This is a genomic window from Brachybacterium nesterenkovii (assembly GCF_900163655.1).
GTDB classification, from domain to species: domain Bacteria; phylum Actinomycetota; class Actinomycetes; order Actinomycetales; family Dermabacteraceae; genus Brachybacterium; species Brachybacterium nesterenkovii.
Genome location: NZ_FWFG01000016.1, coordinates 1 through 49,972, shown reverse-complemented (window position 1 = coordinate 49,972; position 49,972 = coordinate 1). Strand labels below are relative to the sequence as shown.

37 protein-coding genes and 1 pseudogene are annotated in these 49,972 nt (G+C 72.7%); 16 read left to right on the top strand and 22 right to left on the bottom strand.

Annotation, left to right across the window (positions count from 1 at the left end; all coding sequences use genetic code 11):
* Nucleotides 1-86: 86 nt before the first annotated feature.
* The 5 genes from FM110_RS02025 to pntB all read left to right on the top strand — a co-directional run bounded on the left by FM110_RS02025 (nucleotide 87) and on the right by pntB (nucleotide 6,507).
* Complete coding sequence (locus FM110_RS02025; RefSeq protein ID WP_087102190.1) at nucleotides 87-845, top strand: serine hydrolase domain-containing protein; 759 nt, start codon at nucleotides 87-89, stop codon at nucleotides 843-845.
* Between the two features lie 124 nt (nucleotides 846-969).
* Nucleotides 970-2,238: an NAD-dependent epimerase/dehydratase family protein gene (locus tag FM110_RS02020; RefSeq protein ID WP_087102182.1), complete on the top strand. Its 1,269-nt coding sequence runs from the start codon at nucleotides 970-972 to the stop codon at nucleotides 2,236-2,238.
* Nucleotides 2,238-3,377 (top strand): glycosyltransferase, encoded by a 1,140-nt coding sequence (locus tag FM110_RS02015; protein ID WP_087102180.1) that lies wholly within the window; start codon nucleotides 2,238-2,240, stop codon nucleotides 3,375-3,377. Before FM110_RS02020 ends, FM110_RS02015 begins: the two co-directional genes overlap by 1 nt.
* A 99-nt stretch (nucleotides 3,378-3,476) precedes the next feature.
* Nucleotides 3,477-5,027, top strand: a complete 1,551-nt coding sequence (locus tag FM110_RS02010) for a Re/Si-specific NAD(P)(+) transhydrogenase subunit alpha (protein ID WP_087102178.1) — start codon at nucleotides 3,477-3,479, stop codon at nucleotides 5,025-5,027.
* A gap of 13 nt (nucleotides 5,028-5,040) precedes the next feature.
* Nucleotides 5,041-6,507: a Re/Si-specific NAD(P)(+) transhydrogenase subunit beta gene (pntB, locus tag FM110_RS02005; RefSeq protein ID WP_087102188.1), complete on the top strand. Its 1,467-nt coding sequence runs from the start codon at nucleotides 5,041-5,043 to the stop codon at nucleotides 6,505-6,507.
* Here the strand turns inward: pntB and FM110_RS14215 are convergent.
* The 9 genes from FM110_RS14215 to hemE all read right to left on the bottom strand — a co-directional run bounded on the left by FM110_RS14215 (nucleotide 6,452) and on the right by hemE (nucleotide 16,621).
* The gene (locus FM110_RS14215; RefSeq protein WP_200810143.1) at nucleotides 6,452-6,979 is read right to left on the bottom strand and encodes a hypothetical protein; all 528 of its coding nucleotides are present in this window, start codon (nucleotides 6,977-6,979) and stop codon (nucleotides 6,452-6,454) included. The two genes, pntB and FM110_RS14215, sit on opposite strands and share 56 nt — an antisense overlap.
* 134 nt (nucleotides 6,980-7,113) lie before the next feature.
* Nucleotides 7,114-8,484 (bottom strand): glutamate-1-semialdehyde 2,1-aminomutase, encoded by a 1,371-nt coding sequence (gene hemL / locus FM110_RS01995; RefSeq protein ID WP_087102176.1) that lies wholly within the window; start codon nucleotides 8,482-8,484, stop codon nucleotides 7,114-7,116.
* 26 nt (nucleotides 8,485-8,510) lie between these two features.
* Nucleotides 8,511-9,590 carry a porphobilinogen synthase gene (gene hemB, locus FM110_RS01990; RefSeq protein ID WP_087102174.1) on the bottom strand — a complete coding sequence of 360 codons (1,080 nt, stop codon included), beginning with the start codon at nucleotides 9,588-9,590 and terminating at the stop codon, nucleotides 8,511-8,513.
* The gene (locus FM110_RS01985) at nucleotides 9,587-10,438 is read right to left on the bottom strand and encodes a uroporphyrinogen-III synthase (RefSeq protein WP_087102172.1); all 852 of its coding nucleotides are present in this window, start codon (nucleotides 10,436-10,438) and stop codon (nucleotides 9,587-9,589) included. The genes hemB and FM110_RS01985 overlap by 4 nt, the downstream gene beginning before the upstream one ends.
* Nucleotides 10,438-11,544 (bottom strand): hydroxymethylbilane synthase, encoded by a 1,107-nt coding sequence (gene hemC / locus FM110_RS01980; RefSeq protein ID WP_087102170.1) that lies wholly within the window; start codon nucleotides 11,542-11,544, stop codon nucleotides 10,438-10,440. Before hemC ends, FM110_RS01985 begins: the two co-directional genes overlap by 1 nt.
* Nucleotides 11,541-12,827: a ferrochelatase gene (locus tag FM110_RS01975; protein ID WP_087102168.1), complete on the bottom strand. Its 1,287-nt coding sequence runs from the start codon at nucleotides 12,825-12,827 to the stop codon at nucleotides 11,541-11,543. The genes hemC and FM110_RS01975 overlap by 4 nt, the downstream gene beginning before the upstream one ends.
* A 16-nt stretch (nucleotides 12,828-12,843) precedes the next feature.
* On the bottom strand, nucleotides 12,844-13,587 hold the full coding sequence (hemQ, locus tag FM110_RS01970; RefSeq protein ID WP_087102167.1) for a hydrogen peroxide-dependent heme synthase: 744 nt from the start codon (nucleotides 13,585-13,587) through the stop codon (nucleotides 12,844-12,846).
* Entirely contained in the window at nucleotides 13,584-15,392 is a 1,809-nt protein-coding gene (locus FM110_RS01965; protein WP_087102165.1) for a protoporphyrinogen/coproporphyrinogen oxidase, read from the bottom strand. Before FM110_RS01965 ends, hemQ begins: the two co-directional genes overlap by 4 nt.
* A complete protein-coding gene (gene hemE / locus FM110_RS01960; protein WP_087102186.1) occupies nucleotides 15,389-16,621 on the bottom strand; it encodes a uroporphyrinogen decarboxylase in 1,233 nt (410 codons plus the stop codon). Before hemE ends, FM110_RS01965 begins: the two co-directional genes overlap by 4 nt.
* Nucleotides 16,622-16,746: 125 nt before the next feature.
* On the opposite strand from hemE, the gene FM110_RS01955 reads away from it, so the two are divergent.
* Both FM110_RS01955 and FM110_RS01950 read left to right on the top strand, forming a co-directional pair.
* Nucleotides 16,747-18,225, top strand: a complete 1,479-nt coding sequence (locus FM110_RS01955; RefSeq protein ID WP_087102162.1) for a glutamyl-tRNA reductase — start codon at nucleotides 16,747-16,749, stop codon at nucleotides 18,223-18,225.
* Entirely contained in the window at nucleotides 18,204-18,536 is a 333-nt protein-coding gene (locus tag FM110_RS01950) for a hypothetical protein (RefSeq protein WP_143276210.1), read from the top strand. Before FM110_RS01955 ends, FM110_RS01950 begins: the two co-directional genes overlap by 22 nt.
* Before the next feature lie 26 nt (nucleotides 18,537-18,562).
* On the opposite strand, the gene FM110_RS01945 is transcribed toward FM110_RS01950, so the two are convergent.
* The 4 genes and pseudogenes from FM110_RS01945 to FM110_RS01920 all read right to left on the bottom strand — a co-directional run bounded on the left by FM110_RS01945 (nucleotide 18,563) and on the right by FM110_RS01920 (nucleotide 25,404).
* Nucleotides 18,563-19,990, bottom strand: coding sequence for a DUF2142 domain-containing protein (locus FM110_RS01945; RefSeq protein WP_087102158.1), 1,428 nt, complete (start codon nucleotides 19,988-19,990; stop codon nucleotides 18,563-18,565).
* Entirely contained in the window at nucleotides 19,991-21,358 is a 1,368-nt protein-coding gene (locus tag FM110_RS01940; protein WP_087102156.1) for a M18 family aminopeptidase, read from the bottom strand.
* Nucleotides 21,359-21,389: 31 nt separating this feature from the next.
* Nucleotides 21,390-23,417, bottom strand: a pseudogene (locus tag FM110_RS01930) (DUF6541 family protein).
* A 163-nt stretch (nucleotides 23,418-23,580) separates the two neighbouring features.
* The gene (locus FM110_RS01920) at nucleotides 23,581-25,404 is read right to left on the bottom strand and encodes a hypothetical protein (RefSeq protein WP_143276209.1); all 1,824 of its coding nucleotides are present in this window, start codon (nucleotides 25,402-25,404) and stop codon (nucleotides 23,581-23,583) included.
* 237 nt (nucleotides 25,405-25,641) lie between these two features.
* Between FM110_RS01920 and FM110_RS01915 the strand changes: the two genes are divergently transcribed.
* Entirely contained in the window at nucleotides 25,642-26,349 is a 708-nt protein-coding gene (locus FM110_RS01915) for a glycosyltransferase family 2 protein (protein WP_234991840.1), read from the top strand.
* A complete protein-coding gene (locus tag FM110_RS01910) occupies nucleotides 26,349-26,834 on the top strand; it encodes a DUF2304 domain-containing protein (protein ID WP_087102143.1) in 486 nt (161 codons plus the stop codon). Before FM110_RS01915 ends, FM110_RS01910 begins: the two co-directional genes overlap by 1 nt.
* Here FM110_RS01910 and FM110_RS01905 read toward each other — a convergent pair.
* From FM110_RS01905 to FM110_RS01895, 3 genes are read right to left on the bottom strand one after another with little or no spacing between them, the layout of a single operon-like run.
* Nucleotides 26,739-27,632 carry a glycosyltransferase family 2 protein gene (locus tag FM110_RS01905; protein ID WP_087102141.1) on the bottom strand — a complete coding sequence of 298 codons (894 nt, stop codon included), beginning with the start codon at nucleotides 27,630-27,632 and terminating at the stop codon, nucleotides 26,739-26,741. The two genes, FM110_RS01910 and FM110_RS01905, sit on opposite strands and share 96 nt — an antisense overlap.
* Nucleotides 27,629-28,918 (bottom strand): hypothetical protein, encoded by a 1,290-nt coding sequence (locus tag FM110_RS01900; protein WP_087102139.1) that lies wholly within the window; start codon nucleotides 28,916-28,918, stop codon nucleotides 27,629-27,631. Before FM110_RS01900 ends, FM110_RS01905 begins: the two co-directional genes overlap by 4 nt.
* The gene (locus tag FM110_RS01895; RefSeq protein WP_087102137.1) at nucleotides 28,915-30,870 is read right to left on the bottom strand and encodes a DUF7657 domain-containing protein; all 1,956 of its coding nucleotides are present in this window, start codon (nucleotides 30,868-30,870) and stop codon (nucleotides 28,915-28,917) included. The genes FM110_RS01900 and FM110_RS01895 overlap by 4 nt, the downstream gene beginning before the upstream one ends.
* A gap of 228 nt (nucleotides 30,871-31,098) precedes the next feature.
* Between FM110_RS01895 and FM110_RS01890 the strand changes: the two genes are divergently transcribed.
* Nucleotides 31,099-33,450: a hypothetical protein gene (locus FM110_RS01890; protein ID WP_143276208.1), complete on the top strand. Its 2,352-nt coding sequence runs from the start codon at nucleotides 31,099-31,101 to the stop codon at nucleotides 33,448-33,450.
* Here the strand turns inward: FM110_RS01890 and FM110_RS01885 are convergent.
* Nucleotides 33,432-35,567, bottom strand: a complete 2,136-nt coding sequence (locus tag FM110_RS01885; RefSeq protein WP_087102133.1) for an acyltransferase family protein — start codon at nucleotides 35,565-35,567, stop codon at nucleotides 33,432-33,434. The two genes, FM110_RS01890 and FM110_RS01885, sit on opposite strands and share 19 nt — an antisense overlap.
* A gap of 191 nt (nucleotides 35,568-35,758) precedes the next feature.
* On the opposite strand from FM110_RS01885, the gene FM110_RS01880 reads away from it, so the two are divergent.
* The 5 genes from FM110_RS01880 to FM110_RS01860 all read left to right on the top strand — a co-directional run bounded on the left by FM110_RS01880 (nucleotide 35,759) and on the right by FM110_RS01860 (nucleotide 42,235).
* Nucleotides 35,759-36,916, top strand: a complete 1,158-nt coding sequence (locus FM110_RS01880) for a glycosyltransferase family 2 protein (protein ID WP_200810142.1) — start codon at nucleotides 35,759-35,761, stop codon at nucleotides 36,914-36,916.
* On the top strand, nucleotides 36,913-37,758 hold the full coding sequence (locus FM110_RS01875) for a glycosyltransferase family 2 protein (RefSeq protein WP_087102132.1): 846 nt from the start codon (nucleotides 36,913-36,915) through the stop codon (nucleotides 37,756-37,758). The genes FM110_RS01880 and FM110_RS01875 overlap by 4 nt, the downstream gene beginning before the upstream one ends.
* Nucleotides 37,759-37,772: 14 nt before the next feature.
* Nucleotides 37,773-39,029: a tRNA guanosine(34) transglycosylase Tgt gene (tgt, locus tag FM110_RS01870; protein ID WP_087102130.1), complete on the top strand. Its 1,257-nt coding sequence runs from the start codon at nucleotides 37,773-37,775 to the stop codon at nucleotides 39,027-39,029.
* 63 nt (nucleotides 39,030-39,092) lie between these two features.
* Complete coding sequence (locus tag FM110_RS14025) at nucleotides 39,093-40,589, top strand: hypothetical protein (protein ID WP_159457948.1); 1,497 nt, start codon at nucleotides 39,093-39,095, stop codon at nucleotides 40,587-40,589.
* A 26-nt stretch (nucleotides 40,590-40,615) separates the two neighbouring features.
* Nucleotides 40,616-42,235 (top strand): DUF3375 domain-containing protein, encoded by a 1,620-nt coding sequence (locus FM110_RS01860; RefSeq protein WP_087102125.1) that lies wholly within the window; start codon nucleotides 40,616-40,618, stop codon nucleotides 42,233-42,235.
* Between the two features lie 110 nt (nucleotides 42,236-42,345).
* On the opposite strand, the gene betT is transcribed toward FM110_RS01860, so the two are convergent.
* The 5 genes from betT to FM110_RS01835 all read right to left on the bottom strand — a co-directional run bounded on the left by betT (nucleotide 42,346) and on the right by FM110_RS01835 (nucleotide 49,034).
* Nucleotides 42,346-44,421 carry a choline BCCT transporter BetT gene (betT, locus tag FM110_RS01855; protein WP_087102123.1) on the bottom strand — a complete coding sequence of 692 codons (2,076 nt, stop codon included), beginning with the start codon at nucleotides 44,419-44,421 and terminating at the stop codon, nucleotides 42,346-42,348.
* The gene (gene betA / locus FM110_RS01850) at nucleotides 44,418-46,178 is read right to left on the bottom strand and encodes a choline dehydrogenase (RefSeq protein ID WP_087102121.1); all 1,761 of its coding nucleotides are present in this window, start codon (nucleotides 46,176-46,178) and stop codon (nucleotides 44,418-44,420) included. The genes betT and betA overlap by 4 nt, the downstream gene beginning before the upstream one ends.
* 56 nt (nucleotides 46,179-46,234) lie before the next feature.
* The gene (locus FM110_RS01845) at nucleotides 46,235-47,728 is read right to left on the bottom strand and encodes an aldehyde dehydrogenase family protein (protein WP_087102119.1); all 1,494 of its coding nucleotides are present in this window, start codon (nucleotides 47,726-47,728) and stop codon (nucleotides 46,235-46,237) included.
* Between the two features lie 129 nt (nucleotides 47,729-47,857).
* On the bottom strand, nucleotides 47,858-48,280 hold the full coding sequence (locus FM110_RS01840) for an MGMT family protein (RefSeq protein ID WP_327230282.1): 423 nt from the start codon (nucleotides 48,278-48,280) through the stop codon (nucleotides 47,858-47,860).
* 223 nt (nucleotides 48,281-48,503) lie between these two features.
* The gene (locus FM110_RS01835; RefSeq protein WP_087102115.1) at nucleotides 48,504-49,034 is read right to left on the bottom strand and encodes a hypothetical protein; all 531 of its coding nucleotides are present in this window, start codon (nucleotides 49,032-49,034) and stop codon (nucleotides 48,504-48,506) included.
* Between the two features lie 212 nt (nucleotides 49,035-49,246).
* Between FM110_RS01835 and FM110_RS01830 the strand changes: the two genes are divergently transcribed.
* Complete coding sequence (locus tag FM110_RS01830; protein ID WP_087102184.1) at nucleotides 49,247-49,906, top strand: DUF4194 domain-containing protein; 660 nt, start codon at nucleotides 49,247-49,249, stop codon at nucleotides 49,904-49,906.
* Nucleotides 49,907-49,972: the final 66 nt, after the last annotated feature.

Below are 49,972 nucleotides of genomic sequence, written 5' to 3'. Positions count from 1 at the left end.
GCTCGGGGCAGCCAGGGGGCTCGGGGCGCGCGTCTGAGCGCGATGCGCTCGACCTCCTCGACGACTTCGGCTTCGAGGCCGCGGCGATCGTGGTGGGCCCCGAGGGCGTGCGCGCCGCCCGCGGGGACCTCGACCTCGAGCGCACCTGGCGCTCGGTCACCAAGATGCTCACCGGCTACGCGTGCGGCGCGGCCCTGGACCGCGGGATCGTCTCCCTGGACGATGCCGCCGGCCCCGAGGGCTCGACCCTGCGCCACCTGCTGGCCCACGCCTCCGGGTTCTTCTACGACTCCGACGGCGTGCTCATGGCCCCGGGCCGACGCCGCCACTACTCCAACTATGGGATCGACGAGGCCGGGCGCCACGTCGAGCGCGCCCTGGGGCGGGACTTCGGCGACTGGGTGGCGGAGCAGGTGCTCGAGCCGCTGGGCATGGACCGGGTGCGCTGGACCGGATCGCCGTCCGTCGGCGCCTTCGGCCCGATCGCGGACCTGGCCCTGTTCGCGGGCGAGCTGCTGCGCCCCACCCTGCTGTCGCCCGAGACGTTCGCGGCGGTCACGACCGTGCAGCTGGGAGAGCTCGTCGGGATCATGCCCGGCTTCGGCAAGCAGGAGCCCAACCCCTTCGGCCTGGGCTTCGAGGTGCGCGGCGCCAAGTCCCCGCACTGGACGGGCGGGCGCAACGACCCGGCGACCTTCGGGCACTTCGGGATGCAGGGCACCGCCCTGTGGGTGGATCCGAGCGCGCGCCTGGCCCTCGTCGTCGGCACCGCCCACGAGTTCTGCGACGCCCACCGCGAGGTGCTGCCGCGCCTGTCGGACGCGGTGCTCGCCCAGCACGCCTGATCGTCGCGCACCGTTCACCAGGTGGTCGGGACCCGGTCGCATCCGGGGAGATCACCGGGCTATGTTGGAAGCAACCGCGCGCTCTGCGCCGCGGATCGAGTCACGACCTGGAGGTTCCTCGACCATGAAGATCGTCGTCGCCGGTGGAGACGGATTCTGCGGCTGGCCCACGGCCCTGCACCTGTCCGACAGGGGCCATGAGGTCACCATCGTGGACTCGCTGGTCCGCCGCGAGATCGATGAGGAGCTCGGCTCCAACTCGATGACGCCGATCCTCTCCCTCACCGAGCGCGTGGCCGCGTGGAAGGAGGTGTCGGGCCAGGACATCGCCGTCCGCATCGCCGACCTCACGGACTACGACGCCGTCCGGGCGGTCTTCGAGGAGGAGCGCCCCGAGGCCTTCGTGCACTTCGCGGAGCACCGCAGCGCCCCCTACTCGATGATCGACCGCGAGCACGCGATCGCGAACCACCGCAACAACGTCGAGGGCACCCTCAACGTGCTGTGGGCCATCAAGGACGTCGCCCCCGACTGCCACCTGGTCAAGCTCGGGACGATGGGGGAGTACGGCCAGCCCAACATCGACATCGAGGAGGGCTGGATCGAGATCGAGCACAAGGGCCGCACGGACCGCCTCCCGTTCCCCAAGCAGCCCGGCTCCTTCTACCACCTGACCAAGGTGCACGACAGCGACAACATCATGTTCGCGTGCCGCATCTGGGGCATCCGCGCCACCGATCTCAACCAGGGCGTCGTGTACGGGCTCGAGACAGAGCAGACCCGCCGCGACCCGCGCCTGGTCAACCGCTTCGACTACGACGCCGTGTTCGGCACCGCGCTGAACCGCTTCCTCATCCAGGCGGCGATCGGCCACCCGATGACCGTCTACGGCGGCGGCTCCCAGACCCGCGGCTACCTCAACATCGAGGACACGGTGCGCTGCATCGAGATCGCCTGCGACAACCCGGCCGAGCGCGGCGAGTTCCGCGTGTTCAACCAGTTCACCGAGTCCTTCTCCGTCGAGGAGCTCGCCGAGAAGGCGCGGCGGGTGGCGCAGGCGCAGGGGCTGGACGCCCGCATCGACCACATCGCCAACCCGCGGGTGGAGAAGTACGACCACTACTACAACGCGGTCAACACCAACCTGCTGGAGCTGGGGCTGGAGCCCCACCTGCTGACCGACGAGGTCCTCGCGGAGATCCTCGATGTGGCTCGCGCGAACTCCGGGCGCGTGCGCCGCGAGCTCGTGATGCCGGGCGTGACCTGGAAGGACGGCGCGCGTGCGAGCGGCGCTGAGGCGGCCAGCGCCGATGCGAGCGGTGCTCACGCGGGCAACGCCGATGCGGGAGATGCTGATACGGCCAGCGCCGATGCGGAGGGCGCGGCGCGCTGATGCGCATCGCCCTCGTCACCGAGACGTACCTGCCCAGCGTCGACGGGGTCGTCACCCGCCTCACGCACGCGGTCGAGCGCTTCTGCGCGCTGGGGCACGAGGTCATGGTCATCGCGCCGGACCTCGGTGCGGAGCCCTGCGCGGGCGAGCGGATCGTCGGCGTGCGCCCGTGGACCCTGCCGTTCTACAAGCATCGGCGCTTCACGCTGCCGTCCCCGCGCGTGGACGGGATCATCCGCGGCTTCGCCCCCGACGTGGTGCACGCGGCCCAGCCGATCCTGCTCGCCTCCTCGGGGGCGTACGCGGCGCACCGCCAGCGCCTCCCGCTGGTGGCCAGCTACCACACGCACATCCCGCGCTATCTGGACCTCTATCCGGCCTGGCGGTGGGGCAAGAGCGCGGTGTGGTGGCAGATCCGCCGCAACCACGCCCTCGCGGACGTCAACCTCGTCACGAGCGAGACGATGCGCGCCGAGCTGGGCCACCAGGGCCTGCAGAACCTCCACACCCTGCGTCGCGGAGTGGACACCGAGCGCTACCACCCGCGCTTCGCCTCGGCCGAGATGCGGGAGCGCCTGACGGGCGGGCGCCCGGACAAGAAGCTCCTGGTGTTCGTGGGGCGCCTGGCCGCGGAGAAGGAGATCTCCACGCTGCTGCCGATGGTGCAGCGGCGCGCCGACGTCGCGCTGGCGATCGTGGGAGATGGCCCCTACCGCGGCGAGCTCGAGGAGATGTTCGCGGGCACGCGGACCGTCTTCCCCGGGTTCCTGCGCGGGGAGGAGCTGGCGGCGGCCTTCGCGAGCGCCGACGCCTTCGTGTTCCCCTCCGTCACCGAGACCCTCGGTCTGGTGATCCTGGAGGGGATGGCCTCGGGCCTGCCCGTCGTCGCCGCGCGCTCCGGCCCGACCGGCGAGCAGATCCGCGACGGCGCGACGGGACTGCTGTACGACGCCGGCGATGAGGCGTCGCTGGACCGCCAGATCGACCGGCTGGGGGACCCGGAGATCGTCGGGCCGATCCGCGAGGCCGCCCGCGCCGAGGCCGAGAAGCACTCGTGGGAGGCGGCGAGCGACGACCTGCTGCGGTTCTACGAGATGGCGATCGCGTCCCGGCGGCAGCGGCGGTCGGCGCCGCGCTGACGCGGAGCGCCGTGCTGACCCAGAGCAGCGCGCCCCTGACCAGGCGCGCGGTCCCGGAAGTCCCGGACGGCGAGAGCGTCTCCATGATGTGATCGGGGTATGCAGATCGCCATCGGCCGGGAGGCCGCGCCCGAGGAGCGCCGCGTCGCCGCGACGCCCGCCACGGTCACGAAGCTCCGCGCACTGGGGCATGAGGTGCTGGTCGAGGCCGGCGCGGGGGAGCGGGCCAGCCAGCCCGACGCCGCGTACGCCGAGGCCGGGGCCCGCATCAGCCCCGACCCCGCGGAGATCTGGGGCAGCGACATCGTCCTGGCCGTGGACAAGCCCACTCCCGAGCAGGTCGCGATGATGCGCGCCGGCGCCGTGCTCGTGACCTTCCTCCAGCCCGCCCAGTACCCGCAGCTGGTCGAGGCGCTCCGCGCCCAGGGCGTCACGGCGCTCGCGATGGACATGGTCCCGCGCATCTCGCGCGCCCAGTCCCTCGACGCGCTGTCCTCGATGGCCAACATCTCCGGCTACCGCGCCGTGATCGAGGCCGCCAGCCGCTTCGGCCGCTTCTTCACCGGGCAGGTCACCGCCGCCGGGAAGGTCCCGCCCGCCAACGTGTTCGTGATCGGCACCGGCGTGGCGGGCCTGGCCGCGATCGGCGCTGCGAACGGCCTGGGCGCCCAGGTGCGCGCGACCGACGTGCGGCCCGAGACCGCCGAGCAGGTGCGCTCGATGGGCGCGGAGTTCATCGCCCCGCGCGACGTGCAGCAGGAGGTCTCCTCCGACGGCTACGCCAAGGAGACCAGCGCGGACGCCGCGGCGGCCTTCGCCGAGCTGTACGCGGCCCAGACCGCGCAGGCCGACATCGTCATCACCACCGCCGCGATCCCCGGTCGCCCCTCGCCGCGGCTCATCACCGCCGAGATGGTTGCCGCGATGAAGCCCGGCAGCGTGATCGTCGACCTCGCGGCCCTCGGCGGCGGCAACTGCGAGCTCACCCGGCCCGGGGAGACGTTCACGACCGACAACGCGGTCACGATCGTCGGCTGGACCGACATGCCCTCGCGCCTGCCCGGCCAGTCCAGCCAGCTGTACGGCACCAACCTGGTGAACCTGCTGACGCTGATGACGCCCGCCAAGGACGGCGAGCTCGTGATCGACCTCGATGACGTCATCATCCGCACCATGTGCGTGGCCCACGACGGCACCACGATGTACCCGCCGCCGCCCGTGCAGGTCGCCGCCGCCCCGGCCCCGGCCGCGCAGGAGGCCCCCGCAGCGGCCGCCGCCGAGCCCGCTGCGCCCAAGCAGCCCAAGCCCTGGTGGATCACGTACCTCGCGGTCGTGATCCCGTTGCTCGCGTTCATCGTCATGTCGCTGACCACGCCCGGCAGCTTCCTCGTCCACGCATGGGTGTTCGCGCTCGCAGTGATCGTCGGCTACTACGTGGTCTGGCGCGTCAACCACGCCCTGCACACGCCGCTGATGTCCGTGACCAACGCGGTCAGCGGGATCATCGTCGTCGGCGCGATCCTGCAGATCACCAGCGAGAATCCGCTGGTGAAGGCGCTCGCGTTCTGCGCGGTGCTCATCGGCACGATCAACATCGTCGGCGGCTTCGCCGTCACCCAGCGCATGCTCACCATGTTCAGGAGGGGCTGACGTGCTCGACACCATGCTCGCCAACGCGACCAACGCCGCCTACCTCGCGGCCGCCATCCTCTTCGTGCTCGCCCTCGCGGGGCTGTCCACGCACGAGACCTCCAAGATGGGCAACGCCTTCGGGATCACCGGCATGGCGCTCGCCCTCGGCGCCGCGATCACCCACGCCTTCACCGGCGCGGCGCAGGCCGAGGGCGCGATGACCAACCTCATCGTCTCGGCCGCCCTGCTGGTGGTGGCGATGCTGATCGGCGGGGCCATCGGCCTGTGGCGCGCGCTCAAGGTCGAGATGACCGGCATGCCCGAGCTCGTCGCGCTGCTGCACTCCTTCGTGGGCGCCGCCGCCGTGCTGGTGGGCTACGGCTCCTGGATCGAGTCCCTGCCCGCGCAGGCGCTCGGCCACGTCGACGCCCTCCACCTGGTCGAGGTGTTCCTGGGCGTGCTGATCGGCGCGGTGACGCTCACGGGCTCGCTCGTCGCCTACGGCAAGCTCAACGGGCGCCTGCCCTCGAAGCCGCTCACGCTCCCGGCGCGCAACCTCATGAACGCCGCGGCCCTCGTGATCGCGCTGGTCCTCGGCGTCGTCTTCGCCGCGGTCCCGAGCCTGTGGGTGCAGATCCCGTGCCTGCTGGCGATCACCGTCATCGCGCTCGCCCTCGGCATCCACCTGGTGGCGGCGATCGGCGGCGCGGACATGCCCGTCGTCGTCTCGATGCTCAACTCCTACTCCGGCTGGGCCGCGGCCGCCGCGGGCTTCATGCTCGGCATCGACGTGCTGATCGTGACGGGCGCCCTCGTCGGCGCCTCCGGCGCGATCCTCAGCTACATCATGTGCCGCGCGATGAACCGCTCCTTCGTCTCGGTGATCCTGGGCGGCTTCGGCAACGACGGCTCGAGCGCCGCCGCGGAGGTAGACGGGGAGATCCACGAGACCAGCGCCGCGGACCTCGCCGCGGATCTGCTGCAGGCCCGCAGCGTGGTCATCGCTCCCGGGTACGGCATGGCCGTGGCCCAGGCGCAGTACCCGGTCGCGGACCTCACGCAGCGCCTGCGGGATCGCGGCGTCGAGGTGCGTTTCGGCATCCACCCCGTCGCCGGGCGCCTGCCCGGGCACATGAACGTGCTGCTGGCCGAGGCCAAGGTGCCCTACGACATCGTGCTCGAGATGGACGAGATCAACGACGACTTCGCGAAGACCGACGTGGTCCTCGTGATCGGCGCCAACGACACCGTCAACCCCGCCGCCTCCGATCCGGGCTCGCCGATCGCGGGCATGCCCGTGCTGCGCGTGTGGGAGGCCAAGCAGGTGGTCGTGTTCAAGCGCGGCATGAGCGCCGGCTATGCCGGGGTGCAGAACCCGCTGTTCTTCGAGGACAACACGCAGATGTTGTTCGGGGACGCGAAGGCGTCGGTGCAGGCGATCCTCAGCGCCCTCGACGCAGCAGCGCCCGCAGCCCCCGCCGCGGCCGGGGCCCGCTGAGACCTGGCTCGCTTAGGCCTGGCCCGCTCACCTCGGAGTCGCGCGGGCGAGGATCGCTGGCTCGGGACCCGTCGACGGGGAGCTGGGGCTCCTCGACGGCGGGCTCCTTCATTCCGACGTCCGGGTCGTCCGCGCCGTCGGGGTCAACGGCGTCGAGGTCATCGTCAGCGGCATCAGCGAAGCCCTCATCCGCGGGCTCGTCGTCCTCGATCCACTCATCGATGAAGCCGATGTCGCTCTCGTCCCGCGGGCGGTACTCGCTGCGGGCGGGCAGCTGATCGGCGACGTCCGCGTACTCGATCTCCTGCGGTGCCGGGACGTCCTCCGTGCGATGGGGGACGGGGCAGGTCCAGAAGTAGGGGCATCCCGGGCAGCCCTCGCGCTCGCCGTCGGGCGAGGCCTCGCGCTGCATCTGGACGGAGTCCACCTGCTCCAGGATGCGCAGGCGCTCGACGTACGGGTTGATCTCCATCGTGGGGACAGGGTACGTCGCGTGCGCGGCGGTTCTGGCCGGGGCGGCGTCCAGAGTCTGCAGCGAGACGGCACGCGCCCCGTCATATCCGAGGCGTCTGCTCTCTCACTGCAATCTCTGGACGGGAAGCCGCCTCAGCCTTCCGCCGCCGCGCGGGCCGCGGCGGGCAGCGCCTCGGCGATGCGGTCGATGGCCTCGGAGTCGTGCGCGGTGGAGAGGAACCATGCCTCGAAGGCCGACGGCGGCAGGTAGATGCCCGAGTCCAGCAGCGAGTGGAAGAAGCGCCCGAAGGCCGCGGTGTCCTGGGCCTTCGCGTCGGCGTAGCCGCGCACCGGGGCCTCGCGGAAGAACACCGAGAACAGCGTCCCGGCCCGCTGGACCACATGCGGCACGCCCGCCTCGGCGAGGGCATCGCCCACCAGGCCCTGCAGCAGCTCCGAGGTCTTGGCGATCGCCGCGTACGCCGCATCGTCCAGCCCCTCGAGGGTGGCCAGGCCCGCGGCCGTGGCCAGCGGGTTCCCCGACAGCGTCCCGGCCTGGTAGACGGGGCCGGCCGGTGCCAGCAGCGCCATCACGTCCTCGCGCCCGCCGAAGGCGCCCACGGGCAGGCCGCCGCCGATCACCTTGCCGAAGGTCATGAGATCCGGCGCCCAGGCGTCGCCGTCCGCCGTGCCCGGCGCCGGACCGTCGACGCCGTAGTAGCCCTCGCGGGCGGCCCGGAAACCGGTGAGGACCTCATCGGAGATCAGCAGCGCGCCGTGGGCGTGCGCGGTCTCGGCCAGGAAGCGGTTGAAACCGATGCGTGCGCCCGAGCCGTCCCCGGCATCGACCGTCGGCGGGGCGATGACGCCCATGTTCGCGGGCGCCGCCTCGGTGATGATCGCCGCGATCTCGCTGCCGCGCTCGGCGAACAGGGCCCGCACAGCCTCGGCATCGCCGTAGGGGAGCACCAGGGTGTCCTTCGCGCTGGCCGCGGTCACGCCCGCGGAGCCGGGCATGCCGAAGGTCGCGACCCCGCTGCCGGCCTCGGCCAGCAGGGCATCCGCATGGCCGTGGTAGCAGCCGGCGAACTTCACGATCACGTCGCGGCCGGTGGCGGCGCGCGCCAGGCGCAGCGCCGTCATCGTCGCCTCCGTGCCGGAGTTGACCAGGCGCACGGACTCCACGGGCCGGATGCGGGAGATGATCTCCTCCGCGAGCGACACCTCGCCCGCCTGCGGCGCGCCGAAGGACAGGCCGCGCCCGGCGGCCTCGCGGACCGCCTCGACGATGCGCGGGTTCGCGTGGCCCAGGATCATCGGGCCCCACGAGCCCACGAGGTCCACGTACTCACGGCCGTCGACGTCGCGCAGGTACGCGCCGGCGGCCTCGGCGATGAACGGCGGGGTGCCGCCCACGGAGCCGAAGGCGCGGACGGGGGAGTTCACGCCCGAGGGGATCACGCGACGGGCGCGCGTGAACAGCTCCTCGGACAGGGCGCCGCGGGCGGCGGGGGTCTCGGTCATGGGGTCCTCCTCAGGACGGAGAGCGGTCAGGCGAACTCGGCCAGGTGCTCGGGCAGGCCGCCCTGCAGCCACCCGGCGGCCTCGCTCGCATGGTAGGTAAGCACGCAGGTCGCGCCCGCGCGGCGGAAGGCCAGCAGGGACTCCAGCACGGTGCGCTCGCGATCCACCCAGCCGTTCGCGGCGGCCGCCTCGATCATCGCGTACTCGCCGGACACCTGGTAGGCGCCCACCGGCACGGGCGAGGCCTGGGCCACGTCCCGCAGCACGTCGAGATAGGGCAGGCCGGGCTTGACCATCACCAGGTCCGCACCCTCGGCCACGTCCAGCTCGAGCTCCCGCAGCGCCTCGCGGCCGTTGGCCGGATCCTGCTGGTACGTGCGGCGATCCCCCTGCAGGGAGGAGCCGACGGCGTCGCGGAACGGGCCGAAGAATGCCGAGGCGTACTTGGCGGTGTACGCGAACAGGGACACGTCGGTGAAGCCCTCGGCATCCAGGGCGTCGCGAATCGCGGCGATCTGGCCGTCCATCATCCCCGACGGACCCAGCATGTGCGCGCCCGCGCGGGCCTGCGCGAGCGCCATCTCGCGGTAGCGCTCGAGCGTGGCGTCGTTGTCGACGGCCCCGCGCGCATCGAGTACGCCGCAGTGGCCGTGGTCGGTGAACTCGTCCAGGCAGGTGTCGGCCATGATCACGGTGGCATCGCCCAGCTCCTCACGCAGGCGCGCCAGGCCCCGGTTCAGCACCCCGGCAGGGTCGGTCGCGCCGGAGCCGACCGCGTCCTTGGCCTCGGGCACGCCGAACAGCATGAGGCCGCCCACCCCGCGTTCGACGGCCTCGCGGGCCGCCGCGACCAGGGAGTCCTCGGTGTGCTGGAGCACGCCGGGCATCGACGCGATGGGCTGCGCCGTCTCGATGCCCTCGCGCACGAACATCGGCAGGATCAGGTCCCGCGAGCGCAGGGTGTGCTCGCGGACGAGCGCCCGGACCGCGCCCGTGGCGCGCAGGCGGCGCGGCCGGTCGATCGGGCTCAGCAGGGGATTCGCGCCCAGTGCGGTCGAGGTCGCACCGGTCGGGGCCGACGTCGGGGGAGTGGGATCGGGGCTCATGCGGGGTGGTCCTCCGTGGGGTGCAGGGCGGTCGCGACGGCGCGCGCCAGGGCGTCGGGCGTCGGGGCCTCGGCCTCGACGTCCACGCGCAGGCCCGCCTCGCGGGCGGCGGCCGTGGTGGGCGCGCCGATCGTGACGACCTGCGTGGACAGGTGGATGGGCAGGGCCGCGGCCAGGCGCGCGATCATCGAGCTGGTCAGCACGATCGCGGCGTAGTGAGCGGTCGCGAGGTCCTGCACGACGGCCGGGTCGATGCTCGTGGATCTCGGCCGGTAGGCGATCTCCTGGCGCACCGCGTACCCGAGCGAGCGCAGGCCCTCGGGCACGGTCGCGGCGGCGGCCGACGACGCCGGGAACAGCACCGGGCGCGCATCGCCCGCGGCGGGGGCGGGCATCCGGGCGACGAGGGCCTTCCCCGAGCCGTGGGCGACCAGGTCGGGCTCGATACCCCGCTCGCGCGCGCACGCCGCCGAGCCCTCGCCGACCACCGCCACGCGCGTGCCCTCCGGCACCGACCAGGAGACGCCGCGCGCGACGGCGGAGTCCGAGCCGTCGAAAGCGTCGAGCGCATCGAACACCGCGCAGGAGGTGATGACCAGCCAGGAGAATGCACCGGAGGCGAGATCCTCGACGGCCTCGCGCATATCCGTGTCGGTCTCCGGGACGAGCTCGATGAAGGGGTGGTGCTCGGGCGCGCACCCGAGTTCGCGCAGGCGCTCCATCAGGTCCGCCCCGGCGCCCGCGGGGCGCGGCAGCAGGACGCGCGGAGCTGTTGCGTCTGCGGGGCCGCCGTCGGCCGCGCCATCGGCGGATGGGCCGGTGCTGCGGGGCGCGGGCGATGCGGTCATCAGGACTCCTGGGCGGGCTCGGAACGGGGAGCGACGGGAACGGCCGACGCCGCCGCGGCCGGGGATGCCGCGGACGGGGACGCGGAACCGGTGCGGACCTCGACGGCCGCCGCGCTCAGCAGATCGCCCGCGCCACGGGACAGGAGGTCCGCGGCCAGGCGCTCGCCCAGGGCGGCGGCGATCTCCTCGAGGGTCTCACGTCCCTCCGACATCCCCGCGGTCGACTCGTCATGCACCGTCATCCCCAGCGCCTCGGCATCCAGCGCCGAGGTCATGTCCCCGTCGATCACGCGCGTCCCGTCGGGGGAGACCGCGAGGGCCCGCAGGCGCAGCGTGCCCGCCTCCAGGGTGCCGAGCGCACCGACCGGGGCGGAGCAGCCCGCCTCCAGGGTGCGCAGCAGCGTGCGCTCGGCGATGACCGCGGCGCGGGTGGACGGGTCGTCCTCCGCGCGCATGGCCGCGCCCAGCTCGCCGTCGAGGTCCCCGGTGCGGATCTCGACCGCGAGGGCCCCCTGCGCGGGCGCAGGCAGCATGACATCAGGATCCAGCAGCTCGGTGATCACGCCCTCCTTGCCCAGGCGCCGCAGCCCCGAGGCCGCGAGCACCACGGCGTCGAGATCCGCATCGGGCCCCTGCGCGCGGGCCAGGCGGGTGTCCACGTTCCCGCGGATCGCCACGATGCGCAGGTCGGGGCGGCGGCGCAGCAGCTGGGCCGCACGGCGCGGTGAGCCCGTGCCCACGCTCGCGCCCTCCGGCAGCGCGGCCAGCGTCAGACCGTCGCGGGCGCACAGGGCGTCGCGGACGTCCTCACGCGCGGGGATGCACGCGATCGCGAGGCCATCGGCCGGGGCCGTCGGCAGGTCCTTGGCGGAGTGGACGATCGCGTCGACCTCCCCGTTCAGCAGCGCCCGCCGCACGGCCGTGACGAAGACGCCCGTGCCGCCGATCTGCGCCAGCGGGCTCTCACGGTCGACGTCCCCGTGGGTGGCCACGTGCACGAGCTCCATGTCCGCCCCCGGCAGGTGCGCCGCGACGGCCCGGGCGATCTGCCCGGACTGCGCGAGCGCGAGCGCAGAGGCGCGGGTGCCCACCCGCAGGGCCGTCACGCAGGCTCCTTCTGATCCGAGGACCGCTGCGCGGATGCCTCGGCCGCGACGAGGTCCTCGCCCGAGTCGATCGCCGAGGTGGTCGGCGCGATCCTCGCGCGGGGCGAGCCGTTCAGGCAGCACGAGGCGCCGCAGACGTCCGGGGTGCCGCCGAAGTCGGTGACCTCGCGGACCTCGACCCCCTCGCGCAGGCGCTCCTCGATGAGGTCCACCAGGGCCTCGATGAAGCGGGGGTCCGCCCCTGAGGTCGCGGCGCGGCGGAAGGCGAGGCCCTGCTCCGCGGCGGTCTCCTTGGCCTCGGTGTCCAGGTCCCACACCACCTCGACGTGGTCGGTGACGAAGCCGATCGGCACCACGACCACGGCATCGGCCTGATCGTCGGTCTTCACGCGCTCGATCACGTCGTTGACGTCGGGCTCGAGCCACGGGATGTGCGGGGCGCCCGAGCGGGACTGGTAGACGAGCTCCCACGCGGGCAGCGCACCCGGAGCATTCCCGTCGGCGGGTGCGCCCAGCTGCTCCATGACGTAGCGGCAGGCCGCGAGGTGCTGGGCCACGTACCAGCCGCCCTCGCCCTCGCTGCCGCGCGTCTCCTCCGGCCCCGAGGCCAGCGACATCGCGGTCGGGATCGAGTGGGTCGAGAACAGCACGCGCGTGCGCGCAGAGTCGTGCCCCTCGGCGGCGAGCTCCGCGAGGCAGGAGCGGACCGAGTCGACGACGGGATCGAGGAAGCCCGGGTGGTCGAAATAGACGCGGATCTTGTCGACGGTCAGTTTGCCCAGCAGGCCGGCGGAGACGAGCGCCTTGCCGAAGTCCTCGCGGTACTGGCGGCACGAGGAGTACGACGAGTACGCGCTGGTGACGATCCCCAGCGCATGGCGGTGCCCGTCGCGGTGAACGGCCCGGATGGTGTCCTCGATGTACGGCTCCCAGTTGCGGTTGCCCCAGTACACGGGCAGGTCGATGCCGCGCGCGGTCAGGGCGGTCTCGAGCGCGGCGATCATCGCCCGGTTCTGATCGTTGATCGGGGACTTCCCGCCGAGGGCGCGGTAGTGCCCGGCGACCTCCTCGAGGCGCTCGTCGGGGATCCCGCGGCCGCGGGTCACGTTGCGCAGGAACGGCAGGACGTCGTCCTGGCCCTCGGGGCCGCCGAAGGAGGCGAAGACGATCGCGTCGATCTCGCGGGGCAGGGCGCGGCGGCGGTGGGTGTCGTCCTCGGTGCCGGGCACGAGGGGGGCGATGAGCGCCTCCGGGGCGGGGCGCTCGGGAAGGGCGGTGGCCATGATGCGGTCCTCGATATCAGAGCAGGATGTCGGCGACGTCGCCGGCCTCGGCCAGGCGGCGGCCCACGTGGAAGGGGAGCTCGTCGCGCACGTGCAGGCGCGCCTTGGAGTAGCGCAGGTGGCGCATCATGTCGACGAGGTCGTGGAGGTCCGCGGCCTCGAAGGACAGCAGCCACTCCCAGTCGCCCAGGGCGAACGCGGCGACGGTGTTCGCGTGCACCTGCGGGTAGTCGCGGCCCAGCTTGCCGTGCTCGATGAGCATCTCGCGGCGCTCGTCCTCGGGCAGCAGGTACCAGTCGTAGGAGCGGGTGAAGGGGTAGACGGTGACCCACTCGTGCGGGGTGCGCGAGGGGGACATGAACGCGGGGGCATGGGAGCGGGTGAACTCGGCGTCGCGGTGCACGCCGACGGCGCTCCACGCGCGGACCAGCCCGTCGGCCGCCTGCGAGCGCTCGAAGATCCGCAGCGCGTGCTGGAGGTCCTCGGGCTTCTCGGCGATCAGCCACAGCATGACGTCGTCCTCGGGGCGGAAGCCGGAGGCGTCGTAGAGGCCGCGCACGGTCACGCCGAGCGCCTCGATGGCCTCGACGGCGCGGGTGATCTCCGCGGCCAGCGCGTCGCGCTCGGTCACGCCGGGGGCGCCGATGCGGGTGAAGACGGTGTACGAGGTGTAGCGGATCAGCTCGGTGCCCTGCGCGGCATCGGCCGCGGTCTCGGCGGGGGCGCCTTGGTGGGCCTGGGGGGCGGTCTGCTCGGTCATGCTGCGGATCCTTCCGTGGGGGTGGACTGCGATGTCTCGGGTGAGGCGGACTGGGGTGATGCGGGGTCGGGCGGTGCTGCCGCGGGTGATGTGGGCTCGGGCGGAGCGCTCGGGGGTGATGGGGGCTCGGGCGCGGTCGTGTCGCTGGGCAGGTCAGAGGCCAGGCGGCGCCGCTCGGCGGCGGCGATCGCGTCCAGGCCCGTGCCGTCCCGCCAGGAGCCGACGAGCTCGAGGTCCGTGCGGGGCTCCAGCAGGGCGCCCAGGCGCTCGAGGGCCTCGCGGTGTCCGGGCTTGGCCTGGCGCATGGCGCGGTCCCAGGTGATCGCGCGGGCGCCGCGCAGGTGCTCGCGGGTCAGCGGCGTGCTCAGGATGAACGACGCATCGGCCAGGGCGCGATCCACGAGGGCCGAGCGTCCGCCGGTCTGCTCGCGGGCGGTGTCGTCCGCGGGCAGCTCCTCGCCGGGGCGCCCGTAGGACAGGCGCACGACGTGCAGGTGCTCGCCGCAGCCGCGGGCGGCCTCGCGCACGTGGTCCCACTTGGCGCTCGCGTGGGTGAGGGCCTTAGCGCGGACCGCCTCGGTGCCGGGGGCCACGAGGGCGCCGGTCCCGGAGGGGGCGTCGTCGAGAGCGGGCGCGTCGAGGGCCAGGGCGACGAGGCGGACGGGGGAGGACGGGGCCTCGGGGATCGCGGCGGCGAGCTCGGGCTCGGATCCGCGGAGGAGACGGGCCGAGACGTCCGGCGGGCAGGCGAGGACGAGGACGTCGGCGTGCAGGGAGCTGTCGTCGTCGAGGCGGACGCTCCAGGCGGCGGGGCCGTCGGCCGCGGCGGGGATGCCCGCGGCGCCGGGGAAGCCGTCGCCGTCTCCACCGCCCGGCGCGTTGCGCGTCACGGACACGACGCCGACGCCGATGCGGATCCGGGCGCCGTGCTCGCGCAGCGTGCGCTCGAGGGCGCGGGGCAGCTCGGCCATCGTCGGCCGGATCGACCGGACGGCCGTGCCCGGGGTCTTCGCGCCGCCCGTCGCGCTTGCGCCGCGCCCTGTCGTGGTCGCGGCGCGCCCCGTCGCGGCGCCGTTCCCCGTCGGGGTGCCCGTGCCCGGGCGCAGGGCCCGGACCGCGGCGGCCAGGGAGCCGTGCTCGCGGACGGCGGCGGGCAGGCGCGGCTGGATCGCGGTGAGCTCGAGGGTCTCCGGATCGGCGGAGTGCACGCCGCCGACGACCGGCGCGACGAGGCGCTCGACGACGCGGCGGCCCATGCGCGTGCGGACGTACTGCCCGATCGTCACGCCCGGACGCAGCCCGACCGAGGCGGGCAGCAGGCGGTCCGCGGCGGCGCGGAGGGCCCCGACGGGGCCGAGCACGGTGCGGACCTCGCGCGAGAGCGGACGCCCGGGGATGCCCAGGAGGCCGCCGCGCGGGGAGGGCAGGGAGCCGGCGTCGGAGACGAGACGGCTGCCGCGGCCGGCGGCGGGGGAGACCACGGCATCGGCCAGGCCCAGCTGGTCCAGCAGCTCCTCGACCGCGCCCGAGGTGACCGAGAAGGCCTCCGCACCGGCGTTGATCTCGAGGTCGGTGAGGGCCGTGGAACCGTCGGTCTCGGTCTCGGTCTTGGTCTCGGCCTCGGTCTCGGCGGCGGCGCGGTCGCTGCTCGCGACGTGCGTGGCCATGAAGGTCGTGGCCGCGACGGCCCCGCCCACGACGGGCTCGGGCTCGACCAGCGTGACCGCGTCGCCCGCGAGGGCATGGCGGCGCGCGGCGAGCAGCCCGGAGATGCCGGCGCCGACGACCAGGACGGAGCGCGTCATGCCCGTGCGCCGCCGCTCGCAGCGCCCGCCGTCTCGTGGAGGAAGGCGACGAGGTCGGTGAGCACCTGCGGATCGGTCTCGGGCGGCACGCCGTGGCCCAGGTTCACCACGTGCCCCGGGGCCGCGGCGCCGCGCTCGAGCACGGCGCGGGCCTCGGCGAAGCGGGCCTCCTCGCCGGTGAACAGCACGGCGGGATCGATATTGCCCTGCACGGGCACGCCGCCGCCGAGCGCGTCGATCGCGTGATCGAGGCGGATGCGGTGGTCTGCGCCCATCACGGTCGCGCCCGCATCGTGCATGGCGCCCAGCAGGTGGCTGGCGCCCACGCCGAAGTGGATGCGCGGGACGGGCAGGTCGGAGACGGCCCCGAGCACCGCGGCCGAGTGCTGCAGCACGTGGGCGCGGTAGACCTCCTCGGACAGGGAGCCGACCCAGGAGTCGAAGAGCTGCACGGCGGAGGCGCCGGCGAGCACCTGGGCGCGCAGGAAGCGCCCGGAGGCCTCGGCGACCCAGGCCGCGAGGCGGTCCCACAGCTCGGGGCGGTCGCGCATGAGGGCGCGGGTGCGCAGGTGGTCGCGGCTGGGCCCGCCCTCGACCATGTACGAGGCGACGGTGAAGGGTGCGCCGCAGAAGCCGATGAGCGGGGTGGTGCCCAGCTCTGCGACGGTCAGGCGGACGCTCTCGCGGATCGGCGCGAGCGCCTCCTCGAAGGCGTCGCCGAGCGGGGGCAGGGCGTCGATATCGGCCTCGGTGCGGATCGGGTGGGCGAAGACGGGGCCGCGGCCCGGCTGGATCTCGACGTCGAGCCCGGCCAGCATCGCGGGCACGACGATGTCGGAGAAGAAGATGCCGGCGTCCACGCGGTGGCGGCGCACGGGCTGCACGGTGATCTCGGCGACGAGCTCGGGCTGCACGCACGAGTCGAGCATCGTGATGCCCTCGCGGACCTTCCGGTACTCCGGGAGGGAGCGCCCGGCCTGGCGCATGAACCACACGCTCGCGCGCTCGTCCGGCCCGCTGGACCGCTCGCCGCGGTACTGCCGCAGCAGCGGCGCGTCGGACGTCCCGCCCGCGGCGGCGTCGCGGTAGGCCGGATGCTCGGCCGGGAGGGCGCCCGCGGGCTCGCCCGGGGCGGCGGTCGGGAGCGCGGACGGCCCCGCCGACGCGGACGCCTCGGGATCTGACGTCGCGTCGTGAAAAATGGTCTCTGACGTGCTGTTCTTCTCCATCGTCCGTCCATTGTGCATGGCCCGGCGGCGCGCCGCCGGATCCTCGCCGAAGCGGGTGTGGGACGCCTCACCGGGCCTCCGTCGCCTGGGACGGACCAAGGTCCCTGCGGCCTACGATGGGAGCCATGCTCGTCGCCCTCCGCGCCACCCACGAGCACCTCGATCTCGGGGTGCTCGACGCCCTCACGCGCGGATCCGAGCACCTGCCCCACGTGATCGAGCAGCTCAATGCCGCTCAGCCCGCGGCGGTCGCGGAGCCGGATCCGCCGGCGGAGCCGCCGCTGGCCGGCTGGGTGGTCGTCTCCACCTGCAACCGCCTCGAGGTCTACCTCGACGCCCACCGCTTCCACGACGGCGTGGACGTCGTCGCCCGCGCGATCGCCGCCACCAGCGGACTGCGGCTCGAGCAGATCGCCCTGTGCATGGAGGCCGCGATGGGCGCGGCCGTCGCCGAGCACCTCTACGAGGTCACCGCGGGCCTGCGCTCCATCGTGCTGGGGGAGGGCGAGATCGCCGGCCAGGTGCGCCTCGCCTTCCAGCGCGCTCAGCAGGCCGGGCACACGACCGCGATGCTCAACGACCTCTTCCAGATCGGCTTCCGCTTCGCCAAGCAGGTCGCCTCGCAGACCCCCGTCGGCGTCGCCGGACGCAGCGGCGTCGCCATCGCGCTCGACCGCGCCGCCGAGATCATCGGCCCCCTGCGCGACGCCGACGTGCTGGTGATCGGCACCGGTGCCTACGCGCGCCTGGGCGTGGCCGACCTCGTGCGCCGCGGCGCCGGTCGCGTGCGCGTCCACTCCGCCTCGGGCCGGGCGATCGCCTTCGCCGAGCGCCAGGGCGTCGAGGCCATCGCCGCCGAGGAGCTGGGGCAGGTGCTGCGCGAGGCCGACCTCGTGCTCGCCTGCTCCGGTCGCGGCACGAGCCTGTTCCCCGAGGCGTTCCTGAGCGTCGGACCCACGCTCATCCTCGACCTCGCGCTGCACTCCGACCTCCACCCGCTCGTGCGCCACCTCAGCGACGTGCGCGTCCTGGACCTCACCGACCTGACCGTGCAGGCCGATGAGCACGCCCTGCCCGCGCTCGCCCAGGCGAGAGCGATCGTCGCCGAGGGCGTCGACCACTTCCGCTCCCGCCTGGAGTTCCGCCGCGTCGACCCCGCGATGGCGGCCCTGCGCCGCACCGTCGACGCCGCCGCGGACGCCGAGGTCGCGCGCCTGCGCCGCGAGAACCCCGATACCGCCGATGACGTCGAGCGATCCGTGCGGCGCATCCTCGCCAAGGTGATGCACTCGCCGACCGCGCGGGCCCGGCGCCTCGCGCAGGAGGGCAGCGCCGACGAGTTCGTCGAGGCGTTCCACACCATCTTCGGCATCGACATCTCCGGCGACGAGGAGCCCACGCAGGGCCCCGAGTCCGTGCCGGCCGGGTGGATGCGCCTGGACCGCACGGTCCCGCCCGGGCACCCGTCGATGCTGGCCGTGACCGAGCACTCCGTGGCCGTGGTGGAGGCCGAGCTGGCCCGCCTGGCCGCCGTGAGCGCGCCCGCCGTCACCGGACCCGCCGAGACCGCCCAGGAGGGGACATGCCCGATCGACCTGCCCTGAACGAGACGCCTGGAGCGCAGATGCCTGGAGCCCGGACGCCGGACGCCGAGGCGCAGGTCGGCGAGGGCTACTCCCGCCTGCTGGGCCTCCTCGCCGACCATGAGCCGACCGATCCGGCGGTCGTCGACGTCCGCGCCCGCCAGGCCGTCGCGGTGGCCCGCGCCGGCCGTCTCGACGAGGCGCTCTACCAGGTCGACGAGCTGGTCAAGGACGCCGAGCGGGCCAGCGGCCCCGAGGACGCGACCGCCGTCATCGCGCGCGAGGCGCAGGCGCAGGTGCGCGAGCTCGCCGGCTTCCCGGCCGAGGGCTGACAGCGCCCGGCTGAGCGGCCCGCCCCTCAGGCCGCGGGCAGGGCGCGACCCCGCGCGATGGTCGCGGCTCCCGCGCCGAGCACCGTCGCCGCGAGGATCACGAGGCCCACGACCGCCGCGGCGGGCAGGCGTCCCGGATCCTCGGCATCGATCCCGATCCAGAACCGCGCGGCCGCGAAGCCCGCGAGCGCGAGCAGCCCGATGCCCTGCACGACGACGATTGCGGCGAGCCCGCGGCGCAGCCGGAGGGCGCCCTCCTCGGTCGCGGCGGGAGCCAGCGCGATGTCCGCCGCGAGCCAGATGAGCGGCAGCACGAGCGGGAGGGCGTAGCGGGCCTGCCACATGAAGCCCGCGTCAGCGACGGTCTGGTGCTCGATGACGATCGCCGAGACCGGCAGCAGGACCGCTCCGAGGACCAGGGCGATCCGCTCCGCCCGGGTGCCGCGTCGCAGCGCCGCCGCGGCGAGGGCCGCGAGCAGGAGCAGGCAGGCGATGGCCGCGGGGAGGGGGATCCAGGCGTCGTGCCAGCCGGTGACCCCGATGGTGGTGCGCGCGAACGGCCAGGCCTGGGAGCCGATGTGCCCGGCCACGCACAGCCAGCTGCAGTCCGGCCGACCGGCCGTGTCGGCGTAGGCCGCGGTCTGCGCGGTCGCCAGACGCCAGGCGAGCCAGGCCCCGCACGCGATCACGCACGCCGCGACGACGCCCCACAGGGCCCGTCGGCGCAGGAGATCGCGGCGGCGGGGCCACGCGAGGACGCAGGCGATGAGGGCGATGAGCACCGCCCAGATCGGCCCGGAGGGGTGGGACAGGATCAGCAGCGCGCTGCCGGCGCCCGCCCCGACGAACCGGCCGCGGGAGGCCGAGGCCCCGCGCGCGAGCGGCCAGGCGCAGCCGGCCATGAGCAGCGCCGCCCCGATCTCGAGGGCCTGGGGGTTGATCGCCCCCGCGAGCGCGAGCGTCCCCGGGGTCAGCAGCCAGGGGAGGGCGAGGGCGCGCGCGTCGGGCGCCCCGCGGCCCGCGAGGGCGACGGCGCCCGCCGCGGCGAGGCCGCACAGCACGAGGGCCGAGAGGGCGCGGGCGGCGAGCACCGCGGCGTGCCCCTCGAGCAGGCGCAGCGGCCAGCCGATGATCGCGTAGTACAGCGGCGGGTAGTTCGCCGCCTGGGTGACCGTCCGGACCGGCTCGGAGCCGGCCGCGGACATCGGGTCGTCCTCGATCGCGCACCACGCGGGGATGCCGGGCTCGAAGCGCCAGCACTCCGGGCCCTCCGCGACGAGGTATGCGGGGACGAGGACCTGCTGCTCAGGGCCGACGGGCAGCTGCCCGGTGACCACCGCGTAGGCGTAGCGCTGATGCGCGTTCTCGTCGGGGGAGCCCGCCATCGGGTGCAGGATCGCCAGGCCGAGGGCCGCGAGCAGGAGCGGGAGCCCCGTGAGCAGCAGGCGCCGCACTCACGGCCGCCAGAAGGCGGACGCCGCGAGGGAGAGGCGGCGCGGATCGGCCACGGCGCACAGCTCGCGCGCCGAGTGCATCGAGAGCAGCGCGATCCCCGCATCGATCGTCGTCATGCCCAGGCGGGTCGCGGTGATCGGCCCGATCGTCGAGCCGCACGGCATCGCGTTGTTGGAGACGAACTCCTGGAAGGGCACGTCGGCGGCCTCACACGCGCGCGCGAACTCGGCGGCGCCCACGGCGTCGGTCGCGTAGCGCTGCTGCGCGTTGATCTTCAGCAGCGGGCCGCTGCCCAGACAGGGGCGGCTGACGGGATCGTGGCGCTCGGGGTAGTTGGGGTGCACGGCGTGCCCGGCGTCGCAGGACAGCACCATGGAGCGGGTGAAGGCGCGGCGACGCGAGGCGTCGTCCCCGCCGAGGACCGCGTGCATCCGCACCAGCACGTCCTCGAGGAAGGGGCCGCCCGCGCCGGAGCGGGTGTCCGAGCCGACTTCCTCGTGGTCGTTGGCGACGAGCAGGGAGATGGGGGCATCGGCGTCCGCCTCGGCATCCGCGTCGGCGCCTGCGGGACCCGTCGCATCCGCGTCGGCGAGGTCGAGCAGGGCGCGCAGGCACGCGTGCGTCGAGGACAGGTTGTCCAGGCGGGCGGAGGCGAACAGCTCCCCGCGGGCGCCGATCACGGCGGGCTCCTGGGAGTCGACGGTCACCACGTCCCAGGAGACGACCTCGGCCGCGTCCACGCCCGCGTCCTCGGCCAGCAGGGCCACGGGGTCGATCTCGCCCAGGCCCAGGATCGGCTGCAGATGACGCTGCGGGTCGAGCTTCAGCCCCTCGGAGTTGACCTGGCGGTCCAGGTGCACGGCCAGCTGGGCCACGCGCGCGACCGGGCCCGTCGCGGCCAGGTGCACGGAGCCGTCGCGCAGGACGAGGCGCCCGGCCAGGCGCAGATCCCGGTCCAGCCACGAGTTCAGCAGCGGCCCGCCGTAGATCTCGACGCCCGCTTGGGCGAAGCCCTCAGCCCCCAGGCGCGGGTTCGGCTTGAGCTTGAGGGCGGGGGAGTCCGTGTGCGCGCCGACGATCCGCCACGGCGTGCCCGCATCGGCGCCGTCGGCCGCGATCCAGGCGATGAACGCGCCGTCGCGGACCACGAAGCGGCGTCCGCGGACATCGGCCGCGCTCCACTCCTCGCGATCGTCGAGCGCGGTGAAGCCCGCGGCCTCGAGGCGCCGCGCGGCCTCCGCGGCCGCATGGAACGACGACGGCGATGCCGTGACGAAGGCCCCGAGATCGCGGGCGAAGGCGAGGTCCTCGGCGGAGGGGACGGCGGGGGAGGACGCGGAGGGGACGGAGGGCGCGGCGGAGGTCATGGGGCCATTGTCCCACCGCGGGGCGGGGCGCTCAGCCCCAGGTGGAGCCGTCGGAGCGGGTGCACGGCTGCAGCTGCAGCAGCGCGGCGTCCCCGCGCCGGGCGACCTCGGTCGCCGCGGCGGGGTCATCGCCCACGGCGTCGATGCCGGGGAACTTGAACTCCGTGCCCCACAGCTCGGTCGGCCCGAAATCGAGCACGTGGTGGATCCCCAGGGTCGCGGCCGCGTCGCACACGGCCGGATCGGTGTCGATGTCCTACAGGCGGTGCGTCAGCACCTCGACCTCGGGAGAACGGTGCCCGATAGCGAAGGGCGCCATCACGGGATAGTCCGCGAGCGCGTAGGCGAGCGCGCCGCCGTCCCACGGGTCGACGGCCAGGGTCTCTCCCTCGGGGACCAGGCGCGGGACGTCCTCCTCGATGAGCTCGCACTCGTCATCGGACAGCAACCCCTGGTTCTGCCACCACGGCGCGTACTCGTGGCGGTAGCGCTCGGCGGCGCTCGGCGTCCACGCGCCCGGGCCCAGGACGAGCAGGATCACGCAGACCCCGGCGACCGGTGCCATGGCGGTGCGCGGCAGCACGCGCGCCCGGGCCAGGGCGCGGGCCGCGGCGTCCAGGCCCAGGGCGAGCATCGGGATCGCCGCGATGACGGGCACCGCCATGACGCGGTTGATGTCGCTGTACCAGGCGCCCGTGTTCACGTACCGGTAGTCCAGGTCCCGCATCGAGAGACCCACGACGGCCAGCAGCACCGCCCAGACCCAGGAGGCGACGATCCATCCGTCCCGGCTCAGCAGCAGCGTGCTCAGGGCCGCCGCGATCACCAGCAGGCCCAGCGGCCGCCACGGCGAGCCGCCGAGGGTCTGCAGCGACAGGGTCTGGCCGATCGCCTCGGGGACGCTCGAGGTGGGCTCCCAGCCGGCCGACGACCGGGCGGGGCGGACGAACTCCCACACGCGGCCGCAGACGATGAAGACCGCGAGCGCGCCGGCGAGAGCGATCACGGCGGCCCGTCGCGCGGCGATACCCTCGCCCCACCGCGCGACGCGCAGGCACGTCGACCACAGCACGATCGGCAGCCCCAGGACGATGAGGGTCGGCACCGCCTGCGGATGCGCGAGCGCGACCGCGATGCCCACCGGCGGGACCAGCAGGAGGATCTGCCGGGGCGAGAGGACCGAGCGGGAGGGGGAGGGCGAGTCGTTCCAGTCGAGGAGCTGCACCAGCATCGTCAGCGCCGCGGGCACCATCGTGATCGCCAGCGTGTACGGGAGGAGGATCCCGAAGGACGACGGGGCCATGGGGAAGGCCAGGGAGACCGAGGACAGCAGCCCGGTGGCGGCGAGGCCCAGCGGCCCGGCCGAGGTGCAGGTGCGGACCAGGAGCACCAGCCCGAGCGGCCACACGACCGCGGTCACGAGCAGCAGCAGGGCGTCGGTCGCACGGACGATGTCCCCGCCGCACAGCTGCGCGATCAGGCTCGTCGTCTGGTGCCAGGCCGCGGGGTAGAAGGTCGCGGTGCCCGGCTCGGTGGACAGGGAGCCGACTGTCCAGGCGGAGGCGGAGCCCAGATCGAGGATCCGCCGCACTGCGTTGAGGTGGAAGATCCCGTCGTAGGTCTAGGTGACGGCGTGCAGCGAGCCCATCATCGACAGCATCCGCAGCCCGAGGATCCCGCCGCCCGCGACCAGGCCCGTGACCATGGCGGTGCGCTCGCCGGCGCTCGCCGCGAAGAAGGACCAAGGGTCGCGGCGCGCCCGCCGCGCGAGGCTCCGAGCGCTGGCGACGCCGAGGGCGCCGAGCTCCCGCGGTGACGGCAGGCGCGGGTCGGCCAGGGCGGCCAGCGAGAGGCCCTCGCGGCGCAGGGCGGGGACCGACAGGGCGAGGGCGATGGCGGCGGCCAGCAGCAGCGGCGACAGCGGGGTCCAGGGGATGCGCATGAAGGCGCTCGCCTCGGCCGCGACGACGATGATCCCGATGGAGCACGGGGCCGTCAGCGCCGCCGTCGCGAGGGCGCCGAGCCGCAGGGGCCGCGTGACGGCGAGTCCGGACAGCATGAGGACCGCTGTCGCGGCGAGGAGCGCGAGAGCGTCGAGCAGCCAGGGCATGGGGTCTCCGGGGAGGTGGGGAGCGGAGGAGAGCGGGTGAGGACACGGTACGTCACCGTGGGCGGGGTGACGGCGGAGGGGAGCGGCCCGGCGGGATCGTGCACCGGCGGCGTCAGCCCGACAGCTCCCACAGCGTCACATCACCGACCGTGCGGATCTTCTCGAAGGGTGCCTGCAGTGCCGGATCGCACGTGTCGTTCGTGAGGACCCAGCGCACCTGGGCCCCGCGCAGCACCTCGGGGTCGATGCTCCGCGCTTCGCTCGCCTGCATCGCGCGGTCGACGGCCTCGCGATCATCGGGCCAGGCCATGCCCAGGTGGTACCGGGCCACCGGCGCGCCGGTGAGGATCTTGACGCGCCGCGAGTCCAGGCACGCGGTGCTCCACAGTCGCCCGTCCGCGGGACTGATCTCGCCGGCGGCGGCGATGATCTGCTTCGAGCTCTCGGACCCCGGGTCCCAGGTGTCGGCGATGTTGGTGTCCCGGAGATAGGAGTAGACGTCGCCGAGCGACATGGCCCAGAGCAGGGCGGCGACGGCGATGAGCGCCACGGGCGGACGCCGTCGACCACGCGCAGGGGCCGGGAGAGACTCGGGCGCCTCACGGCGGAGGTGCGCCCCGCGGGTACCGGGATCCCACGCCCTGGCGGCACGCCGTGCCGACGCGATCGCCGTCGCGGGACGCGACAGTCGAGCCAGCGCGAGGACGAGGAGGACGAGACCCAGAAGGTGAGCGTCGATCCAGAAGCGGTAGGGCTCAGCGTTGGCGCCCCACAGGTCGTTCAGCGCCACGAGCGGCCAGGCGATCGGGAACGATGTGCCGACCCCGGCCGCGATCGCATCCCCGCGCCGGATCCCTGCCACGGCGACCGCGATCATCAGCAGGAGCAGGGGAGCGCTCGCGCCGACCGTGGGCCAGCTCGTGACGCCCAGCGCGATGTTGCTCGAGACCCGGTACTTCATGAACGGGGTGTCGCGGACGGCCAGGGTCGACAGGATCATCGGGGCGGCGCACGCCGCATACGCGAGGGGGTACGCGATGACCGCCGGACCGATACGGCGCACGAGGACGACTGCACCGGGGACCATCGGGATGAGCCCGAAGACGAGGGCGGCGAGCGTTCCGCCGACGCCGGCGACAACGGGGCCGACGAGCACCACGACGAGCAGGAGCACGAGAGATGCGACGGCGGCTCGCGCGGCGCGCCAGTGCCACAGTGCGGATGCGGCGACAGCCGCGCTCACGACGTATGCGCCGGTGAGGAAGCCGTAGGTCTGGAAGTTGGCGGCGGCACCCGCGCATGCGCATGCGGCCAGGATCAGGAGACGGCGGAGATTCACCGGGATTTGGGGTCGGCCGAGAGCGAGTCCCAGCAGGGCCATGCCGGTGACGATCGCGCACAGCCCGGCAGTCTCGCCGTTCTGCGGGAACAGGACGCCGAAGGGGCCCCACAGGGCGCCCTGGTGATTGATCGGGAGGAGCCAGGCTCCGGTCTGGATCCACGCCCCGCACCCCGTGATCATGACGAGCGGCCCGAAGACAGCCGCCCAGGGGCGGCGGGACACCACCGCGATGCTCACGCCGAGGGTCCCGAACGCGATGATCTGCAGCAGCAGCGAGACGCTGTTCCATGCAGTCACGGGAGCGATGCCGAGCACCCGTGCTACGAGGCCGACAGCGGTGTAGTAGCCGCTGGAGTACGGATTGATGCCGCTGAGGGTGTCCGGCTCGAGCGCGGCCGCATGCCCGTGCGCCACATTCGTCACGATCGCGAGATAGCCCAGCTGGTCGTTGTCGTACATCGTGGGCAGTCTCGATGGGACGAGACCGGCGAACACCTGTCGGTGGAGGAGGAGGGTCACGGCAGTCGCGGCCACGAATGCGAGGAGGACGGAGGCCCTGCGCTGGGGCGCGGAGAGGCAGCGAGCGGGTGGCATGGCGTGATGGTAGTTCGAAAGGGTCGTCCGGTTGCGCCCGAAGCGCGGGGGATGGGACGTGATTCCGATCCAGGAGCAGTGCGGTCGCGGGAATGCGGAAGAGGAAGTGCGGAGGATCATGTTTGGAAGACGAGGAATATCCGGATTCGCCCGGGTGACCTCGTGGAGCGCCCTCGTTACCGTGAGTCAGTGACCTCCCAGCAGGAAGCCGCAGCGCGCCCGCGCACCCTCGTCATCATGCCCGCGTGGAATGAGGAGGAGGCGATCGCGGACACCCTGCGAGAGCTGCGGACCGCCCTCCCCGAGGTCGACGTCCTCGTGGTCGACGACGGCTCCGAGGACCGCACCGTGGCCGTCGCCACCGAGGCAGGAGCTCGCGTCCTCCAGCTGCCCCACAACCTGGGGGTGGGCGGGGCCATGCGCGCCGGGTACAAGTACGCCCGGCGCCACGACTACGACCGCACGATCCAGGTGGACGCGGACGGCCAGCACGACCCCCGGGACATCCTCGCCGTCCTCGACGGCCTCGAGCGCGCGGACATCTCGATCGGAGCCCGCTTCGCCGAGAAGGGCACCTACGAGGCCAAGGGGCCGCGGCGCTGGGCGATGGTCGTGCTCGCCGCCGTCATCTCCCGCATCGCCCGGACCCGGCTCACCGACGTGACCTCGGGCTTCCGCGCCGGCAACCGCCGCGCGATCGCCCAGTACTGCGAGCACTACCCGGCCGAGTACCTGGGCGACACCATCGACTCCCTCGTGGTGGCCGTCCGCTCCGGGCTCACGGTCACCCAGGTGCCCGTCGAGATGCGACCCCGCCAAGCCGGCACACCCTCGAACAACCCGGTGAAGGCCGCGATCTACCTCCTGCGCTCGTTCTTCGCCCTGGCTCTCGCCATGACCCGTCGTCGCGTGGGCGCCGATCGCCATCGTTGGAAGGAGGACTGATGCGCACCACCGTCTTCTTCCTCGTCCTCGCGCTCATCATCGTCGCGCTCGTGCTGCGCCTGCTGCGCAGTCGTGTGCTGCGCGAGAAGTACGCGCTGCTGTGGATCGTCGTCGGCGTCACCGTGCTGGTGCTCGCGGTCTTCCCGCCCCTGCTGCACGGCGTCGCGACGGCGCTCGGGTTCGCCGTCCCCTCGAACCTGCTGTTCCTGCTCGGGATGCTGCTGCTGCTCGGGGTCACGCTGCATCTGAGCCTCGAGCTGTCGACCCTCGAGGACGAGACCCGCGTGCTCGCTGAGGAGGCCGCGATGGCACGCCTGGCCCATGAGCGCCTGGAACGCCGCCTCGAGCGACTAGAGGCGGCGACGGCGGCACCCTCAGCCCGTCAGCTCTCAGACCGTCAGCACGTGCCGGGCAAGGGCGCGCACGCCGTCCCGGTCGCGGCCCCGGAGGGCCCGGGGGAGGGTGAGCGCGGCGTACGCGCGTGAGGTGAGGTGCCATCGGGCCGCGCGGGCGGCCCGATGCCAGCCGAGGGCCTGCGCCTGCGCCGCCGCGCCCCGGAAGTAGTCGCGCTCGTCGTCGAAGCGGCTGCCGTCGGTCAGCTTCTCGCTCGACAGGCTCGACCCGTGGCGCCGGTACTCGAAGACCTCCGCGGGCGTGCTCACGAGCATGTCGCCGTCGAAGACCATGTCCAGCACGAGGGCGAGGTCGAGGATGATCGGGTACTCGTCGCGGAACGGCACGGCCTTGATGCGGTCCGTGCGGAAGGCCAGCGAGGGCCAGTACAGCCAGTCCCCGTGGAGGAGGGACACCGCGAGGCGCTCGCCCGCGAGGACCTGCCGGCCGCGGCCGGAGGGCTTAACCACCCTGTCCTTCACGAGATCCGGGAGGGTGCGCGCGGGCTCGCCGTCCTCGTCGATCACGCGCACGCCGGGCTGGATCACCGCGGCGAGCGGGAAGAGCTCCGCGGTCGCGAGGATCTCGCCCACGTAACCGGGCAGCAGGCGGTCGTCGCAGCCGGGCATCGCCATGATCGGCGCCTCCGCGACCTCCACGCACGAGCGGAAGTTCGCGATGATCCCCTCGTTGGCGTCCTTGCGGATGTACCGCACGCGCTCGTCGTCGATCGCGGCGAGCATTTCGCGCGCGGCGGTGCCGGGGTAGTTGTCGTCGATGACGGTCAGGCGCCAGCGCGGGTCCTCCTGCGCGAGCACCGAGTCGACCGTCTCGCGCAGCAACGCGGGGTCGCCCCAGTAGGGGATGAGGATGTCGAGACGATCGATCATGGGAGCACCTCCGGGGCAGGGTCGGTATCGAGCGCATGCGCGCGGGGCCGTGTGAGCGCCGTCCAGAAGAGGAGGCACCCCAGTGCCGGCCCCAGTGAGAGCGAGAGCGTCGTGGTCACGAGCAGGGGGAGCGGCAGCACGAGGCAGCCGATCGCGACGGCAGAGGCGAGGCACCAGCCCCCCAGGTAGAGACGGTGGCGGTTGGTGGCGAGGGCCAGGGCGCCGAGGATCGTCAGCCATGCCATGAGGGTGCTGGACGCGGTGAGGGAGGCGAGGTACCAGCCGGGGAGGTCGTACTCGGGCTTGAACAGCCGCAGAGCCCATGGCCCGATGGGCCACGCAGCGCAGGCTCCCACGAGGCCCAGGGCGCCGAGCATCAGGAACGGGCGTCCCACGGCCTCCCGCACGGTCCCGGTGTGCTTCGTGAACGCGCTGATCGCGACGCCGACGAACGCCGTCAGAGGCATCATCAGCGGCGCGCGGGTGAGGGAGACGGCGAGCATGCAGGCACCCATGAGGGCCGCGGCGGCCGCGGGACCCCGGTCGCCGAGGGAGGCGTTAGGGGCGACGGCAGCGACGAGCGCGGAGTAACCGGTGACGAGGAGCGCCGTGCAGGTCGTCGAGGTCATCGCCCACCCTGCATTGCGGAGGGCTCGCCCCACGGGGACGTCGGCGCGGCGGGCGAGGGCACGACGCGCCGCGGGGGAGAGCGCCGGCAGGAGCACCAGGGCGAGGATCCCGCCCGCGCTCGCGATCTCGAAGCCCGCCAGGCCGAGGCCGAGGGCGGCGATCGCGAGGACGAGAGCGACGCGGACGCCGACCTCCGTCAGCAGCGTCAGTCCGTACGTCTCCCAGCGACGGGATCCGCCGAGCGCTCCGACCATCGTGACGTATAGGGGGTAGAGCATCCCGAGGAGGCAGACGGTCGCTGCACCGGGAAGGGGTGACAGCGGCAGCATCCTGGGAGCCCACAGCACCGCGGTCGCGGCCAGGACCGCGAGGGAGACGGTCCCGATGATCGTCCCCGTGACGAGGGCGCGGGCACCGCGCGGCGAGGGGTTCGTGGTCGCGCGGGTCGCCTCGTTCTGAAGGCCCGACTGCACTCCGAACAGTCCGAACATGAGCGACCAGAACACGAGGAACTCGGTGTTCTCCTGGACGTCGAGCACCTTGGCCGAGACGAAGAGGATGCCGAAGTTGCTGACGGCGCCCCCGACCGAGGCCAGGAGGAGCATGATCTGCGCGCGACGGGACACGCCGTCATGCTGCTCAGCCGAATCCGTCATGACGTGCTCTCCGCGGTGTAGATGGTGTAGGTCTTCCCGGACCAGCGGATCGTCTCCGTCGGCGAGAGGCACGTGCTGGCGGAGAGATCGTTCTCCGAGACGACGTGAGTGACCTCGGGGACGAGCTCGATCAGGTCGCACGGATCGACGACCGTTCGGATGTAGTCGAAGCCGTCCGTCTCGACGCGGGGCTGGGCCCCCGGCTCGAAGCCGAACGCGCTGTAGCCGCCGCCGCGGTTCCACGCCACCTCGAAGTCGTGGTCGGGATCGAGCCGCTCCCAGAACTCCACGTCCGGGCCGGATCTCTGCAGGCCCGAGAGCGAGGGCACCCCGTTGGCGAGCATGATGACGTCGACGTCGGAATCGTCGGTGACCCACAGCGATCCCTCCGCGCGAGCGGCAGCGCCCTCCGCGCGGAGGTGCTCGGCGGTCGCGCTCCCTCGGAGATCGCCGAGGCCCGCCTGCAGCGGGGAGGCGCTCGCGACGACGAGGACGGCGCACACCGTGGCGAGGATCGGGCCGGTCATCCGGATCCAGGGGCGCAGGCGGCCCTCGTGGAGCAGCAGGAACGCGATGAGGCCGACGAGGGCACCCGCGATCCAGACCATGAGGACGTTCAGGTCCGGCAGGGGACCGGCCTCGAGGACCGAGCCCGCGCGCACGGTCGCCAAGGCCGCCGTCGACGCGCCGAGCAGTGCGATGCCGGTGTCGCTCCGGCGTGCGCTGGACAGGGCCAGGCACAGAGCGGTTGTCCCGATGATCCCGATCGACTGCGCGGCTCGGACAGGGGGCACCGAGCTCGCGATCGGGATCATCTCCCCGAGGTCGCCGAGGGACACGAAAGCCCACAGGAGCCACAGGCCGCCCCATGCGGCGAGGGCGATCTCCCCGGCTCGGGCGCGGCTGCGGACCCTGGTCGTGCTCATGACCCAGGCGAAGGGGATCAGGAGGAGGGCCACGGAGTAGGCGCTCGACAGCTCGCTCGCGTTCGATTCGGCGGGGTCTCCTGCGGCCAGGGCGGAGAGCAGCGGGGCACCGAAGACCTGGCCCGCGTCGAGGGCCGCGGCGCTCGAGCGCCGGTGCCCCGGGTACAGCGTCGATCCGAGCGCCTCGAGGCCCGCGCGACCTTCCCACAGGACGCCCGCGCCGAGGCCGGCGGCGAGGACCCCCGTGGCGACCAGGGCGATGATCTGGGCCTTCGATCCTGCGGCCAGGACGCGGACCGTGGTGGCCAGGAGGATCCCGCCGCCGAGGAGGAGGGACCACAGGAGGTAGTTGCTCGGCATGCCGGCGATGCAGATGCCGCCGACGGCGACCAGGAGCACCGGCATCAGCCGCTGCCCGGACTCGAGGCGCCGCCCGGCCGAGAGGAGGGCTGTGCATCCCGCCAGGATGTAGGCCGTCTGCTGCGTCGGCTGCAGGGACCACCAGAAGTTCGAGGGAGCGAGCACGACGAGCACGCCTGCGAGCCACCCCATCGAGCGGGAGCCGCCCATGGCATGCATCCAGGAGGGCATGCACACCAGCACCAGCAGGCTCGGGAGCCACCAGTGCGCCGCGAACAGCATCGCGTCCGGGACGATGCCGGACAGGTGGTACGGGAGCACGTCCCAAAAGGCGAGCGTCTGGAACGGTCCCACCGGGTAGCGGTGGACGAGGGATGCCTCAGCGCCCAGGGGGGAGAGGCTCGGCGCGCCGCCCGTCGCGAGCATCGAGAGCTGGATCGGCGTCCCGACGTTGTACTCGTCGGAGCGGATCAGCTGCGGCGACCCGAGGAGGTTCAGATCGTGCGCCCGGTCGACCGTGAGGAATCTGGTGCCGATCGAGGAGGTCGTCGTGCCGGTGAGGGTCAGCAGGGCATACGCGACCATGACGATGCCCAGGAGGATGCGGTGCCATCGCGGCAGACCGGAGGAGCTTGCGCTCTCGTCCTGCTCGATATGCGATGGCAAGCGGTGCTCCTCGTCCGTGGTTCGATGCGCGTGGGGAGCCCCCGTGGGGAGCACGTGACATGGTATGCACCGCATCGGGATCGGGGCGCGCCGAGGTGGCGGAGCGCACGGCACGCCCACCGGCCTGCTCACCGCCGCGACGATAGGATCCAACGGACCTCGGCATCGGAAGAAGGGCACGACGAGAACGTGGCGAACAGGCGCACCACCTCGCGGGAAGCTGGAACGATGCCGCGCATCCCGCGGACAACAGGGCGGCGCCCGATCCCCGAACTCGGCGCGCCGAGCCGGGCGGATCTCGTTCCGCTTCTCGTGACGGCGCTGCTCACGGCGGTGCTGACGATCCTCCCCGTAGCCCTCGTCCACCACTACTACTTCATCGACGACACCGCCGGCGGCGCCTACGGGCAGTGGTACGAGCTCGGCCAGCGCCTGCGCGCCGGTGAATGGCCCATGCTGTCGACCGAGGCATGGATGGCGGGCAACCACATCGCCGAGGGGCAGTGGGGGCTCTACAACCCCGTCGTGTGGGTCATCGCTCTCCTCACCACGGTGGTCCCGCACGCGGCGTACGTCGCGACGGCCGTCAAGCTCTTCTTCCTCATGCTCGGCGCACTGGGCACCTACTTCCTCGCGCGCACCTACGGCGCGCGTCCCGCGCTCGCCGTCCTCGCGGGCATCAGCGTCCCGGTCGCCGGGTGGACCTTCTACCTCGATGCGACCGCGTGGGTGACGAACCTCGAGGTCTGGGCGTATTTCCCCTGGGTGATGTGGGGTGTGCGCCGCTACGTGCACCATCGTCGCGGGCTCGTCCCCGCGCTCGTCGCCGGGCTCCTGCTCGTGACGGTCGGTTACGTCCAGGGCACGATCATGCTGGTGCTGATGTTCATCGCACTGGGTGTCGAGGCGCTCGTGCAGCGGCGTTGGGCTGGTGTGGGGCGTCTGTTCCTCGTGGGGTTGCCGATGGGTCTCATGGCCGTGGCCGTCTACCTTCCCGGTCTGCTGACCTCGGGCGTTACCGTGCGCGTGCAGAAGGCCGGCAACACGGGCTTCATGACGCTCACTCTGAACGGACTGGCAGTGGCGGCGGCTCCGTCGGGGCGGCCGGACCTCTCGGGGTTCTGGGGCCGGTACCCGGGGGTGCCGTACACCTACATCGCCTGGTTCCTGCCGCTGGCCTTGCTCGTCTCCGCGCGGCGCCTGCGGGCGCTGCTTCCGCGGATCACCGGCCCGCTGGTCTTCGGTGGCATCGTCCTGCTGTGGGCTGCCGGGCCCTCGGAGCTCGGGCCCCTCCGCTTCCCGATCCGGTCGACCCCCTGGGTCGCCCTCATGGCGATCGTCCTCGTGGTAGTCATCCTCTCTCGGGCGGTGGATCGGACTCGTCTGCGCGCCCGGATTGGTCTGCTCATCCTGGCGACCTTAGCCGGGTTCTGGCTCTCGTACGCCGCGATCGTGGACACGTGGAAGGACCAGGTCTGGTGGGGGATCTCGTGCGCCATCGCGCTCGTCGCCGTCACCCTCCTGTGGGGCGGCCCGCGTCGGAACCTCCGCCGCGCCGGGGCCGGTGCGCTGATCGCGGTGACGGTCGGGTTCTCCGCAGTGCAGACGCTGCAGTACGCCCCCGTCGCCGCGGCCTTCGGAACCCACGGCTTCCCGGGACGGCTCTCGGACTACTCGGGCGTGCTCGACGACGCTCGGGGCGAGGCGATCGTGGTGGGACGACCGCAGGATATGCCTGGGGGCCTGGACTGGAGCGACACCCTGTGGGGCTCCACGTGGTACCTGTCGGACACGCCCGTGGCCAACGCGTACTCCCCCACGGGCTACAAGGCGTTCAACGACGACCTGTGCATGGATCCCTACTACGGGACCACGTGCGATGACCTGGTCGCCCGGCTGTTCACCCCGGACGAGGCCACCGGTGCGGTCCTCGTCGACCTCATGAGCATCGACACCGTCCAGATCCTCGCCGATACGGACCCGGAGACACCGGACCCCGAGTCGCGAAAGGTGCCGGAGGGCTGGCACACCGCGTCTGCAGACGAGCACCAGGTCACCTGGGTCCGCGATGGCGAGACCGCCGAGGTAGGGGGACCGACGTGGTCTACTCCGGGCATGTCCGTGGAGGTGCTCGAGCAGGATCAGAACGGTGTGCGCATGAAGGTCGACGGCGTGCCCGCCGAGGGCGGTCGCATCGTGCTGAGCCGCCTCGACTGGCCCGGATACCGCGTATCGGGCGGTGAGCTCGCCGATCCGACCCGCGGCTACTTGCTGACCGTCGACGTGCCGCCCGGGTCCGACGGGACCACCGTCGACGTCGATTTCCGCCCGCCCGGCTGGGAGCTCGAGGTCGCCGCCTTCATCGCATCGGTGCTGCTCACATCCGTGCTCACGGTGCTGACCCTGGTCGGGGCGGTACGCCGCCGTCGGCGTCCCGCGAGATCGTTCGAGGTGGATGGGGAGCGGGCCTCACGGTCCTTCCCCGCCGTCGGCTCGACGCGCGCGGACCGCGCAGAGACACGGGCCGATGCAGACCCGGATCAGGACGCCGCTGCTGAGGATCAGAACGAGAAGCCCTGATCCCGCAGCTGGCGCTCGACCTCGGGGGCGAGTGTCGTCTCGAACGCGCGCGTCGGGTGGTTGTCGTCGAAGAAGACGAGCACGTTCCCGATCACCGGTCGGCAGACCCCGTCGGGGCAGAACGCATCCACGGGGTCGATGGTGAAGATTCGCGCCTCGGTGGTCTGCTGCAACGGTGCGAAGGGGGCGGTGGCTTCGTACATCTCGCTCCGCGGCATCGTGCACGCCGGCGAGTCCTCCCCGTTCGCGTGCACGCACTCGGGCACCTGGTACGGCCAGCGGGGCGCGTCGCGGATGGCGATCACGTCGATGCCGTGATCCAGCAGGAACTGGCCTGCTTCCGCGTAGCCGGGCATCGGGACCTCGCGATCGCCGTCCTCGCGGCGGATCAGCGTCGCCTGCAGCACGACAGCGTCCGGCGGTCGCTCCACGAGGAGCTCGCGCATCTGCTCGTTCCACACGACGCACTCCTGCGAGGCCTGCTCCAGCAGGTAGTCGCAGCCTCCGATGGTCGGCCGGGTCAGCTGCCAGGACCTGTCGCGCGCGAGCGGCTCGAGCGATCCCATGAACTGCTGGACGTGGGAATTGCCGTAGCCGACGATCGTCTTCTCGTGCGCGGCCCCTTCGGGAAGCAGCTGGTCGCAGAGGATCTCCCGGCCGAGGTCGCACGGGTGGTCGAACCACACCCACTCCTCGTCGAGCTGGTCGAGGGAGGGGACGAAGTCCTCCTGGAAGCGAGACGGAGTCGGGGTGGTCTCGGCCCCCACGGCGGCGGCGCCGATGTAGGGGCCCTGCCCCGCCTCCGGCAGATCGCGCTGCAGATGCTGCTGGACCACCGCGGCGGGGGCCAGGGCCAGGACGAGCGATGCGGTGATGACCGCCCCGGCGCGCCAGATGCGCGCCGACGCCCAGCGCCAGCGCCGCACCGGGGTGTCGACGAAGCGCGTCAGCAGCCACCCCAGCAGCAGGGACGCCGCCACGATCGCCGTGCCCTGGACGAGGTCGGGATGCTCGTCATCGACCAGCAGGGCGACGGTCACCAGGATCGGCCAGTGCACGAGATACAGGGCGTAGGAGATGTCCCCGACCCAGCGCAGGGGCCGGGAGGACAGCAAGCGGTCCGCGCCCCACCGGGTGCGGGTGTCTCCGGCACCGATCACCACGACCGCCGCGCCGAGCGGCCACAGGGCGATCCACCCGGGGAAGGCGCCCTGGACGTCCACGATCCAGCCGCACGCGAGGATCGCCACCAGTCCTCCCCACCCGGCCGCGGCCCGGACGCGGGCCGGTCGGTCCGTGCTGCTCATGCGGGACTCCAGCAGCGGGAGGCCGAGCGCGAGCAGGGAGCCGAGGGCGAACTCCCACAGCCGGGTGCGGGTGTCGAAGTACGCGAAGGACTGCTGCGAGGCCGTCGAGACGACAGACCAGGCGAGCGAGGCGGTGAAGATGCCGCCGAACACGAGCAGCAGGGTGGGCCGCAGCGGTGCCCGCAGACGGCGGTGGGCGAGCGCGGCCAGGGCGAACAGCAGCGGCCACAGGAAGAACACCTGGCTCTGGATCGACAGCGACCAGAACTGCTGGAACGGGCTGACGCCGTCCCCGTCGGCCGCGTAGTAGTCCACGCCCCGGAAGGCGAGGTGCCAGTTCTCCCAGAACGTGGCCGACGCCAGGGACTGCACCACGAGGTCGGCGAAGCGGCTGGGCGGATACCACAGCGCCACGGCGATCATCGTCCCGGCGATCACGATCGCGGCGGGCGCCAGCAGGCGCTTGAACGCCTTGCCCCAGTAGGCCACGACCTCGAGAGGAGCGTCGGCCTCGAGCCGCCGCGTGAACGAGTCGGTCAGCAGGAACGCCGAGATCAGCAGGAAGATGTCGACGCCGCCGGAGACCCGGTCGAACCAGATGTGGTAGCAGACCACCATGAGGATGGCGACGGCGCGCAGGCCCTGGAGCTCGGGGCGGAAGCGGCGCGCAGACAGGGAGGGGTCGGACGAGGGCGTCAGCGCGCAACGACCGGACGGGCGCCCGTGCGCGCTCAGCCCGGCGAATGGGGATCTCGCGCTGCCGCGTCGGCGTCCGCGTCCGGAGCGTGGGGAGCGCTCGGCGGGGACCATGTCCGATCAAGGGTAGTCGATCGATGGGAGCGCCCAGTGCTCAGATCGGACCGTGGATGCGGCCCGCCGGGACTGTGCGGACCGGGACGTGTCGCACACGACACAGGGAGAAGAGAGACGTGGCCGGGGGAGCCGTCCGATAGCCTGGTGGGGATTGTGCGGGCCTGCCGCACCCGACCGAAAGATCGTCGATGCCTGCCGCACTTCCCGCCCCCGACCTCAGCGACGACTCCGCCCCGCAGCGTGCGCTCATCTCGTTCGTCGTCCCGTTCTACAACGAGGGCGTCAATGTGGAGCACTTCCATGAGGCAGTCACCGGGACGACGCTGAAATTGCCCTATGACCTCGAGTTCATCTACATCAACGACGGCAGTCGGGACGACACGCTCGCCAGACTTCTGAGCCTGCACGCCGCGGATCCGCGCGTCACCGTCCTGGACTTCTCCCGGAACTTCGGTCACCAGCGTGCGATCACGGCAGGCATGGACCACAGCGCGGGCGATGCGGTCGTGATCATGGACGCGGATCTGCAGGACCCGCCGAGCGTCGCCCTCGAGCTCATCGAGAAGTGGGAGGAGGGGTATGACGTCGCGTACGCCCAGCGTCGGACGCGCAAGGACACGTTCTTCAAACGTGTGACGGCGGATCTCTACTACCGGTTGCTCGAGCGGATCGGCGACATCAAGATCCCGCGCAACACCGGTGACTTCCGCCTGATGGACCGCAAGGTCGTGCTCGAGGTGATGCGATACCGCGAGCATGACCGCTACATGCGGGGCATCGTCTCCGGCGTCGGTTTCAAGCAGGTCGCCGTCCCGTTCGATCGCGATGAGCGCAAGCATGGCGAGTCCCACTACCCGTGGTCGAAGATGATGAAGCTCGCCGGTGACGGCATTCTCGGCTTCTCGACCTTCCCGCTCCAGGTCATCACGAGAATCGGTTTCGTCGTCGCGGCTCTGGCGATACTCCTGGCTCTCTACATCGGCATCTCGAAGATCATCGACCCCAGCTCGGTCGTGCCCGGCTGGAGCTTCATCGTGATCTCCGTCCTGGGTGTGGGCAGCGTTCAGATCATCACGCTCGGGATCATCGGCTCCTATGTCGGGCGGATCTACTCCGAGGTGCAGGACCGCCCGCTCTATTCCCTGCAGGCGGTCCACGTTGGGACGGCCCATGAGCGCCGCTACCCGCACGAAAAGGTGGAGACGCGGACGCAGCATGCGCTGCCGGTGCGGACCGTACCCCGGCCCGCCGACTCCCGGCGCGCGTTCGAACGAGGGCGAGCTGTGCAGCGGAAGCTAGATCCGCAGGAGCTCGCTGCACAGCACCGTGAGGAGCATCTGGCATGAGCCCGCGCGTCTCCGTCGTCATCCCGTCGTACAACAACGGGGCATACCTCGGTGCCACGCTCGATTCGGTGCTCGAGCAGGACTACGACGATTTCGAGGTGGTCATCGCAGACCACTCGTCTGCGGATGATACCGCGGCCGTGATCGAGCGGTATGCCGGTCACCCTCGCCTGCGCGTCCTCGACGCGACGCCGCCCGGCGGGGGCGCGCTGCGCAACTGGACGAGGGTGGCCGAGGCGGCCGAAGGCGACCTCATCAAGCTGTTGCCCGGCGACGACGTCCTGTGCTCTGGGGCTCTCCGTGAGCAGGCTGCGGCGTTCGAGGACGGCGTGACGTTCGTCGCCTCGCGTCGTCAGATGATCGATGCGAACGATCGCGAGTTCCTCTCCCCGATGGGACTCGGGGGGCTCGCCGGCCGTGCGGACGGGGCGGAGGGAATCAGACGCACCGTCCGAGGGGGCGGGAACATCTTCGGGGAGCCGGGGAATGTCATGATGCGCCGTGCGGACCTCGAGGCGGCGGGATGGTGGGATGCGACAGAGCCCTTCCTCATCGATGTCGCCAGCTATGTTCGAGTGCTGCGTCGAGGGGATCTCGTGGCGCTCCCGCAGGTCCATTCCCGGTTCCGCATCAGTGCGTCCCAGTGGAGCGTGCGCCTGACGAACGAGCAGGCCGCTCAGGGGGCTGCATTCGTGCGGCGTATGCGGCGAGATCTCCCCGGCGTCGTCTCATCCGGTGATGTCCGTCGCGGTGTCCTCATGGCGAAGACAGGGGCGTGGAAGCGACGCGCCGCCTATGCCGTGCTCGCACGCCGCATGGGTTCCGCCGCCTCCGGCGCGTGAGCAGACTGACGCCTATGGCCCCGCGCTCCGCCGCCACCGGCTTCGCCGTCACCGCGCGCGACGGCGCCAAGGCCCGCGCCGGCGTGATCACCACGCCGCACGGGCAGATCGCCACGCCAGCCTTCGTGCCCGTCGGCACCAAGGCCACGGTCAAGGCCGTCCTGCCGGAGTCGATGACGCAGCTCGGGGCCCAGGCGCTCCTGGCCAACGCCTACCACCTGTACCTCCAGCCCGGCCACGACCTCGTCGACGAGGCCGGGGGCCTCGGCGCGTTCATGAACTGGCCCGGCCCCACCTACACCGACTCCGGCGGCTTCCAGGTGATGAGCCTCGGCGCCGGCTTCAAGAAGGTGCTGTCCTCGGAGTTCTCGGGCGGGGAGAGGGCGCGCACCGCCTCGGGCGAGGATGACGCCGTCGCCGAGGGTAAGGAGCGCCTGGCCCACGTCGACGACGACGGCGTCACGTTCCGCTCCTTCATCAACGGCGACGTCCACCGCTTCACCCCCGAGATCTCGATGCGGATCCAGCACGGGCTCGGCGCCGACATCATGTTCGCCTTCGACGAGCTGACCACCCTCATGAACTCCCGCGGCTACCAGGAGCAGGCCCTTGAGCGCACCCGGCTGTGGGCGCAGCGGTGCCTGGCCGAGCACCGGCGCCTGACCGCCGAGCGCACCCATCGGCCCTACCAGCAGCTCTGGGGCGTGATCCAGGGCGCTCAGTACGAGGACCTGCGCCGCACGGCCGCCCGGGACCTCGGGACGATGGAGGTCGACGGGCAGGCCTTCGACGGCTTCGGCATCGGCGGCGCGCTCGAGAAGGAGAACCTGGGGACGATCGTCGGCTGGGTCACCGACGAGCTGCCCGAGGACCGCCCGCGCCACCTGCTGGGCATCAGCGAGGTCGACGACCTCTTCGCGGCGGTGGCCGCCGGCGCCGACACCTTCGACTGCGTCTCCCCGTCCCGCGTGGCCCGCAACAGCGCCGTCTACACGCGCACCGGCCGCGTGAACCTCACGGGATCGCGCTACCGCCGTCAGTTCGCGCCCATCGACGACAGCTGCGACTGCTACACCTGTGAGCACTACACGGCGGCCTACATCCACCACCTGTTCCGCGCCAAGGAGATGCTGTCCTCGACGCTGTGCACCATCCACAACGAGCGCTTCGTCGTGCGGCTCGTCGACCGCATCCGCGCCGCGATCGGCGCCGGCGAGCTCGACGCGCTGCGCGAGGAGACCACCGGCGCCTACTACGGGTCGCCCCGCTGAGACGCGATGGCGGCGACGGGGGCGCGCACGGGGGTGCGTGAGGGGACGCGGCGGGACCCGGTCATGTGGGTCGCGCTGGCCGTGATCCTCGGGAGCCTGGGGACTCTCGCCTGGGTGTACGGTGAGGATCGTCTGAGCGCGCTGCTGCGGATCGTCGGCGCCGCGGCGATCGGGCTGGCCGTCGGGGCGCTCGTCGTGGCCGCGCTGGTGCGGGTCCTGTCCGCGCGCCGCCGCGCCCTGCGCCTGACCGCCCTCGGCGTCGCCGCCGCGACGGCCCTGGCCCTGACGGTCCCCTTCGCGCTCGCCCAGCGCGCCGGGGAGCTGGGAGGCCGGCAGCTGACGGACCTCGAGCCCCTCCGGGCCGATGACCGGGTGGTCTCCGTCCCCGGTACCGAGGCGCCCTCGCCGATCCTGGTGCTGCGGGCGGACGGGGCCGCGCAGCTCATCGCCGCCGACGGCACCGCCGTCAGCGACCTCGGCGCGGCAGCGGGCGATGCCGTCGGGCTGACCCCGGACGGCCGCTGGGTGCTGCTGGTCCGCGACGGCTCCACCCGCATCGCCCCCGTCGACGCCCCCGCACAGGGCACGACGGTCGACGGTGAGCCGGTGGCGCTCAGCGACGGCGTCCTCGCGCTGCGCACCTGCGACGCGGCCACCTGCATCGAACGGGGCGTGGACCCGGCGGCACCGGCGGGGGAGCCCGGCTGGAGCATCGACGTCGGCCCGGCCCCCTCGAGCCCGGACCCGGAGGGCGAGCCGCTGCCCGCGCCCGGGGACGACGGCGCCTCGCTGGTCGGGACGCTGCGGTCCTCCGGGATCCTGCCCTCGGAGATCGTCCGCGCCGTCGCGGGCCAGGGCTGGTTCTGGGCCGACCCCGCCACGGGCCACCTGAGCGGGCGCCGGATCGCCGGGGCCGACGAGCCCTGCCGTGTCGTCGCCCCGCAGACGGCGCTCGCCCAGGACGTGCCGCCGCCGGTTCTGGCGGTCTGCACGGGCGAGGACGGCGCCGTCACGGCCCGGGCGTCCGCGGACGGCGCCCCGCTGTGGGAGAGCGCGCCCACCGCCCCCGGCACCTGGTCCGCGAGCATCACGCGGGGCAGGGCGGTCGTCTCCGGCTCGTCGGCGGACGGCGCGCAGAGCGGCCTGCTCGTGGCGAGCGAGGCGCATGCGGACTGGCGGGTCCCCGGGACCGAGGCCACCGCCGGCTCCTACCGGGCTCTCGTGGGGGTCGACGGGCGCGACGTCGTGCGGATCGACGACGCCGGGCTCGTGATCGACGACGACCTGGTGACCGGCGAGACCGTCTGGACCCTCGAGGCCGAGGGCGACGACGTGCGCGGAGCCCTCGGCGCCGGGACCACGGTGCTCATCGACGACCGCGCGCGCGAGGCCGCGCTGGACCCGGCCGGGGCGCGGCGCGTCCGCGTGATCGACGATGCGACGGGGGACGTCGTCGCCCAGGGCTGGACGGTGCGTGCGGTCGAGGACCTGCGGCCGGTCTCGGGCGGGCGGGCGCTCGCGCAGGTCGACGGCGAGGTCCGCCTGCTCGGGGGTCGGTGACGCGTGCCCCGGTAGACTCAGCGCCCGTGACCACCCCGAGCGAGACCGCCTCCCACGCCGCGCCGCGCACGGACGCGGTGGCCGCGCGCAAGGCGGAGTACGAGCAGCTGCGGCGCCTGAGCACGTGGCGTCTGCTCGCGGCGACCAAGGCCCCGGCCGTCCTCGCGATCCTGCAGTCGGTGTTCCCGGCCGGGGACCGGCGCCTGCCGCGCTCGGAGATGATCGCCCGCGTGGGCCTGCACCTGCACCTGCTGCACGACGAGGCGGGGGAGGGCAACCTCGCGGGTCCGGGCGCGGTCGTCCCGGCGAGCGCGGAGCGCGCCGCGGAGGGCACCGTCGCGGACCCTGCTGGTGCCGCGGCGTCATCGTCCGAGCCCGCCCCGAGCCGCGGCCGCACCGCCGCCGAGTACTGCGACGCCTGGGTGCGCGAGGGCTACCTGACCCGCCGCGACGACCCCCACCGCGCCGAGACGACGTTCGAGCCCTCGCCGGCGACGATCGACGCGATCCAGTTCATCGTCTCCCTCGAGGAGCACCGCCCCACCACCACCGAGTCGCGCCTGCAGCTGGTGGTCCAGCAGTTCGACCGCCTCGCCCAGGAGACGGAGAAGGACCGCGACATCCGCCTCGCGGGCCTGCAGGCCCAGCGCGAGCGCATCGAGCGGCAGATCCGCGAGCTGTCCGAGGGCGAGCTCATGCTCCCCAGCCCCGAGGCCTCCCTCGACCGCCTGCGGGACATCCTGCAGATCGCCTCTGAGCTCTCCGGCGACTTCCTGCAGTACCGCGAGGACCTCCGCGCCGTCGACCTCCACCTGCGCGAGCAGATCCTCGCTCCCGAGGGCTCGCGCGGCGAGGTCCTCGAGCAGCTGCTCGCGGGCGACGACCTGCTGGGGCAGTCGACCGTGGGCCGCACCTTCACCGCGTTCTTCCGGATGCTCAACGATCCCTCGCAGAACCGCAGGGCGCAGGAGCTCGTCGATCGCCTCCTCGAGCGTGACTTCGCCCGCCAGCTCACCCGCACCGAGCGCGAGCGTCTCGCCAACGTCTTCTCCGACCTCTACGAGCCCGCGCAGGAGGTCCTGGACGTCAAGACCGAGCTGTACCGCTCGCTGGCCCGCTTCGTCCGCTCCCAGGACTTCCGTCAGCACCGCGTGCTCCTCGACCTCCTCCAGGAGGCCCAGCACCTGGCGCTGTCCCAGAAGGACGAGGTGCCCTCCCGCTCACCGTTCCCGCTCGAGCTCGAGCTGTCGCGGGCGCGCCTCTCCTCCGTGGCCCAGCACAACCTCAAGGACCCCACAGACCCGGGGGCGCCCGCCGAGGCCGAGGTGCACGACGCGACCACGCTGTCCGTCGAGGTCCTCGCCGACCTCGTGCGCACCAACGACATCGACATCGTCGAGCTCACGGGCCGCGTCAACGACGTGCGCGGCCGCGAGGGCCAGGCGAGCATCGGCGATGTGCTGCGCGCGCACCCGGCCAGCCAGGGCCTCGCGAGCGTGATCGGCCTGATGTTCCTGGCCACCCAGCACGCCCAGGCGCGCGAGGGCGCGACCGAGGTGGTGCGCTGGCGGGAGTTCGACGGCCGCGACTACGCCGCGAAGGTCCCCGCGTTCTTCTTCCTCGAGGACGTCCCGACCGAGGTGTGACGGGTGTGCCGGGATCGCGGAGCCCAGACGGCGGAGGCCCCTGGGGATCGATCCCCAGGGGCCTCCGTCCTGCGTCGCTCGCGGCCATGTGGCCTCGACGGAACCTGTGCTCAGCCGACCGCGTCGCTCGCGCCCGCCGTGTTCGACGCGTGCCACAGCGCGTAGTGGTCGAGCACGTCGTGCGCGATCCGCTCCTGCGAGTAGGTGAGCACGTCGTAGGACCCGCCGCCGGGGAGCACGACCTCGAGCTGGCACGACGTGTCGTCGGCCTCGAGCATGCGCGCCCCGTAGGAAGGGGCCTTGATGCGCCGCACCCGCGTCGTGTACCGGAAGTCGTCGTACCCCTCCTCGGAGGCCCGCACAACGAGCCCGGCGGAGCGGGCGACGGAGCCGGCGGCCTCGCCGCCGTGGACCACCTCGGCCGTGACGCCGCGCTCGCACAGCTCGGCGGCGACCTCGTCCAGCGCGGGGATCACGACCTGGTCCATGCGCTCGTCAGTGGTGCGCCGCGAGACGGTCCCGAACTGCTGGGCCAGGCGTGCGCGCCAGGCCCCGGGGGCCGCGGACGGCGCCTCGTGGCTCAGCAGGAGAGAGCGCATCGACGAGCGCATGGCCTCGTCCCGGCGCCGCTCCTCGTACAGCGCCCGGTGCAGGCCCGCCATCACGAGCACCATGACCACCGCGAACGGCAGGGCCATGATGATCGTCGCCGACTGCAGCGCGGGGATGCCGCCGACGATGAGCATCGCGATCGTGAGGATGCCCGTCGCGGCAGCCCAGAAGATGCGGACCCACGGCTTCGCATCGGTCTCGGCGTCCGGCAGCTCGGAGCTGAGGTTCGCCATGACGAGCGCTCCCGAGTCGGCGGAGGTCACATAGAACAGCAGGCCGACGAACGTCGAGAGCCCGATGATGAACGCCGCGCCGGGAAACTGCTGCAGGAGCGCGTAGAAACCGGTCTCGGGGGTGTTCATGGCGGCCTCGCCGAACGCCGCGTCCCCGTCCATGATGCGCTTGACCGCCGTGTTGCCGAACATCGTGACCCACATGGCGATGTACACGAACGGGATGGTCAGCGTGCCGAAGACGAACTGCCCGATCGTGCGGCCGCGGGAGATGCGCGCGAGGAACATCCCCACGAAGCTCGCCCACGCGATCCACCACGCCCAGAAGAACAGCGTCCAGGCGTTCATCCAGTCCGCCGGGTAGTCGTACGCGAGGGTGTCCAGGGTCATCCCCGGGAACATCGCGACGAAGTCGCCGATGTTCATCACCGCTGCGCGCAGCAGGAACGCGGTGTCCCCGAAGACCAGCACCCAGCCGGCCAGGAACAGGGCCAGCAGCACGTTGAGCTGGCTGAGGATGCGGATGCCCTTGTCGACGCCGGAGACGGCGGAGACCGTCGCGGTGACGACCGCGACGACCACGAGGCCCACCTGCGCGGGGATCCCCTGCGGGATCCCGAACAGGATGTCCAGGCCCACGTTGAGCATCACCACGCCGATGCCCAGCGACGTCGCGACGCCGAAGATCGTGCCCAGCACGGTGGCGATGTCGACGCTGTGGCCGATCGCGCCCTGGACGCGGCGCCCGAAGATCGGGTGCAGCGCCGAGCGGACCGCCAGGGGCAGGCCCCGGCGGTGGGCGAAGTAGCCCAGCGCCATGCCCATCAGCGTGTACATGCCCCAGCCGGTGATCCCGTAGTGGAACAGGGTCCAGACCGTCGCCTCACGAGCGGCGGCGATCGTCGAGCCGTCGCCCGACGGCGGGGCCAGGTACTGAGCGGCGGGCTCGGCGACGGCGAAGAACATGAGGTCGGTGCCGATACCGGCGGCGAACAGCATGCACGCCCACGTGAACGTCGAGTACTCGGGACGGTCCGCGTCGGCACCCAGGCGCACGCGCCGGTAGCGCAGGGCCATGTAGATCACGAACACGAGCGTCGCGGTGGCCAGCAGGATGTAGAACCAGCCGAACCACTCGCCCATCCATCCCACGACGGCGCCCAGCTGGGTCGCCGCGGCCTCGGGGGCGATGAGCGCCCACCCGGCCACGAGGAGCACCACCAGGGCCGTGCCCCACAGGACGATGGGGCGGGTGCGGACATCCGCGATGCCCGGAGCCTCGGCCCCTGCCGGTGCCCCTGGCGGAGCGGCGTTCTGCGGCTCCGCGGCCGCGGAGCTCATCGCACCTCACCGCCCTGATCGGCGGCCGCGAGCACCCGCGCGGAGGACGGGATGTCCTTCTTCGCGTTCCAGGCGTCGTTGCGCGGATCGCCCTGCGGCCACAGCGGCAGCCCGGCTTTGGCGCGGTAGGTGGGCGGGTTCTCGGGTGCGAGCATCGTGTTGCCGGCGATGAGGTCGGCGGCGCGCTCTGCCACCATCATCGTGGGCGCGTAGATGTTGCCGTTGGTGACGCTCGGGAACACCGAGGCGTCGACCACGCGCAGACCCTGCGTGCCGTGCACCCGCATCGAGGACGGGTCCACGACGGCCATGTCGTCGGTGCCCATCTTCGCCGAGCACGACGGGTGCAGCGCGGTCTCCGCGTCCTTGGCGATCCAGTCGATGATCTCCTGGTCCGTCTGGACCTCGGCGCCGGGGGAGAGCTCCCCGCCGTCGAAGGGCGCGAACGCGGGCTGGGACAGGATGTGCCGGGCGGCGCGCACGACCTCGACCCACTCGCGGCGGTCGTTCTCAGTCGACAGGTAGTTGAACAGGATGCTCGGGTGCTTGCGCGGGTTGTCCGAGGTAATGTGCACCTGGCCGCGCACGTCGGAGTTCATCGGCCCGATGTGCACCTGGTAGCCGTGCTCGTGCCCGCCGCCGGTGCCGTCGTAGCGGACCGCGAGGGGCAGGAAGTGGAACATGAGGTTGGGGTAGGCGACGTCGTCGTTGGTGCGGATGAAGCCTCCGGCCTCGAAGTGGTTGGTCGCGCCCACGCCGGAGTTCGCGAACAGCCACTGGGCGCCGATGTACGGGGCCTTCCATTTCTTCAGCCACGGCTGCACGGACACCGGCTGGCGGGACTCGTGCTGGAGGTACACCTCGAGGTGGTCCTGCAGGTTGTCGCCCACACCGGGCAGCTCGGCGCGGGTCTTCACGCCAGCCTTGGCGAGCACCTCGGGGTCGCCGACGCCGGAGAGCTCGAGCAGCTGGGGCGAGTTGAAGGCGCCGCCGCACAGGATGACCTCGCCGGCGGAGACCTTCTGTCCGCGCTTGCCGGGCTGGTCGAACTCGACGCCGGTGACGCGGGTGCCCTCCCAGGTGAGCTGCGTGACGAAGGCGAGGGTCTTGACGTCGAGGTTCTTGCGAGAACGGATCGGGCGCAGGTACGAGCGCGAGGCGCTCATGCGCGAGCCCTTGTACGTCGTGCGGTCGAAGGGGGCGAAGCCCTCCTGGCGGTAGCCGTTGACGTCATCGGTGCGGGCGTACCCGGCCTGCTCGGTGGCCTCGAAGAACGCCTGGAACAGGGGGCTCGAGGCGGGGCCGCGCTCGAGCGGCAGGGGGCCGGAGCCGCCTCGCCACGCGTCGGCGCCGGCGTGCGTGGTCTCCATGCGCTTGAAGTAGGGGAGGCAGTGGGCGTAGTCCCAGTCCTCCATGCCCTCGAAGGAGGCCCACTTGGCGTAGTCGCCCGGGTTGCCGCGCTGGAAGATCATGCCGTTGATCGAGCTCGAGCCGCCGAGCACCTTGCCGCGGGTGTGGAACACGCGGCGTCCGCCCATGTGGGGCTCGGGATCGGTCTGGTAGCGCCAGTCGTACAGCGGGTTGCCGCTGGGGAACATGAGCGCGGCGGGCATGTGGATCAGCGGATCGAAGATGAAGTCCGCGCGCCCCGCCTCCAGCACGAGCACGGTCGTGGAGGGATCGGTGGACAGGCGGTTGGCCAGGACGGAACCGGCGGATCCGCCGCCGACGATAACGTAGTCGTAGCGCTGCTGCATGGGGTGCTCCTCGAAGTGGGGTGGCGTGACGGTCGTGATCGTGGCCGGGCGGGACGTCAGTGCTCGCGTCCGGAGAACCAGTCGGCCGGGGCCGGGTCGATGTTGTGCCAGATGTGCTTGGTCTCGAGGTACTCCCCGAGGCCGTGCTCGCCGAGCTCGCGGCCGATGCCGCTCTGCTTCATCCCGCCCCACTCGGCCTGCGGCACGTAGGGGTGGTAGTCGTTGATCCACACGGTGCCGTGCCGCAGGCGGCGGGCGACGCGCTCGGCGCGGCCCGCGTTCTGCGTCCATACCGCGCCCGCGAGACCGTAGATCGTGTCGTTGGCGATCGCGACGGCGGCGTACTCGGCGGCGCGATCGTCGTCCCCGCGGAACGTCTCGACCGTGAGGACGGGCCCGAAGGACTCGTCATGGACGCAGCGCATCGAGCCGTCGCAGCCGTCGAGGATCGTCGGCAGGTAGAAGGATCCCGAGGCGAGCGCGCCGTCGGCTCGGCGCCCGCCGGTGCGCAGGACCGCCCCGTCCTCGACGGCCTCCTGGACGTAGCGGTCGACCTTGGCCAGGTGGTCCGCGCTGATGAGCGGACCTGCCTCGGCCTGCTCGTCGAAGGGGCCGCCCAGGCGGATCAGCTCGGCGCGGCGCACGAGCTCGTCGACCACGTGATCGTGGATGGACTCCTCGACGACCAGGCGGGCGCCCGCGGAGCACACCTGCCCGGAGTCCAGGAAGATCGCGGTCAGCGCGTTGTCGATCGCGGCCGGGAGGTCCGCATCGGCGAACAGGACGTTGGGGTTCTTGCCGCCGAGCTCGAGGGCGATCCGTTTGACCGTCGGCGCGGCCGCCGCCATGATCGCGCGGCCGGTGACGACGCCGCCGGTGAAGGACACGAGGTCCACGTCCGCGTTCGTCGTCATCTCCGCGCCCACCTCGGCGCCCGTGCCGGTGACGAGGTTCGCGACCCCGGCGGGCAGTCCCGCCTCCTCGAGGGCGCGCATGAGCCACATGGAGGTCTGGGGCGTGAGCTCGGAGGGCTTGAGCACGAAGGTGTTGCCGGCTGCGAGAGCGGGGGCGACCTTCCAGGCCGTCTGCAGCAGGGGGAAGTTCCACGGCGTGATGAGGGAGCAGACGCCCACGGGCTCGGTCACGACACGGCTGGAGACCGTCGCGATCCCCGTGTCGACCACGCGCCCGGCCTGCGAGCCGGCGAGGTCGGCGAAGTGCCGGAAGACGCTCACGATGTCGCCCATGTCGATGAGCGACTCGACGTGCCGCTTGCCCGTGTCCAGGGACTCCATGCGTGCGACGTCGTCCTTGTCGCGCTCGAGGAGGTCGGCGACGCGATGCAGGAGGGCCGCTCGCTCGGGGGCGGGCGTGGCGGGCCAGGCGCCGTCGTCGAAGGCGCGGCGCGCCGCGGCGACCGCGAGCGCGGCGTCCTCCGCGCCGCCCTCGGAGACGGTGACGACGTGCGAGCCGTCGGCCGGGCACGTGATGTCGCGCGTGGCGCCGGACGCGGCGTCGCGCCACTGGCCGTCGATGAACAGACTGGGCACGGGGTCCTCCTGCAGGGGTCGGCGCGGCGCCGGCGGTATCGACCGGCGCTCGTTCGCGCAGACAGTACAGGGCCCGGGCATGACGCGCATCACGATGATGCGGTCATGTCCGAGGTTCGAGGCGAAACGTCAGGCGTCGGCGGCGGGAGCCGGCAGGTCCGCCCAGGCCGCGTTCGCGGCCTCGCGCAGCGCGTCGAGGTCGGCGCCGGCCTCCCGCATCCGGCAGCCCCCGCCGTCAGGCCGCACCGTGATCTCTTCGTCCGCCCAGCGCTCGAACGCCCGTGCCCGCAGCGGCGGCGCCACCGTCCCGACGTGGGACGTGACCCGCCACCACGGGACGGAGGACCCCCACTCGCGCATGATGCGCCCCACCAGGCGCGGCCCCGCTCCGGCGATCGCCCCGATCTGCCCGTACCCGGCCACGCGGCCCGGTGGGATCGCCTCGACCGTGCGCAGGACCCGCTCGACGGTGAGGTCGTCCATGCGCACGCGCGGCCGGTCCCCGGGATGGGGACCGGCCGCGCGGTCTTCTGCGGTTTCGGGAGGCGTCATTCCTCCGAGCCTAGATCCGGCTCAGGCGTCGACGAGCTCGCGCTCGCGCTCGGCGGCGGCGCTGGGGGCGTCATCCCCGCGGTAGGCGTCGAGGCGACGGGCCATATCGCGCTGACCGGCGGCGGCTTCGCGGGACAGCACAGAATGCAAGCAGACCGACGGCTGGCAGGGAACGGCTGTGTCGCCTCCGCCACCAGATGATCTTCGTCGCGTGAACGGCACCTCAGGCGCGGTGCGCGCCGTCCCCCCTGCCGTCCTGGTCGCGGTGGCCGCCGTCATGCGTCCGTCCGTCCGTCTCGGCAGGGGCATCGTCCCGGCTGTAGGCGTCCAGGCGTCCGTCGTCGTGGCGGCGCTCGCCGGGGGCATAGGCGTCCAGGCGCTCGGCGGCGCCGGTGCCGCGCGAGCGGCCCGAGTCCGGGTCGACCTCGTCGGCCTTGCGCAGGCTCTCGTCGACGCCCTCGCGCGCCTGGCGGGCGTCGCGCTCCTGCTCCTGAGCCAGCTGCTGCTTGCGCTCGGCCTCGAGCTTGGCGCGGTCGGCCTCCAGGGACGACTCGCGGGCCTGGAGCTCGCGCTCCTGCGCGCCGAGGCGCTCGTGCTCGGCCTTCTCACGCAGCTCGGCGGCGCGGCGGCGATCCCGCTCCTGCTTCTCGCGGCGCTTGCGGCCGCCGATGACGGCGCCCAGCACGATCAGCAGGAGGAGCAGCAGGAGAGCGGCGACGACGGCGGGGATCACCCAGCCGGGAAGGTTGTCCATGGCGGCGCTCCTTGTCCCGACCCGCGCAGGCGGGCCGATTCGGGGTGTCTCCCGCGGCGATGTCCACGCCGCAGGCATCACCGTGATGCAAGCAGAACCGGGTCTCGGACGCCACGGTCGCCTCGCCGCCCCGGCCCCTCCGCGCACGGGATCGGCGCCGACCGGGCGGTCGGAGCGGCCGCGGGGGAGTGCCGCCGGTAGGCTGGGCGATCGTGAGCACCGCGAGCAGCCCCGTCACCCCCGAGCCGGCCGACGACGACTCCCTCGAGAACACCTCGGTGATCCTCGGCTCCCTCGTCGACGACTCCCGCCGCGTGCTCGTCGCGCTCCTGCAGGGGCCCTTCCTCGACGGCCGCAAGGACCACGCGCGCTACGCCCAGCTGTTGCGCGACCGCAGCGCGATCGAGCAGCGCCTGGCCGACCTCTTCCTCGAGCTCGTCGTCGACGATGACGCCCAGGTCGCCTTCGTGCGCCAGAGCGAGGACGACGCCGACGCCCCCAAGCTCCTGCGCCGCCTGACCGGCATGAACCGCCTGGACTCCGTGCTGCTGCTGGTGCTGCGCCAGATGCTGCTCACCCAGTCCTCCCGCGGCCAGCGCGCCGTCGTCTCCGAGCGCGAGATCGAGCAGGCGCTCGCCGCCTATCGCCGCACCGCCTCGACCGACGAGGCGGGATTCGCCAAGGAGATCCGCGCCTCGATCGCCAAGCTGCAGCGCGCGGGCCTGCTCGACGAGCAGGGCGACTCCTACGAGGTCTCGCCCGTGCTGCGCCTCATGATCGACCCGGACACCGCGCGCGAGTTCATCCGCCTGTACCGCGAGGCCGGGGTGGAGCTGGACGATCCGGGCGACGCGGAGGACGCGGAGGTCTGACCCTCGCCCGGGCCGCGCACGTAGGAGGCGACGGTGCGGCGGTTCTTCGAGCGCGTCGGCCCGGCG

Bases quoted from the DNA above. Each gene is read 5' to 3' on its own strand.
- betA (WP_087102121.1), bottom strand. From the start codon at position 46,178: ATGCAGCAGCGCTACGACTACGTTATCGTCGGCGGCGGATCCGCCGGT.
- FM110_RS01910 (WP_087102143.1), top strand. From the start codon at position 26,349: ATGCGCACCACCGTCTTCTTCCTCGTCCTCGCGCTCATCATCGTCGCG.
- FM110_RS01915 (WP_234991840.1), top strand. From the start codon at position 25,642: ATGCCCGCGTGGAATGAGGAGGAGGCGATCGCGGACACCCTGCGAGAG.
- hemB (WP_087102174.1), bottom strand. From the start codon at position 9,590: ATGAGCCCCGATCCCACTCCCCCGACGTCGGCCCCGACCGGTGCGACC.
- FM110_RS01875 (WP_087102132.1), top strand. From the start codon at position 36,913: ATGAGCCCGCGCGTCTCCGTCGTCATCCCGTCGTACAACAACGGGGCA.
- FM110_RS02020 (WP_087102182.1), top strand. From the start codon at position 970: ATGAAGATCGTCGTCGCCGGTGGAGACGGATTCTGCGGCTGGCCCACG.
- FM110_RS01955 (WP_087102162.1), top strand. From the start codon at position 16,747: ATGCTCGTCGCCCTCCGCGCCACCCACGAGCACCTCGATCTCGGGGTG.
- FM110_RS14025 (WP_159457948.1), top strand. From the start codon at position 39,093: ATGTGGGTCGCGCTGGCCGTGATCCTCGGGAGCCTGGGGACTCTCGCC.
- FM110_RS01940 (WP_087102156.1), bottom strand. From the start codon at position 21,358: ATGACCTCCGCCGCGCCCTCCGTCCCCTCCGCGTCCTCCCCCGCCGTC.
- FM110_RS01920 (WP_143276209.1), bottom strand. From the start codon at position 25,404: ATGCCACCCGCTCGCTGCCTCTCCGCGCCCCAGCGCAGGGCCTCCGTC.
- hemE (WP_087102186.1), bottom strand. From the start codon at position 16,621: ATGGAGAAGAACAGCACGTCAGAGACCATTTTTCACGACGCGACGTCA.
- FM110_RS14215 (WP_200810143.1), bottom strand. From the start codon at position 6,979: ATGGAGATCAACCCGTACGTCGAGCGCCTGCGCATCCTGGAGCAGGTG.
- FM110_RS02015 (WP_087102180.1), top strand. From the start codon at position 2,238: ATGCGCATCGCCCTCGTCACCGAGACGTACCTGCCCAGCGTCGACGGG.
- hemL (WP_087102176.1), bottom strand. From the start codon at position 8,484: ATGACCGAGACCCCCGCCGCCCGCGGCGCCCTGTCCGAGGAGCTGTTC.
- tgt (WP_087102130.1), top strand. From the start codon at position 37,773: ATGGCCCCGCGCTCCGCCGCCACCGGCTTCGCCGTCACCGCGCGCGAC.
- FM110_RS01890 (WP_143276208.1), top strand. From the start codon at position 31,099: ATGCCGCGCATCCCGCGGACAACAGGGCGGCGCCCGATCCCCGAACTC.
- FM110_RS01905 (WP_087102141.1), bottom strand. From the start codon at position 27,632: ATGATCGATCGTCTCGACATCCTCATCCCCTACTGGGGCGACCCCGCG.
- FM110_RS01985 (WP_087102172.1), bottom strand. From the start codon at position 10,438: ATGACCGCATCGCCCGCGCCCCGCAGCACCGGCCCATCCGCCGATGGC.
- FM110_RS01975 (WP_087102168.1), bottom strand. From the start codon at position 12,827: ATGGCCACCGCCCTTCCCGAGCGCCCCGCCCCGGAGGCGCTCATCGCC.
- FM110_RS02010 (WP_087102178.1), top strand. From the start codon at position 3,477: ATGCAGATCGCCATCGGCCGGGAGGCCGCGCCCGAGGAGCGCCGCGTC.
- FM110_RS01965 (WP_087102165.1), bottom strand. From the start codon at position 15,392: ATGACGCGCTCCGTCCTGGTCGTCGGCGCCGGCATCTCCGGGCTGCTC.
- FM110_RS01885 (WP_087102133.1), bottom strand. From the start codon at position 35,567: ATGGTCCCCGCCGAGCGCTCCCCACGCTCCGGACGCGGACGCCGACGC.
- FM110_RS01840 (WP_327230282.1), bottom strand. From the start codon at position 48,280: ATGACGCCTCCCGAAACCGCAGAAGACCGCGCGGCCGGTCCCCATCCC.
- FM110_RS01835 (WP_087102115.1), bottom strand. From the start codon at position 49,034: ATGGACAACCTTCCCGGCTGGGTGATCCCCGCCGTCGTCGCCGCTCTC.
- FM110_RS01880 (WP_200810142.1), top strand. From the start codon at position 35,759: ATGCCTGCCGCACTTCCCGCCCCCGACCTCAGCGACGACTCCGCCCCG.
- pntB (WP_087102188.1), top strand. From the start codon at position 5,041: ATGCTCGCCAACGCGACCAACGCCGCCTACCTCGCGGCCGCCATCCTC.
- FM110_RS01950 (WP_143276210.1), top strand. From the start codon at position 18,204: ATGCCCGATCGACCTGCCCTGAACGAGACGCCTGGAGCGCAGATGCCT.
- betT (WP_087102123.1), bottom strand. From the start codon at position 44,421: ATGAGCTCCGCGGCCGCGGAGCCGCAGAACGCCGCTCCGCCAGGGGCA.
- hemQ (WP_087102167.1), bottom strand. From the start codon at position 13,587: ATGACCGAGCAGACCGCCCCCCAGGCCCACCAAGGCGCCCCCGCCGAG.
- FM110_RS01900 (WP_087102139.1), bottom strand. From the start codon at position 28,918: ATGACGGATTCGGCTGAGCAGCATGACGGCGTGTCCCGTCGCGCGCAG.